Origin of the sequence: Pseudonocardia sp. McavD-2-B, assembly GCF_024124365.1 — a bacterium.
Taxonomy (GTDB): Bacteria; Actinomycetota; Actinomycetes; order Mycobacteriales; family Pseudonocardiaceae; genus Pseudonocardia; species Pseudonocardia alni.
This window is the reverse complement of the sequence record NZ_JAMXSG010000004.1, coordinates 1-57383: the sequence shown is the minus strand read 5'-3', so window position 1 is coordinate 57383 and position 57383 is coordinate 1. Positions and strand designations below refer to the sequence as shown.

The following is a 57383-nucleotide window of genomic DNA, read 5'->3' as shown; positions in this document are numbered from 1 at the left end:
GAGAGCCAGTAGCCGACGCCGTAGAGACCCTCGGCCGCGACCTCGAGGGACGTGCCGAGGACGGGGACGAGGGCGATGCTGAGATCGGCGCTGACGAGCGCGGATCCGAAGGCGAAGCCGACGGCGAGGAAGGTGCCGGCGACGCCGGTCGCCATCCCCGCCCGCTCCTCGGGGACCGCCAGCTGCACCAGCGTGAAGCCTGCTGCGTAGCCGATGCTGCACCCCAGGCCGATGGCCGCGGCGCCCACGAGGTAGTGCCACGGCCGGTCGTGCGCGAGGGCGAGCCACCCCAGCCCGGCGGCGCTGATCACCGCCCCGGCCACGAAGACCGGTACCACGCGGCCGTTGTTGACCGGGCGGTCGGCGATGGCAGCGCCCACCACGAACGTCACGGCGAACGGCAGCATGAGCCAACCGGTCCCGATCGCGCTGAGGCCGAGACCGTAGGAGTCCACGGGGCTCAGCGCCTCGGGAACGATCTGCGCGTAGGTGCTGACGAGGAGCAGGAACGCCGCGTTCACGGCCGCGAACAGGGCGATGCAGATGCACGAGGCCGTGACCAGGGGCGCCTTCATCAGCGCGACGTCGAACACCGCCGTGGTCGACCTGCGCTCGACCCGGATCCAGGCGATGCCACCCACCACGCCGAGCACCAGCGGGATGAGCGCGGCGTTGCCCCACACCAGGCCCTGGGTCAGCGTCAACAGGATCGCGCCGACCCACGCGATCATCCACACCGTGCCGAGCACTCCGATGCGCCCGGTCCGCAGAGCGGGCGGGGCAGAAGGGATCAGCAGGGAGGACGCGAGCGTGGTCATCGCACCGATCGCGGTCAGGATCACGAAGAAGCTCCGCAGCGACAAGCTCTGCACGATCAGCCCACCGCCGATCATGCCCGCGACGATCCCGACGCCCGTTCCGATGACCAGGATCGCGACGGCCTTCGTGATGCCGCCCTCGCCCAGGCCCCGGCGTAGGAACCCGAGGGGCAGCACCTGGGCTGCTCCCCCGAAGCCCATCAGGGAACAGCCGACCAGCAGCGCCGGGTAGGAGTCGCCCGATGCGGGCACGAGCGCGCCGACGGTGAGGAATGCGGCCGCCGCAACGTTCGCGCGCCGGTCCCCATAAAGGTCGGCCAGCCGGGGCAGGAGGATGAAGCCCGCTCCCCCACCCAGCGTGAGGACCGTGAAGAACCACGTCGTCTCGGCGACCGTGGCGAGACCGTACTGAGCCTGGATGGCCGGCAGCAGCGGCGGGAAGATGTAGATCACGGCGTTGGTGAGGACGACCAGCAACGCGCCGACGCCGATGAGCGCTCCCCTGCTCGGCTCGCGACCTGCCGTCGTACGGCTGCCGCTTCCGGCTGCCTCGTGGCTCTGGGGCATGGATGCTCTCCGATTCCGGGCGGTCTCAGTGATGTGGCTCATACCGTACGGTGGAGTTAGTCAACGAATCAATACGCACGACCAAGATTGTTGACCAACATCCAGCGTTCTGCTGGCCTGTTAGGCTTGGACCGACTAAGACAAACGTCCGATTCTGGACTGCCCCACCGGAGGAGCCGATGGCACGGATCCCCGTCGCCCAGCGACGTCGCGAGCTCATCGATGCCGCAGTCGAGGTGATCGCGACGCACGGGATCGACGGCGCGACCACTCGCCGGGTCGCCGACCAGGCCGATGCCAACGTCGCGATGGTCCACTACTGCTACGACTCGAAGGAGGACCTCTTCGCAGACGTCTTCGAGTTCGTCTCCCGCAAGTATCGCGAGGTCATCGAGGTCGTCGAGGTCAGCGACTCACCGACCACGCTTCCAAAGGCGGCCGAGAAGATCCTGCGGAGTGTCATGGAGTGCTACCTCGGTTCCCGCAACTTCACGGCCGCGACCTTCGAGCTCATCAACTGGGCGCGCCGACAGCACGGCGACCGGGGCGTTGCCGTGTACGACCAGGCCCTTGACGCGCTGCGCAAGGCTCTTCACGAGGCATCAGCGACCGACCCTGTGCCGGCGGAACTCATCGACGAGGTCGCCTATGTCATGGCGAGCCTCGCCGACGGGTTCGGGGTCAACTGGCTGACCTACGGCGACGCGTCGGTCGCCCGCGCGCAGATGGACATCAACTGCTCTGTTCTCGAGGCCTGGATCGCCGGCCGGCTCTCCGCCGTCACTGCCAAGCCCGCCCGGCGGAAGCGCGCGGTCAAGGCCTGAGGTCCGACCGCCACCCCAGACTCAGAGGGGCAGGTCCGGCGAGTCGACCCCCACGACCCGCTCACCACAGAAGACCCGCACGGACTCGGCGGGTCCGTGCCCGCCGATGCCTGCGGGCCCCCAGAAGCTCTGTGCGGAGTCGTCTCCCAGGTCGGCGACGTTGGCACCATTGACCCGCACCTCGCCGGCGAGGATCCGAGCGCCGACGTCGATGGCTCGGTCGGTGTCCGTGCCGAAGACATAGGCGTCCAGGCCGGAGGGGTTCGCGTTCGCGATACGCAGCGCCTCCTCCGCCGAATCGACGGCGTGCACCGAGACCACGGGGCCGAACAGTTCGGCCGTCGCCCGGGACGCGTCGGCCCCCACCGCGACCGTCGGCGACAGGAAGTACCCGTCCAGCTGTGGGAGCAGGGCCGGCTGGCGCACGACCGCTCCCAGCTCGCGCAGCCCTTCGATCCGCTCCTGCAGCGTGCGGAAGTGCGGCGCGTTGGAGATCGGTCCGACCTGGCTGTCGTCGGCGAGCGAGTGGCCGACGACGAGCTTCCCGATCCGCTCGGTCAGCGCGTCGACCAGCGCACCGACGACCTGGCGCGGAGCCAGGACCTTGCCGGGGCCCTCACACCACTGGCCGTTGAGCTTGGTCATCCCGGCCAGGATGCCGTCCGCCGTGACGTCGAGGTCGGCGTCGTCGAGGACGATCACCGGGTTGTTGCCGCCCAACTCGAGTTGAAGCACCTTGAGGTCCTGCGCAGCCGCATGGGCGATGGCTCGCCCGGCACCGGGTCCGCCCGTGAACGAGACGACCTTGATCCGCGGATCGCCCGTCACCTGCGCACCGACGTCGCCGGCGCCGTGCACCAGCTGCAGCGACCCGGAGGGCAGTCCGGCCTCGACGAAGCACTCGACGACGACCTGCGCGCTGCCGGGCGCGTGCTCGGACGGCTTGAGGACGACCGGGCAGCCGGCCGCGACAGCGCTCACGACTTTGGCGGATGGGATGAAGCTCGGCCCGTTCCAGGGCGTCAGGATCGCCGCCGGACCCCACGGCACCCTGTGCAGACGGACGTCGCGCCCGCCCGCGACGAGCGCGGTGACCCGCGGGATGTTCCGTAAGTCGGCCGCGGTGGCGCGGATCCGGTGCGGGAGGAACGCCGCGACGAGCCGGGTGACGCTGATCGGCGTCCCGCTCGTGAGTGCATCGGTGCGGGCGATGTCCTCCAGCCGGCCCTCGAGGTTGTCGGCGACGCGGTCGAGCACAGCTGCCCGCTCCCGGCGCGCGTCCTGGTCCCAGGGGCCAGGGTCGTACGACGCCTCCGCGTGGCGCAGGGCGCGCTCGACCTCGTCGGGAGGAGTGCTGACCGCCCGGTGCACGGGCGCGAGTGTGTTGGGGTCGAGGTTCCAGCTATCAGGGGCGGGCGTGGCCTCGCACCACTCGTCGGCGATGTAGTTGACCGGCTGGGGGATGGCTGGTTCGTTCATGGGTCGGTCTCCCATCAGACCTGGAGGTCGACGACGACGCGGGTCACGGCGCCGGACCTCATCTGCTCGAAGCCCTGGTTGATCTCGGCGAAGGGCACGACCCGGGTGACCATCTCGTCGAGCTGCAGGCGGCCCTGCTGGTAGAGGCGCGCGAACTGGGCTATGTCGTCCCGTGCCTGACCGGAGCCCATGTAGGAGCCGATGACCTTCTTCTCCTGGTACCAGAAGTCCATCGCGGGCAGGCTGATCTCGGTGCCCATCGGGGCGATGCCGACGAGACACGCGGTGCCCGTCGGGCGGAGGAGCGCGAGCGCGGTCCGTGCGGTCGCCGCCGACCCGACCGCCTCGAAGGCGTAGTCGACGCCATCGCCCACCAGGCGGTGCAGGTCGGCGACGGTGTCCCCGTCCCCCCCGTTGATGACATGCGTGGCGCCGTACGTGCGCGCCGCCTTCAGCCGCTCCTCGTCCAGGTCGATCGCCACGACGGCCGAGGCGCCCGCAAGACGGGCGCCCTGGATGATCGCGGAACCGACGCCGCCGCAGCCGACGACCGCGACGGTGCTGCCCGGACGCACCCGCGCGGCGCGGAAGACGGCGCCGACGCCGGTGATGATGCAGCAGGACAGCAGGCAGCCGACGTGCAGGGGCACGTCGTCGGGAAGCCGGACGACCGCGTTCTCCCGCAGCAGGATGTGCTGCGAGAAGGCGCCGATGGCCGCGAGCCGCTCGATCGGCCGCCCGTCGGCGGTGACGAACGCAGGTCGCGGACGCGCCCGGATCTCGTCGAGCCGCAGGCACTGGGTCGAGTGGCCGACCTCGCAGTTCACGCAGCGGCCACATGACGGTGTGAGGGCACCGGCGACGCGGTCGCCGGGCCGCACGGACGTGACCGCCGATCCCACCGACTCGACCACGCCGGCCACCTCGTGTCCGACCACAACGGGGAGCTCGGTCGGCACGGTGCCGGTCATGTAGTGGAGGTCGCTGTGGCACAGACCCACGTTGGTGACCGCAACCCGGACCTCGTGCGGCTCCGGGTCGTCCACGCGGATGTCGGTCAGCTCGAGCGCGGCGCCGATCTCGTTCAGTACGGCGGCTCGGGTGCTGATCATGTGGTGGTCTCCCTCGCTTTCCAGTAGCCGGCGACACCGGCGGTGAGCAGTCCGCTCGTCCACGATTCGTGGGCAGCGGCGTCCTCACGCGCGAACGCCGCCTCGACCTCGGCCGCGAGCGGGCGGAGCAATGCGAGGTGCAGGGCCGTCGTGCCGCCGTCGGGTGTCCACGCATGGACCGTTCCGATGGCACGGTCGACCAGGCCGTCGGCCTCGACGACCTCGTCGAGCAGGCCGATCCGCAGCGCCTCGTCGGCCGAGATGCGTGGCGAGGCGAGCACCATCCGCATGGCGTTGTTGCCCACGAGCCGGGGCAGCAGGAGGCTCGTGGCGTTCGAGATCGTCAGCCCGCGGGCGTTCTCCGGCTGGAAGTACTCCGTCGCAGGTGTGCCGATCCGGGCGTCGCAGGACAGCGTGATCTCGGAGGCGCCACCGACGGCGAGGCCGTTGACGGCGGCGACGACCGGGACGCGGGTCGCCAGGATGGCGCGCGTGATGTCGTGGAAGCTCTCGAAGGCCTGGCGGACCTCGGACTCGGTGGTCGGGACCTGGGTGAGGTCCTCTCCCGCGGAGAAGGCGCGGCCCCTCCCCGTGAGGACGATGCCCCGCACGGTGTCACCCGCGCCGTGCCCCCGGATCAGCTCGGCCAGCCGGAGCCGGGTGGCGACGTCGAGAGCGTTGAGTTTCTCGGGCCGGTCGAGGGTGAGGACGGCGACGTCGCGGATGACGTCGACGTCGACGTGCTCGCCCGTGGTCGAAGGGCCGGTCATGTTCAGCTCCTTGGTCGTGCGAAGTCGTGGGTGGTGCCGGGTTCGGCTTCGGCGCGGGCCGTGAGCGCGGGCTTGGAGACCCGCTCGGAGGGGGTGCGGGGGAAGTCGGCGACGAACTCGACGTAGCGGGGCACCTTGAAGCGTGCGAGCTGCGCACCGGCGCGATCGAGGACGTCCCGGGCGGTGGCTCGGTCGGCCGGGACACCCGTTCCGAGCTGGACGAACGCCTTGACCTCCTCGCCGAGAATGTCGTCCGGTACGGCGACGACGGCCGCCCCGACGACCCGGTCGTCCCGCTCCAGTGCGGCCTCGACCTCGGCGCAGGCGACGTTCTCGCCTCCCCGGCGCACCATGTCCTTGATCCGACCGACGAGCTGGATCCCGCCGTCGGGACGACGCACCACGAGATCGCCGGTGTGCAGCCAGCCGTCCCGCAGCGTGGCGGCAGTCGCGTCCGGCCGGTTCCAGTAGCCGCTCATCAGCGGAGCGCCGGAGACGACGAGTTCACCGGCCTCACCCTCGGGGACCACCGCCCCCGAGCCGGCGGGGTCGATGACCTGCACCTGTTTGGACGGAACCGGGGTCCCCAGGCTGCCGCTGCCGACCGCGGCGCGGTCCCCGAAAGGGCTGAACAGGTCGACCCCGGACTCCGTCATGCCGTAGATCTCGCGCCAGGGGGCGCCCCACCGATCCTCCAGCTCCTGGTGGAGCGCGACCGGGATACCGGAGCAGAACACCGCACGGAGGTCGTTGGCTCGGTCGTCGGCATGCGGCGCCTGTTTGAAGAGCAGGGTCGGCATCGAGCCGAGGACGTAGACGAAGCTCGCTCGGTGACGGCGTACGTCCGCCATGAACGTCGATGCCGAGAACCGCGGTAGCACGACCAGCGGCGCACCGAGCGTGAGGGCGAGGGCCGTGTTCCACTGCGGGTCCATGTAGGAGTACGGCTGAGCGGTGAGCAGCACGTCCTGTCCGTCGAGCGCGGCTGCTGCAGCGCAGACCCAGCCGAGCCGGGCCCAGTAGCCGTGGGTGAGCATGCAGGCCTTAGGGAAGCCGGTGGTGCCGGAGGTGTACTGCAGGTTGGCCAGCGTGCCCGGTTCGACCGCGACCTCCGGCGTCGAGATCGGGAAGGCCTCGGAGCCGTCGTCGGCGACGTCGAGGATCCGGACGTCACCGAGGTCGGGCTCGGCCGCCAGCACTTCGGCCACCAGCGCGGCCCGCTCACCGTCGGTCACGACCGTCCGGGCCCCGGAGTCCCGGAGGACGAACGCGAGATCACCACGCCGGTAGCCGTAGTTCACCGGTACGGCGACCGCCCCCGCCTTGAGCGCGGCCAACCACGCGACGGGCCAGTGCACGACGTTGGGCAGCATGATCGCGACCCGATCGCCAGGGCACACACCGTCGGTGCCGATCAGCCGGTGCGCCAGCCGGGAGGTCCACGCGTCGATGTCGGCAAAGGTCCACGATCGCTCCGGGAATCGCAGGAAATCGCGGTCCCCCGCGTCCCGGGCGCGTCGTGCCAGCAACGCCGTCAGCGTCGGGATCGACGGCTCGTCGCCCATCCGTGCGGCGGGGACGACAGGCCGGCGGGCCCTCACGGATGTCGTCATGGGGTGCTCCTCTGCTCGAGGTGGCGGGCTGCGGCCGCGACGACCCAGCCCAGCGTGGGGTCATTGCTCGTCATCCACTCCGGGTGCCACTGCACGCCGAGCACCGGGCGTCCTGGCACCTCGATCGACTCGACGACGCCGTCCGCGGTCCGGCCGGTGACAGCCACGCCGGCGCCGCACCGGCCGACGGCCTGGTGGTGCCACGAGTTCGTGATCACGTCGCCGCCGAGGATCTTCGCAGCGAGCGACCCGTCCTCGAACGTCACGACATGATCGGCGGTGCCGTCGGTCGGCGCGACGTCGGGCGAGAGGTGACTGACCGCACCCTCCGACAGGTCCGGGACCAGGCTCCCGCCGAGCGCCACGTTGAGGACCTGCATGCCACGGCACACCCCGAGCACGGGGATTCCGCGGTCGAGCGCCTCTCGAACGATGGCGACCTCGTAGGCGTCACGCTCGCGGTCGTGGACCATCGGGTCGGTCCGCGGGTCGATGTTGCGCACCACGGAGGTGTCGCCACCCCAGCACGCGGGGTGCATGTCCTGTCCGCCGCTGATCACCACGGCCGAGAGCCACTCACACACGCCCGCAGGGTCGGTGTCGTAGGACAGGTGGACCGGAAGGCCGCCGGCCTCCCCGAGCCTGGTCGCGAAGTCCGACATCGCGGTGTCGATGCAGCGGTCGCCGTACCTCGGGTCGGCATCCTGTAGCAGGGACAACCGGACCCGGCGTCCGGTGATACCGATCAGGGGCCGCATCACGGGAACTCGAAGTAGCGCGTCGACTCCCACCCGGACAGCTCGGCGAACGGGTCGCCGCCCTTCGTGTGGAACTCCATCCACTCCCAGCGTCGCGAGGCCACCCAGAAGTCGACGAACTCGTCGCCGAGGTGCTCCCGCAGCAACGGGTCGATGGCAAGCGCCCGCCACGCCTTCGACATGGTGTCGGGGATACGCTCGACACCGGAGTCGTCCGGTAGGCACCACGCCATGTCGGTGACCTGCTCGGGTGGCTCGATCCGGCCCTCGATGCCGGCCAGAACTCCTGCGAGCACCACGGCGATCGCGAGGTACGGGTTCACGTCGGCCCCGGGGAGCCGGTACTCCAGCCGGGAGTACCCCGGGTGGCCGGTGATCGCACGCACCGCTGCGGTCTTGTTGTTGACCCCCCAGCTGATCGTCGTGGGCGGGCCGGTGAGGTCGACGAGCCGCCGGTACGACGTGATCTGCGGCAGGACGACCGAGGTCGCGCCGGCCATGGTGGCGAGCAGACCGCCGACGGCGTGGCGCATCACCTCCGAGGGGCCGTCGTCGGCGAAGAACTGGTTCGCACCGTCGCGCTGCAGCGAGATGTTGATATGGGCGCCCTGCCCGAACCCCGCCGTGGGCTTGGCCATGAAAGAGACGGTGTGGCCCTGCTCGAATGCGACTTCCCGCATCACCTGGCGGGTGCGCACCCAGTTGTCGGCCAGTCGGAGCGGGTCGGTCGGTGCGAGGTTCAGCTCGGTCTGGCCGGGAGCGGCCTCGTCGGTCCACGCCTCCCAGGAGATGCCGAGATGGTCGAGCCGCGCGACGACCGCGTCCATGTAGTCGACCCAGTCGCTCGACCGCGCGAGGTGGTATGTCGCGCCCGTGCCTCCGCCCAGGGGGGTCAGGTCGCGATAACCGCGCGCTCGGGCCTCCTGGACGGACTCCTCGAAGAGCGTCGCCTCGATCTCGACGGCCGCCGTGGCGTCGTACCCGAGATGGGCGAGGCGGTCCACGAGACGACGCACCATGTTGCGGGGGCAGAGGGGAACGGCGCGGCCGTCCTTGAGCCAGTAGTCCCCGATGACCGAGTCGAGGCCTGGTCTCCACTCCACGCGGGTGCTGAGGTCGGGCACCATGTGGATGTCGTAGAGGTTGCCCCGCCACTCGGGGAACGCGTCACCGAGGACGATCTCGTTGTTGAGGTCGATCGCGAAGAGAATGTCGGCGAAGGCGAAGCCGGCCTCCTTGCCCGCCTCGAACTTCGCCGGCGAGACGTTCTTTCCCAGGAGGCTTCCCTCGTGGTTGGTGGCCTCGAGGCGGACGGCGTGACGGGTCCGGGTGAGTTCAGACATCGAAGCGGACCTTCCAGGAAGCAGCGGTCATCACCGACAGCTGCGAGAGGGTGCCCTGGACGCGCAGGCCTGCGGCCAGAGCGGCGAGGAAGTCGTCGGCGCCGCTGAAGACGCCGGCCAGCAGGTCGGCCGGCCCGCTGAGGACGTACCTCCTCGTGCCGTCGCCGATGCTGATCCGGTCGGCGCCGTCCGGGCTCGTCGCGTTGACGACCAGACCGTCGGGCATGCCCGGGATGTCCCGGGTGAGGCCCCAGAATCGCGCGGCGGCGTCGCGCCAGTGAGGCACCGGCGGGCGTAGCGACCGCAGGACGGCCGCTGCCAGATCGTCATCGCCGGCCGGGTTCTCCGTCAGCGCGAATCGCGCACCGAGGTCGACCACCAGCGTCGCGTCGGACCTGCTCGGCGGTCGACCGGCAACCGCGACACCGTCCTGGCCGATCGCGACCGTCGCCACCTGCGGGGTGTCGTGCGAACGAACGGTCACGACACCTCTGCACTGCATCAGGTCGCCACCCGGACCGAGACGGTCGGCGTCACGGAGCGTGCGTCCGACCAGTCGTACGACGGGACTCGCGTCGTCCTCGATCGCGATACGCAACGACTCGGTCAGCGGCGGCGGAGCGGCGATCGTCGTGGATCGGGTCATCGATGCGATCCTCTCGCTGGCAGCGAACTTAGTCGTTCGACTTAAATGTTCGTCCATGATGCTGCGGCGCCGCCGACGCCTTTGTCAACCACCTGACCCGCCTCCCCGTCGGGCGGTGCGACCCCTTGACGGCAGGTGACCCGGCGCACACACTTGGGCGCTCGTCATAAACAGATGACCAACTAAGGAGACGGACATGTCCAGCCACGACACGACCACGGAGACCGCCGACATCGTCGTCATCGGCGCCGGGCTCTCCGGCGTCGGTGCGGCGACGTACCTGACGAACGACTTCCCGGACAAGAAGGTCCTTCTGCTCGAGGGCCGCGACAGCATCGGCGGCACCTGGGACCTGTTCCGGTATCCGGGCATCCGGTCCGACGACGCCGTGCACCACTACGGCTACGAGTTCAAACCGTGGCTGCACGACGACGCGATCGCGGCCGGCCCGCTGATCCGCGGCTACATGGAGGAGACCGTTACGGAGTTCGGGCTCGACAAGATCCTTCGGCTTCGTCACCGGGTCACGGCTGCCGACTGGTCCAGCACGGAAGCGCGGTGGACGCTGGGGGTCACCGCAACCGACGAGGACGGCACCGAGAGCCACAAGACCATCACGGCCAAGTTCGTCTTCAGCAGCACCGGCTACTACCGCTACGACCAGGGCTTCGAGCCCCACTTCGAGGGCCGTGACGACTTCGAAGGCGACATCCTCCACCCGCAGCACTGGCCGGAGGACTACGACTACAGCGGCAAGCGCGTGGTCATCATCGGCAGCGGCGCAACTGCCGTGACGATGCTGCCGGCGATGCTCGTGGGCGAGGGTGCGGCAGCCCACGTCACCATGCTCCAGCGCACCCCGAGCTACATCGCGTCGATCCCCCGCGTGGACAAGGTCGCCCAGCGGCTCATGACGCTGTTCGGCGTCAAGCGCGGCTACGCCATGACGCGACGCAAGAACATCTGGCGCGACCACTTCCTCGTCACGGTGATGGTCAGGTTCCCGAACCTCGGACGCAAGCTCATGCGGTCGCTGACGACCAAGGAGCTGCCGGCCGGATACCCGGTGGACACCCACTTCTCGCCGCCGTACAGCCCCTGGGACCAGCGCCTGTGCGCCACCCCGGACGGTGACTTCTTCCAGGCGATCCGCGAGCACGACGCCGACGTCGTGACCGACCAGATCGACCGTTTCACCACTGAGGGCATCCTGCTGAGGTCGGGCCGGACGCTCGAGGCCGACGTCATCGTCACCGCGACCGGACTCATCATGCAGATGCTCGGCGGCATCAAGCCGACGGTCGACGGCACCCCTGTCCATGTCGCCGACACCGTGCTCTACCACGGCTCGCTGCTGTCCGGCGTGCCCAACTGGGCCATGATGCTCGGCTTCACCAAGGCGACCTGGACCCTCCGCATCCGCAACGTGACCCGCCTCGTCGCCGACGTGATCCGCGAGATGGACCGCAACGGTTACGACACCGCGGTACCGGTCCCCCCGGCGGGCATGCCCACCAGGGACCTCTTCGACCTCACCTCCGGCTACATGCAGCGCGCCAAGTCGGAGCTGCCCAGCCAGGGCAAGGGCAAGCCGTGGCGGATGCACACGACGTTCGTGAGGGACAACCGGCTCTTCCGGGGACGCCTGGTCCACCGCGACCTCCGGTTCTCCAAGCGCGCCGTCGAGTCTCCGCACCTCGTCGACGTCGAGGCCGCGTCATGAGCGCGCCCCACCTCACCGTCGTACAGCGCCTGCAGCGCACCCTGCTCGTCCTCCTGAGCCGACTGCCGGCCCCGCTCCAGCGGCTGCTCGCCCGGCCCGCGACCAACGCCGCCGGCGACACGATGGCACCCGACGTCGCGCTGCTGATGAAGCTCGGCGACTCCGGTCCGGACTACAGCGACCTGCCGCCCGTCGAGGCACGCGCGACGACCGAGCGGGACCTGATGCTGTTCGCCTCACGGATCCCGGCGTGCCCGGTCGAGGAGGAGCTCGAGACCGACGAGGGCGTGCTGCTCACGCGCTACAGCAACGGCACGCCCGAACGAGGCATGCTCCTCTTCTTCCACGGCGGCGGGTTCGTCATCGGCAGCCGCGCGAGCTACACGGCCCCGGCGCGCATGCTCGCCCACGGCACGGGTGCCGACGTCGTGTCCGTCGAGTACCGCCTCGCGCCCGAGCACCCCTTCCCGGCCGCGCAGGACGATGCCCGCTCCGCCTGGCGGTACGTCATCGGGCACGCCGCCTCGTGGGGTGTGAACCCGCACCGAATCGTCCTCGCCGGGGAGAGCGCCGGCGGCAACATCGCCGCAGTCCTGTGCCAGCAGGTGCGGGGCGAGGCGGTGCAGCCGATGCTCCAGGTGCTCATCCAGCCGGTGACGGATCTGGTGGAGCACCGGCCCTCCCAGGACGAGTTCGCCGGGTCCCCCGCCCTCTCGGCCAAGCAGGTCGCATGGTTCGTCGAGAACTACGTGCCCGCCGGGAGCGACGTCGCCGACCCGCGCATCTCCCCGTACCGCGCCGCATCACTGGACGGGCTGCCCCCCGCGATCGTCAACCTCGCGGGCTTCGACCCCCTCCACGACGACGGACTCGCCTACGCGTCCGCTCTGCTCACGGCGGGCGTCCCGGCCCACGTGGAACGCGAGGCCGGTCTCGTCCACGGCTACCTCTCCTACACCGCGGTCAGCCCGAGCTGCCGTCGGGCGACCGAACGCCTCGTCGCCTCCGTCGCCTCCGCACTCGACCGCTCCACCACCACCACCAAGAAGGCGAGCTGAGCACCATGACCGCGTCGCGCACGGTCCGCGAAGAGTCCCACGAGGTCGTCGTCATCGGCGCAGGCATGGCCGGTCTCATGGCCGCCACCGCGCTGGCCGATCGAGACGTCGTCGTACTCGAGGCGAGCGATCGCCCGGGCGGCCGGGTCGACACGGTCCGCAAGGGTGACTACTGGATCAACGTGGGAACGCAGTTCACCGAGGGCACCGGTCCCCTGATCGACGCGCTCCATCGCCACCACGTCTCCCTCGGAACCCTCGAGGGCAAGTCGGTCGCACTGTCGCTGGGCGGGAAGCATGTCGACACCTCCAACCCGTTCCGCGTGATGTTCCGGTCGTCGATGACCTGGCGGGATCGGCTCGGCCTCGCCGCCGTCGGCACCAGGATCCTCGCGAACGTGCCGTTCCTCGAGATGAATCCCGAGAACAGGCTCGCCAAGCGGGTCCGAGCGAGGCTCGACGACCGACGCGCTGACTTCGTCCTGCGCGGTGTGCGGTCCGAGCTCGCCCGCGACATGGTCCGTTCGTGGTCAGGGCAGTGGATGGGCTGCGAGCCGGAGGAGACAGCCGCGACCCAGTTCGTCTTCTCCATGGGCATCCTGCTGACCGACCCCGAGAAGGTCGACAACCTGACCCTGCCCGAGGGTGGTAACCAGACCCTCACCGACATCCTCGCCAACGACCTCGGCGGTCGGATCCGCCTCAGCACGCCCGTGCACACGGTCGAGTGGACCGATGACGGCGTCGTCGTCGACTGCAAGGACGCTCACGGACCAGCCCGGATCCGCGCGCGCCGCGCGATCGTTGCGGTCCCCGCCGACATCGCGGTCACGATCATGCCTGGCCTTCCCGCGAACTACCGGAGCGCCTTCGAGTCCATCCACTACGGCCGGTACATCGTGGTGGGCTTCTTCACCCATGAGGAAGGCCCGCAGCAGTGGGACGACTTCCTCGCGATCTCCACGCCGGAGCTCTCCTTCCAGGCGGTCTTCAACCACGCCGCTGCCCTGCGCCGCGGGAGCGTCCGCAAGCCCGGAGGCGCGCTCGCCTGCTTCGCGGGCGGCGCCGAGGCCGATGCCCTCTTCGAGCTCAGCGACGAGGAGATCGTCTCCCGGTTCACCGCTGACCTCCTCCATCTCTACCCAGAGCTGGAGGGCAAGGTCGAGCCGGGCATCCTGCGGCGGCACCCGCGGGTGGTGCCGTTCTGGGCCCCCGGTGGCAGGGCTTCGCTGGCCACCCTCCGCGATTCCCTCGGCCCGGTGCACCTGGCGGGCGACTACCAGCTCGACATGCCCTCGCTCGCCGATGCCGCTGCATCCGGGGAACAGGCAGCCCACCGGGTGCTGGCGAGCCTCCCCGCGTAGCACATAGATGTGGCTAGGACAGATCGATGGAGGTGGGCACGGCACCGGGGTGATGGGCTGGGAGTGGGGCTACGCGTCGCCCTCCCCCGCAAGGCGTTCATGCGACACGAGCGCCTTGACGACGGGTGCGAACCTGCGACCGCTCGGGTGTAAAGAGCGCGGAAGACGGCCACCAGGGCAACGACCTGCGACAACGTTCTCTGCGACAGTCCCGTCGGAGGACCACAGCCACCTCCGATGACCAGAGTTCGTGTCACGAGCGGTGTCACGCGGGCTGGGTCGTCGAGGGGCGTGGACGATCACCCGAGAATCGCGGCGATTCTATAGGTAGGTCGTGACAGCGAACTCGGGGACAGACGCTCCCGCCGGCCGCGACGGCTGTAATCAAACAGCTCGTCGATGTCGGGGACAACCTGCTCGTGGAAGCCCGTGTGCCAGCGTGAGACCGCCGATTCCGGCGCCGATCGCCATCACGATTACGACCGCCACGCCGACCTGCGGCGGCGCTCCGCCGTGCGGATCGCCCACGCCACCACGCCGAGCGCAGCGAGAGTTAACGGCAGCCCCATCGCGATCTTCACCGTGGCGAGCCTGCCGAGCTCGTGGGCGTCCAGGAGCTCGCCCTGCACCGTGAAGCGCGCGCCGAACATTGCGGCACAGGCCAGGGTCGCTGTCGTCATTGCACGGCGGGACGGCCGGTCGCCACGCCACGCCATCGGCTCTCGACGGGCAACACTCCACAGCACGCCGACCAGCGGGAACCCGATGGCCACGGACCCCAGGAGGGCAACGCCCGCGCCGAGGCTCCACCAGATGTCGGGCAGGAAGATCCCCGCGTCCGACCCGGTCGACCAGGCGATCGCGGCGGTCACGCCGATTCCGACCAGACCCGAGGCCACGCGCACGACCGACCGACCGGTAAGGGTGGCGAGAACGGTGAGCAGCAGTGCTGTCGCCGCTGCGACCAGGACGCCGACGACCAGGCCGGACCAGGTCGTAACTGCGACGAACACCGCGGAGGGCACCGCCGAGGCCACGAGCTCCTCGACTCGGCCGCGCCTCACGGAGCAGCCTCAAGGTCAAGGCGTACGACGACGGCCCGCCCACCTGCACGACGCGGGCGCCCGAGCGCGAGAACCAGCCGGAACCACCGGAAGGACAGCCCGTACTGGGCACCGAGCAGCGACAGTCCCACCTCGCGCTCCGCCCCGTCCACCACGTAGGCGCGGCCATGGCGCCACTCTCCCCGGGCCGTTCCATCAAAGTCCGACAACGCGACCTGTACCCGGGGATCCCGCCGGAGCCGTCTCACCTTTCGGGAGCGCTCTGGCGTGAGCAGGTAGTGCCGACCGTCGCCGCGCGCGGCGAGCCAGACCGGCGTCACACGACCACGACCGTCGACACCGAACGTCCGCAGCGCGAAGTAGCGCCCCTCACTCGTCTCTCGTCGTCTCATGCCGACCCCCAACACCGAAAGAGCACGACTCCGACCCCGACCCCGGGGAGGCCGTATGACCGGACACGTCCGTCGCTGCCTCGACACGGGCCGCTTCCGTGGCAACCCGACACTCGCCAGGGTGTGGAGTGCACAGCTGTGGTCCATGCAGCACGGGATGGCCACGCTGGCGCTCGCCGCCACCGCCACGCCCGATCAGATTCAGTTCGTCCTGCAAGACATGGCCGAGCGGCTCTGCCGGGGCTACGGGGACGAGCCCGCGCAAGCCCACCACTCGGTCACCTCGGCCACCACCGCGCGGGACCGGGGGAATCGTGAGACGACGGACGCTTCTCGCCGTCCTTGCCCTCGAACCGGCCGCCAAGTGCGCGGACCCCCTGGGGACGCAGAGCCCCGCAGACTGACGTTCCCGACGTTCCCGATGTCTCCGCACCCGTCTCGAAAGGCTGGAGACCCCGTTCGGGAGGCGACTCGGCCGTGTACGCCCGCGACACGGCCAGCGGAGCCGAGGGGCACGCACCGGGTCGGCGAGCGCCTCGGTCCTCCGCGTTCAAGACCCGTGCCGACGAGGCCGGCTACGCGACCGCTCTGCCTCACTGTCGAACAGTGCCATCCGCTGCCGAAGTCGCCGAGGTGCGCAGTCCTGCACCCGCGCCCGCCGAACCGTCGTTGGTTCGGCGGGCGCGTCCTCGTATCGGAGCGGGATTTACTCCGGTGCCGACTGCAGAGCGCGAACCTCGACCCGGGACTGCAGAGCAGCCGAAGCCTGCTCGGCCCAGACCAATGCCGCCTCCTGGTCGGCCGCCTCGATGATCCAGAAGCCGCCCACGTACTGGTCGGCCTTCACGAACGGCTCCGGGATGCGGATCGTTCCGGTGCTCGTCACCTCGACCGTGACCGCGGTCGACGGCGGCTCCAGACCGCCCGCGGTGACGAATGCGCCGGCCTCGTTCAGGTCGGTGTTGAACTTCTCCACTGCGGCCATGATCGCTTCCAGCTCGGCCGGGTCCATGTCCTGCATCGACTCCATCGTCGGCTCGTCGGCGGTGTCGTGCGGGAGGGTCAGGAAGTACTGCGTCATGGGAATCTGCTCCATCTCGAGTGGTGGACGAACATCTGACGGGTTTGGTGGCCGGATCCGCGGTGAGCGCCGCTTCGGCGCGCCCGAGCTCGGCGGGCGGGGCCGGTCGGCCCGGCAGCACGACGTTCGGGGGCGTCGTACGGTCGGAGTACGGACCCTGCCGGCTGCGCGGAGCCTCGACGCAGCGCTGCATCGGCGGAGACATCGGTGACGACGCGGCGCATCCCGGCCGTCTTCCGGCGGGTGTCACAGCGCAGTGCGCTCACGACGCCATGACCCAGAGGGTGGTCAGCGCGTCGTTGATCGCATCCGGTTGTTGTGTCTGCGGGTAGAAACCCGGCACGGTGAGCAGCTCGGCGCCGATGCGCTCGGCGAGGACGCGGGCCGCCGCCGTCAACGGTTCGCCGGCCAGGCGTCGATACTCTGCGGGTGCCCCAGCCCAGTCGCCGACAATCACCGAGGCCGGCCACGATGCGGCAGCGAGCGGGTCCAGTTCGATCTCGGCGTCCCAGCAGGGCCGCTCCCCCATGGACGTCCAGGCCACACGCAGCCGCTGCGGAGTCGCGGGCGGTGTGGGCATCCCGAGCGGCTCGGTGGACAGGCGCAGGTAGTCCGCGGCGGTGAGGTCGGCAGGGAGTGACGCGGTGGAGGAGCGGGCCCGGGTGAGCATGTCCCGCACCACCGGTTCGTCCTCGGCGACACGCAGCGCCCCGGGTTGGATCAGACACAGCGACCGGACGAGATCGGGCCGGGCGGAGGCGGCGAGCATCGCGGCGACCCCGCCGTAGGAGTGTCCGACGAGGTGGGCGCCGTCGCCGAGGAGCGCGATGACGTCCTCGGCGTCGACCGCGTAGTCGGTCCGGTACGGGCCCTCGAGGTCGGGGCTGTCGCCGTGACCGCGGCGGTCCATCAGGATCAGCCGGCGGTGTGCGGCCAGTGGGCGTTGGTGGCCGAACCCGTAGCGGTCGTCGGTGCCCCAGGACAGCACACCGTGCACGAACACCGCGGGTGGCTCGGCGGCCCCCGGCGCGGCCAGAACGGTCGCGTTCACTGCGGCCATGTGGAACCTGCACCTCCTCACTGCGATGTCGTGGTGCGGTGGTGTCGCTGCCAGATCTCGGCCGAGACCGCGGTCGGGTCCGCGCCGACGGTCGGCGGGAGGTCCCAGATCCGGGTCAGCCACTCGTCGGGCCGGTACCGCGGCCAGCCCGGATCCCCGCTGGCGGCGAACTGCGTCCAGGCCGACCGCATCGCGGTGGACAGCGTGACGAACTCGCCGGGTCGGGCACCGAGGTCCCAGCCGAGCGGGCCGGTCGGGAGACCGAACACGAACGACTGGTCGAGACCGTGGTAGGCGCCCAACACCGGATCCCCGACCCAGCCGAACTCATAGAAGAACGTGCGACCGCCGGCCTCGGCGTGGGCACGGGCAACCTGGTGCGCGGTCAGCCGGAAGAACGCATCGGAGAGCACCAACGTGGACAGGTCACTGTCACCGATACCGGGTCGGGCGTGGCGATAGGCGTCCACCGCGGCCGGATCCAGGCCGACACCACGGGCCACACCGGCCGGATCGGCAGCGGCCGGGTCCAGGTTCGCCGTGAACATGCGCGCCTCAGCCGCGGTGCATCCGCAGATCAGGTCGATGCAGCGGCCGACGCCCCGCCGCATCGCCGCCCACGGCAACTCGCTGAGCAACTCACCGTCCAGGACCACGCCGTAGGGACTGTTCGGATGACTCCAGGCATCGGGATCAGCGGACATCAGCGTCACCGGGTTCCACTGCACGTCGTGGATCGCTTCAGCGGGGACGGCGGCGAGGGCCTCGGCAGTCGAGGCGACACCGAGCTCCTCGGTGATCATCGTGGAGACGGCGCGCGCTTCCTCCGGCGGGACGAACACGTGGCCGGGGCTCTGGACGATCCCGCGGTGGAACACCCCGTCCGCGCGGCCCCCGGCGAGGACCGCGGCGATCGAGGTCGCACCTGCAGACTGTCCGAACACCGTCACCCGACCCGGGTCACCGCCGAACGCGACGATGTTGTCCTGCACCCACTGCAACGCGGCGAGCTGGTCGAGTACCCCGCGGTTCCAGGGGGCGTCGCGCACCCAGCCGAATCCTTCGTAGCCGACCCGGTAGTTCACCGACACCAGGACCACCCCGTCCCGCGCCAGCTGTGTGCCGTCGAAGCCCGGAGAGTTCGCCGAGCCGCCGACGAAACCTCCGCCGTGCACCCACACCAGCACCGGCAACCCGTCACCGCCGGCACCGTCTCGTGCTCGCGGTGTCCAGACGTTGAGCGTCAGACACTCCGCGCCGGACGCACCACGCAGATCGGCGAGCTCACCGGTGGTGGCCCCGGAGACAGCGGACGGGATCGCCTGCTGCGGAACCCACGCCCCGAACTCGCGTGCCTCCCGCACACCAGCCCACCCCGGTGCCGGTCGCGGCGCCTGGAACCGCAATGCCCCGTGCAGCGGCGCGGCATAAGGGATCCCCAGATACGCCACCACATCGACATCCGGCACACCCCTCACCGCGCCGGACCTCGTCCTCACCACCCCGTCCACTGCAATCCCCCTATCGCGACGGACACCTCACGCCTGGCCCCGGCATCACCGCGTCCCAGACCACCTGGTCGAAGGGGCGGGCACGACGCAGCGGAGGGTCCTGAGCGGAGTCGGTCGTCATGAATGCCGCTGGCCACCACAGGTCCCCCCCCCGGCGCTCCTGCACGCCCCTCCGCGATCCGTACCCGTGTCCGCTCGGACACGAGCTCCGCTTCCCGCGGGAAGAACCAGGATTATAGGTCAAGTGTATTATGTCAACCGTATTGGCGAGCCCCGGGCACGAGGGAGGAACCGGCATGCCCAAGCAGGTGGACCACCGCAGGCGCCGCGAGACGATCGCCCGCGCGCTGTGGCGGGTGGTGGAGCAACGCGGCGTCACACAGCTGACGATGCGCGTGGTGGCACAGGAGGCGGGCATGTCGCTCGGGCAGCTGCAGCACTACTTCGCTTCCCGGACCGCCATGCTCTCCTTCGCCATGGACTTCGCATCCGAGCAGACCTCCGCACGCATACGCCGAGGACTGGAGAAACTCGGTGAACGGCCGCACCCCCGCGACGTGCTGCAGGTGACACTCGCGGAAATGCTCCCCCTGCATGCCGATGCCCGTGCGACCAGCCGCATGAGCGCCGCCTACGTCCTGGAGGCACTGCACGACGACGCCGTACACGAGCAGGCACGCCACGGCATCGCCCAAGGGCGAACCCTCGTCGAGCAGCTGGTCCGCCAGGCCATCGCCGACGGGCACATCGACACCGACCGCGACCCGGCAACCGAGACCAACCTGCTCCTCGCCCTCACCGGTTTCACCCCCCTCATCGAGCTCGACGTGATCGAACCCCAGGACGCCCTCGCCGCAATCGACGCGCACCTGGACCGGCTGTTCAGGAGCGACGACCGGCGGCGCGCCCAGCTCCGAGAATCCGACGACCAGGAGGCGCCGCACTGACAGTCGGGAATGTCTCCTCCGACCCCGGGGCGAGGATCTCACGTTGCCTGTGGTCGCGTCTGAGCTTTCAGGCGTCGAACATCGCGGGCCCGGATCAGCGGGGCGATCACCGCTCGGCGACTTCTCGTGGGTCGAGGTCGCTCGCAACGGTCGTTCGATCCCGACAGGGCGCCGATCGTGGTGGCGGTACCGGACCGCCGTGGCTATCGCGTCGGACAGCGCATCGACGTCGAGTCCGACGAGGTGGTCCCCCTGGATGACCGGCCCGCCGCTCCCGGCGCGAGCCCCTGCCGATCCGATTCGCGACCGGTCGAACACGCGGACGAGCGCCGAGCGACAGCAGCCGGCTCGAGAGCGTCGGCCGCGTGAGCGCCACGGCAGCGCCTCAGCGCGGCATCCGTACGGGCCGCCGCCCGCGGTCCGAGATCTCGTCGCTCGACGGCTGCAGGACTGCTCGTCCTCCAGCAACACGTCGGGTCCGAGTGAATCCGGTAGCGGTCCGGCCTGTCCGCCGCCTGCTGCCCTCCGGCGAGCGACGCACAGCCATCGTCGACGAACTGCTCAGCGGAGGGTGTGAACATCAGGAATCCATCCAAGCCGCGTCCATCACGGCCGCGCCGGCGGGGTGCAGCTCGCCGCGGGCGACGTAGATGTCGGTCAGAGTGCTGATCTTCGCGTGCCCCGTCAGATCCGCCTTCTGACGGTCGGTGAGGATTCCGGAGTCGTGCCAGATCGTAGCCGCGGTCTTCCGGAACGTATGACTGGTGACCGGCCAGTCCATTCCCGCCGCCTTCCGCGCCTCACGGATATAGGTCGCCATGTTGTTCGGATCCTTCCATCCGAGACCACCGGAAACAGCAGCGGCAGGAAACAGAGGGCCCTCCGGACCGTCGACCTCGCGATTCCGCACCATCGTCACGACGAATTGCGGCAGGGGGACGATGCGCAGTGACGTCTCGGTCTTTCCGTCGTGCCGCTGGAGCCCCCTGCCGCGGTGGCGAACGATGTTGCCCGTGATCGCGACGATCGGCACGGCCCGCATCGAGTCGCCGTCGACGACGGGCACCCCTTCCAGATCGAGGTCGCACCACCGCACGCCGAGCGCCTCCCCGATCCGGACGCCGGTGCCGAGCATGAACGTCACGATGTCCGGCAGGTCGCGGCGGCGTGCCTTCTCCTGTTCCCGCGCCTCGTTCGGGTCGTCGGATCGGCCATTCAGCCAGTCGATGAAGTGTCTCCGCTCGACCGGCGTGAGCGCGCAGGGCTTGCGCGAGCCCTTCTCGATCGGGTCCAGATGGCGGATCGGGTTGTCCGGGATGGCCTCGTGCTGCGCGGCGACCCGCAGGATCAACGAGACGATCGTGCGCACCGTCTTACGTGACTCCGCACCATGCCGCGGCGACAGCGAGGCGAAGAAGCCGTCGAGACGCGAGATCGTGCACTCGTACAGCCGCCACTGCCCAACGGCCGGGAGGATGATCGACCGGAGGCGCTGGCGGTAGAGGTCGGCGGTCGTCACAGCCCGGGCGCCGTCGGCGACCTGTGCGTCGAGCTTGACGAGCCACAGCTCGGCCGCCTGCTCGAATCGGCTCTCTGGTCGTAGCGGCGCCGACACGACGCTCCGGGTTCGGGTACGGATCTCGTCCTGTAGAGCCCGCGAGGCCGCCGACCTCGTCGGACCCGAACGCTCGATCCAGCGGGTCACGCCGTCGAAGTCGCGGAAGCGGCACCGAGCGACGTAGCTTCCGCTGCTGGAGCCTGCTCGCCGTTTGGTCCAGATCTCGCCGTGTGTCCCCATCGGCAGCGGTGGTCGCGCCATGCCGTCCCGCCCGTCGCCCCAACCCACGATGCGTTTCCGTGGGGTTACCGTGTGGTTCGATCACCGTAGGGCGGCACTCTGGCGAGAAGCAAGCCTCTGAGCTGCACTTCTGTGCGGCGGGCCGGGCTCGAACCGGCAACCTGACGGGTTATGAGTCCGCTGCTCTGACCAATTGAGCTACCGCCGCGGCGAGCCGGAGAGTACCGGAGCCGGGGCACCCCGCACCTGCGTCACCCCGGTCCTCCGCCAGGGCCGGAGGGGACCCGGCCTAGGCTGCGACGCCATGCGGCTCGGTTACCTCACGCACGTCACCGGTGACGATCCGTCACGCGCCTACCGCGAGACGATCCGGTTGGCGGAGCGGGCCGAGGAGCTCGGGTACGACTCGTTCTGGGTGGCCCAGCACCACGACGGGCATCTCGGTGGGCGGCTGCCGTCGCCGCTGGTCCTGCTGGCCGCGGTCGCCGAACGCACCCGGCTGATCAGGCTGGGGACGGCCGTCGTCGCGCTGCCGCTGGAGGACCCGCGCCGGCTCGCCGAGGACGCCGGTGTGCTGGACGCGCTCTCCGGCGGGCGCCTGGAGCTCGGCATCGGCGCGGGTGCCGACCCCGACGCGGCGCGACGCTTCGGGCGTCACCACGACGACCGGCACCGTGACACCGTCGCCGCGTTGGACGTCCTGCTGGAGATGCTGCCGCCCGCGCTCGCCGCGCAACGGGTGTGGTGGGCGACGGCGACGCCGTCGTCCGTGGACGCCGCCGCGGCCCGCGGGGTGGGTGTGCTGTCGGGCAGGCCGCCGTCGTCGGACGACGACGTCGTGTCCGAGCTGGCCCGGTACTGGACCTACGCCCGCGGGGTCCCGCGCGTCGCGCTGTCCCGGCCGCTGCCGGCGGGCCACTCGACCGGCCGGATCATCGACGACCTGCTGGCCGACCCCGCCCTGCCGTGGGCGGGCGAGATCGTCGTGCAGGCCCAGCCGTCGACCGTGCGCGCCGACGTGCACGACGAGGTGATGGAGCGGGCCGCGCGCTTCGTGCGGCCGTTCCTCGGGGTGGCGGGGCCGGCGCACGGGCCCTCGGTCGTCGAGGAGGTCGACACCGACGAGCCCACGCCCGCGATGCGACCGCGGCCGGTGGTGCGGCCGCACCGGTAGGTCGTGGCGACCGCTCACCCCCGCCGCGCGAGCTCGGCCAGCCACTTCTTGAGCAGCACCGTCTCCGGCGCCCCGAGGACGTCGTTGTCGTCGGGCAGCGCGAGCAGGGCGGCCGCGGCGTCGCCGACCCCCGGCCCGCCGGGTGCGTGCTCCGCATGCCCACCGGTGATCGCGGCGAGGGTGGCCTCGCGGATGTCGGCCGACAGCCCGGGGTCCGGGCGCGCGGTGATGATCTGCCGCAGGGTGACGCCGACGTTGGCGGCGAGGACGTGGGCCGCTGCGCGTTCCGGGCTCACCGTGAGCCGGCCCCGGCGGTCGGCCTCCCTGGTCAGGCCGAGCAGGGAGGCGGCCGGCCCGTCCTGGGCGGACGGCCGTCGCCCGGGGGTGACCTGCCCGTACATCAGGGCGTAGAAGCCCGGGTTGGCGATGCCGAACTCGACGTGGGCGTCCCACCCGTCGCGGATGTCCTGGATCGGGTCACCGCTGGACTCCTGGGCCCGCTTCGCGGACAGGTACTGCTCGAACCCGTGCTCGACCACGGCGTCGAGCAGGCCCTCCTTGCTACCGAAGAAGTGGTACAGCGTGGGGAGGCGGACGCCGGCGGCGTCGCAGATGGCCCGCAGCGGGACGGTCTCCCCCGGCGACGCCGCGATGAGGTCGGCGGCCGCACGCAGGAGCCGGTCCCGGGTCCCGACCTCGGCCGGTTGATCTGCCACGGGCCCACTGTAGGACGCCCGTCCGGGGCCGGGGCGCGGACCGTGGGCCGGCCACCGCCCTCCCCCGGCGCCCACCGGACCACCCTCAGCGCGTGGTGTAGCCGCCGTTGGCGAAGATCGTCTGGCCGGTGATCCAGCGCCCCTCGGTCGCGAGGAAGCGCACGATCGGCGCGATGTCCTCGATCTCGGTGAGCCGCCCGCCCATGGCCATCGACTTGTGGAACTCGACCCGCTCCGGAGTCTCCTGCGGGTAGAAGAACGGCGTGTCCATCGGGCCGGGAGCGACGTTGTTCACCGAGATGCCGCGGTCCGCGAACTCCTTGGCGGCCGCACGGGTGAAGTGCTCGACCGGGGCCTTGCCGCCGGCGTAGGTGGAGTAGCCGTCGGTGAAGGCCGCCAGCAACGACGTGACGACGGTGATGATCGCGCCGTTGTCGGCGAGACTGCGGCCCGCCTCCTTGATGAAGAAGTACGCGGCCTTGGAGTTGATGTCGAACATCGCGTCGTACTCGGCCTCCGTGGTGTCCACGATCGGCTTGCGGAGCACCTTGCCGACGGCGTTGACGGCGACGTCGATCGGCCCGAGCGACCCCGTCGCGTCGGCGAAGAGCTGCTCGACCTGCGCCGGGACGGTCAGGTCGCCCTGCAGGAGCACCCCTTCGCGACCCGCCGCCTCGACCGCCTTCAGCGTCTCCTCGGCCTCGGCGCGCGAGGACGCGGAGTTGTAGTGGATCGCGACGTTCGCCCCCGCCTCGGCGGCCTGGCGGCTGATCAGCCCGCCGAGGTTCTTGCCGCCCGCGGCGACGAGAACGGTCCGGCCCTGCAACGACTGCACGCTCATGCGTTCCTCCTGTATCGACTGTATACCTAGATGTATCAGCTATACAGAGCGATGTCGAACGCGGTCTCGTCAGAAGGCCCAGGTCCCGGTCAGCAGCGCCACGCCGGTGACGGCCAGCAGCCCGACGACGACGTGCTCCCCCGTCCCGCCCGTGCGGAACCGCAGGGCCCGCGGCCAGCGGATCCCCTCCAGCGGCCAGAAGGCGAACCGGTTGCCGTTCGAGGTCAGCTCGTCGCCGATCGCCCCGACCCAGCAGCCCGCGCCGGCCGCGACACCGGTCCAGACCGCCGTCTCCCCGGACAGCAGGAAACCGGTCCCCCACCACGCCAGCAGCCCGACCGCGGCCGCGAAGACCGGCGAGTGCGACAGGCCACGGTGCGAGACCCCGGTCGTCACCCGGGACAGCCACCGGATCGCCCGGCACAGAAGCCAGGTGACCGGTGGCAGCGACCGCGCGGCAACGCTCGACGGGTGGTCGAGGTCGGGCGCGAAGGCCGCCAGCGCGCACACCACCACGACCACCGGCACCAGTACCGGGGGCGGCGGGACCGCCGAACAGACCGCGAGCCCCAGCACCGCGCCCGACAACGCGTGCGTACGCCCCATCATCGTGACCCCAACCCCTTCCGAACGAACACGGAGGGTAACCGAGCGACACCGTGACGCCGGGCCGCCGACACGCGTGCCGGTCTTGACCGTGCCCGCCGGGCCGCGCAGGCTCGCAGCGTGACGGACCGGTGGCGCAACTGGGCGGGCAACCAGCGCACCCGTCCGATCAGGACGGTCCACGCCCGCGATGCCGACGACGTCGTCCGGGCGGTGCGCGACGCCGCCGGGAGGGACCTGCGGATCCGCCCGCTCGGCAGCGGCCACTCCTTCACCGGCATCGGCGTGCCCGACGGCGTCGCCCTCACCGTCCCCGCCGACCCCGCCGCGATCCGGCTCGACGGCGGGCTCGTCACCGTCCCGGCCGGGATCACCCTGCACACGCTGAACCGGTGGCTGTGGGCCCACGGCCGCGCCCTGCCCAACCTCGGCGACATCGAGGCCCAGACCGTCGCCGGCGCGATCTCCACCGGCACCCACGGCACCGGCGCCGGGTACCTCGGCATCGCCGACGGGGTGCGCGGGCTGCGCCTGGTCGACGGGCTCGGGGAGCTCCACGAGCTGGGCCCGGCCGCCCACCCCGACCTGTTCGACCTGGCGCGGGTGGGGCTCGGGGCGCTCGGTGTCCTGGTCGAGGTGACGCTGGCGACCGTGCCCGCGTTCCACCTGCACGCCCGCGAGTCCGCGCGCCCGCTCGCCGAGGTCCTCGACGGCCTCGACGACCTCGCCGCCGGCCACGACCACGTCGAGTTCTACTGGTTCCCGCACACCACGACCGCGGTGCTCAAGACGAACGACCGGACGGAACGGCGCTCGCCCGGGCGCTGCCGGGTCGCCGCGCTGGTCGACGACGAGGTGCTCGGCAACGGCGCGTTCGGGCTCGTCCAGCGCGTCGCCGCGCTCGCCCCACCGCTGGTGCCGCGGCTCAACCGGGTCATGGCCGGGCAGATGGCCGCCGGGGAGTACGTGGCCCCGTCGTACGCGGTGTTCTGCAGCCCGCGCCGTGTCCGGTTCCTGGAGATGGAGTACGCCGTGCCGCGGGCCGCGCTGTCCGAGGCGTTCGACGGGCTGCGGGCCGCCGCCGCGCGGCACGCCCACGACGTCGCGTTCCCGGTCGAGGTGCGGATCCTGCGCGGCGACGACATCGCGCTGTCCACCGCGTACGGACGGGACACCGCCTACCTCGCCGTGCACGTCCACTCGGGACGCCCGCACGAGGCGTACTTCGGCGCCGTCGAGTCGGTGCTGTCCGCACTGGACGGACGGCCGCACTGGGGCAAGCTGCACACCCGCACCGCGGATCAGCTGCGGCCCCGCTACCCGCGGTTCGACGCGTTCGTCGCCGCACGTGACCGGCTCGACCCGGCGGGCCGGTTCCGCAACCCCTACCTCGACCGGGTCCTGGGAGTGCCGTGCACGTCGACGACCTGACCACACCCGCGCTGCTCGTCGACGCCGCCGCGCTGGAGGCGAACCTCGCCGACATGGCCGCGCTGCTACCCGGCCCGCGGCTGCGCCCGCACGTCAAGGCGCACAAGACCACCGGGCTGGCCCGCCGGCAGGCCGCGCACGGCCACACCGGGTTCACCTGCGCCACGGTGCGCGAGGTCGAGGGGATGGCCGCGGCCGGGCTGGGCGCGGATCTTCTGCTGGCCAACGAGGTGCTCGACGCCCGCCGGCTCGGCGCCGTCGTCGGGTCGGGCGCGCGGGTCACCGTCGCGATCGACTCGGAGCAGACGTTGCGGGCCGCCGTCGACGGCGGCGTCCGCGAGGTGCTCATCGACGTCAACATCGGCCTGCCCCGCTGCGGCATCGCGCCCGCGCGGGCCGGGGCGCTCGCCGACGCCGCCCGCGCCGCCGGGCTCGTCGTGCGCGGCGTGATGGGCTACGAGGGCCACCTGCAGATGCTCGACGACGCAGCCGAACGCGCCCGGCTCACCACCGAGTGCACCGACCGGCTGCTGGCCGCGCATGCCGACGTCGGCGGCGAGGTGGTCTCCGGCGGCGGCACCGGCACGCACGCGATGAACACCGCCTGCACCGAGATCCAGGCCGGGTCCTACGCCCTGATGGACACCGCCTACACCGCCGCCGGGCTGCCGTTCCGCCAGGCGCTGACGGTGCTGTCCACCGTGGTCTCGACGACCGCACCCGACGGCGACATGCCCGGCTGGGCGGTCGCCGACGCGGGCCTCAAGGCGTTCGGCATGGACCACGGCAACCCCACGGTGCCCGGCGGGAACGTGTGGTTCTGCTCCGACGAGCACCTGGTGTTCGCCGCCGACGCCCCGCCGCGCACCGGTGACCGGATGCGGGTCGTGCCGGCGCACGTCGACCCGACCGTCGCGCTGCACGAGCGGATGCACCTCGTCGACGGCGACGAGGTGCTGGAGACCTGGGCGGTCGACCTGCGCGGCTGGTGAGGCCTACCGGCCGAACCTCTCCCCCAGCGCCGCCAGGCCCGCACCGAACACGCCGTTCGCGAACAGGCCCGCGAGGTCGCCCTCGTCGGTGCCGTCGGCGTCGAACTCGGTCCACCACTCGCCGAAGGTGTGCCCGACCGCGGTGACCGGGGCCAGCCGCACGGTGGAGACGTAGCGGCGCACCGGGAACGGCGACTCGAGGATCTCGTAGGTGAGGGCGTGGCCGCGCTCGTCGAGTGCGGTCAGCTCCTCGACGACGGTGTCGCCGCCGTCGGCGAGGGTCAGGCGTCGCTGCGCGCCGATCTCGCTGCCGGAGGCGCCGCGGATCAGCTCGCAGGTCGCGATCGCCGGGTGCCAGCGGTGCAGGCCACCGAAGTCGCGGACGTGCGGCCACACCTCGGCCAGCGGTGCCGTGATCACGGCACTGGAGTAGGGACGGGGCATCGGGGACTCCTCCTCGGGAGTGTCAGGACTGCCGGCGCAGGTGGGGGGCCTGCGCCGCGAGCTGGTCGAGCTGGCTGCGGACGTCGTCGAAGCCGCTGTCGACCCGCAGGTCCAGCGCGATCGACGCGGCCAGCTCCGCGGTGTCGTGGAAGGCGGTGCGGGCGACCTCGAGGCGGGCGCCCACGGTGCGGGCCACCTCGCTGCCCTGGCCCGCGCCCTCCAGGCTCTCCCCCATCCGCGCGGTGCGCAGGGACTCGGCGAGCTCGGCGTCGAGGTTGCGGCCGATGTCGTGCAGCCAGTCCTTGGCCGGGCCGTCGGGCACCGTGCGCACGACGCCGTGGAAGGCGGTCACCGAGCCGACGCAGCCGGAGTAGGCGCGGGCCCAGCGCGACCCCGCGACGAGGCCGTCGGGCACGGAGGCGGGGGCGTTCCCGGCGGCCCGTCGCATGGCCTCGCGCTCGGCGGGGCTCGCGGAGCGCAGGTAGGAGCGGGCCAGCGCCTGGGCGGGCAGCCCGACGAACAGCACCGCCGGGACCGCGCAGAACACCGCCGAGGCGATCGCGTAGCCCAGCGTCCGGCCGAGCAGTTCGTCGGCCGGGTACTGCCCCACCTGCGTGATGCCGACGATCACCCCGATCAGCACACCGAGGGCCGCCCCGGCCAGCAGGAGCACCAGCCACCCGTGCGCGGCGATTGCGTGCGACACCCTGCCCCCGCGCACCGCCGTCCGTCGCCGCCAGTCCCCGCCGGGCGGCGGAGCGGGCATCCCGCGCGCCATCACCGCTCCAGCACGTTCTTGAAGGCGCGCGTCTGCTCGGTCAGCGCGGTCTCGGTCGGCAGCCGCTCCATCGACGAGGCCCCGTAGAAGCCGTGGCAGACCTTCGCCGTGCGGAGCACGTGCGCGGCGTCCTCGGGCATCGCGACCGGCCCGCCGTGGACGAGCACGAGCACGTCGTCGCGGACCTCCAGCGCCGCCTGCGCCCACTCGTCGACGAGCGCGACGCAGTCGTCGAGGGTCTTCGCGGTGCCCGCCCCGATCGCGCCGCCGGTGGTGAGCCCCATGTGGCACACCACGATGTCGGCGCCGGCCCGGGCCATGGCGCGGGCGTCGTCGGCGGAGAAGACGTACGGCGTGGTGAGCATGTCCTTGGCCCGCGCCGCGGCGACGAGGTCGACCTCCAGCGCGTAGCCCATCCCGGTCTCCTCCAGGTTGGCCCGGAAGGTGCCGTCGATCAGCCCGACGGTCGGGAAGTTCTGGATGCCGGCGAAGCCGAGCGAGGACAGCTCGTCGAGGAAGCGGTCGGTGAACAGGAACGGGTCGGTGCCGTTGACCCCGGCCAGCACCGGGGTGCGGCGGACCACCGGCAGCACCTCGGCCGCCATCTCGACGACGATGTCGTTGGCGTTGCCGTAGGCCAGCAGCCCGGCGAGCGAGCCGCGGCCCGCCATCCGGTAGCGCCCGGAGTTGTAGATGACGATGAGATCGATCCCGCCGGCCTCCTCGCACTTGGCCGACAGCCCGGTGCCCGCGCCGCCGCCGACGATCGGCTCGCCGCGGGCGGCCATCCCGCCGAACCGCTCCATCAGCTCCGCGCGGCTGAACCGCCTCATCGCCGTACCTCCTGCCAGGCCGAGAGCACCGCGTCGGCGAACTCCGGGTCGTTGACGTGGTGCGCGACCCGCCGGACACCGTCCGGGGAGTCCACACCGGCCTCGATCGCGGCGAACAGCGCCGCGTCGGCCTCGGGATCGTGGAACGCCGCGCCCGGCGCGTCCAGTGCGGACACCCCGCCCAGCGGGAGCAGGAACCGCCACGGCCCGGTCAGCGCGTTCAGCTTCGCCGCCAGCCAGGCCCCGATCTCCCGGTTCTCGTCGACGGTGGTGCGCATCAGGGTGACGTTCGCGTTGTGCTCGTGGAACAGGCGGCCGGCGAAGCGTTCCGGGACGGTCGCGCGTGCGCCGAAGTTGACCATGTCCAGGGCGCCGCAGGACCCGACCCACGGCACCGCGGTGCGGGCGATCGCGTCGAGCCGGTCGGGGCCGCAGGCCATCACCCCGCCGACGAGCAGGTCCGCGACCTCGGTGGTGGTCAGGTCCAGCACCGAGTCGACCAGGCCGGAGTCGACGAGCTTCTCCATCGACGGCCCGCCCGAGCCGGTGGCGTGGAAGACCAGGGCGTCGACGTCGTCGCCGAGCCGTTCGCGGACCGCGGTGACCAGCGGCGTGGTCACCCCGAACATGGTCAGCCCGACGGCGGGCAGGTCGGCACCGGTCTCCGGCGGCGGGGCGGTGACGGCGGCGGCCAGCATGTGCGCGGCGTTGCCCAGTACCCGTCGCGAGATGCGGTTGAGGCCCGCGACGTCGGTGACGGCGTTCAGCATCGCGACGTCGCTCGCCCCCACGTAGGGCGCGGTGTCGCCGGAGGCGACCGTGGGGACCATCAGTGTGGGCACCCCGACCGGGAGGTCGCGCATCGCCGGGGTGACCAGCGCGGTCCCGCCCGAGCCGCCGAGCCCGAGGACGCCGCCGACGTCGTCGCGGCCGGCGAGGAAGGCCCGCAGCGCCTGCGCCATCGCCCCCACAGCGCTGCCGCGCTCGCCGGTGAACACCGCCTCGGCGCCACCGGGGTGGCAGGCGGCGACCTCGGCCGCGGTGACGTCCGGACCGGGGCACGCCGCACCGGAGGTGGACACGTCCACCCGGCGCACGTCGGCGCCGTCGGCGGCCATCAGCTCGGCCACCCAGGCCAGCTCGGCGCCCTTGGTGTCGAACGTGCCGATCACGTATGCGGTCCCCACACAGGAGTTCTACCCGGACCCGGGCACCCGGGGCGAGAGCCGGAGCCCGGACGGCGCAGGGCACCATGGACACGCCCCCTTCCGCCGGGCTCGTGACCTCGGGGCCCGTGACGTCGTTGGAGAGACATGCTCGGTCAACCGGACGACCCGCGAGGCATCGTGCTCCCGCTCGACGGGCGGCCCGGCGGAACGGAGACCGGCGCCCCCGACCGCAACGGTGGCCCGCGTCCCCTCCGCAACGGCACCCCTCCCCCCGGCCCGGCACTGCTGCTGAGCTGGACCCCCACCCCGGCCGTCGACGACGACCGCACCTGGGCGACGCTGTCGGCGTCGAGCGAGCTGGCTCGGCGGCTCGCGCCCGACGCCGGCCGCGCACCCGCCGCCGGGCTCACCTTCCGGCTCGCGCTGCCCGAGGCGTTCGGCGCCGAGCCGCTGCTGCGCCTGGCCGGCGGCGAGACGGCCGCGGCGGCCCCCGGGTCGTCGGCGCTGGTACCGGTCGCACCCACCGCACCCGGTGACCGGCACGGCGCCGGGCTGGGCCTGCTCACCCTGACCACGGCGGCCGAGATCGCCGCGACGGGCACCCAGACCCGGGTGCTCGACGAGCTGACCGCCGCGGTCGACCAGCTGGCCCCGGCGTGCGTGATGCGGCTGGACTCGCGGCTCCGCGCGGCCGAGGAGTCGCTGCGCGAGGCCCAGACCGAGCTGCTCGAACGCGGCTCGCTCGTCGTCGACGGCGACGCGACCGGCAGCGGCTCCCCGTCGCGCGGGCTCGAGACGGCGGTCGCGAACCTGTCGGTCCTGCGCCACCAGACGCACGCCTGGATCGCGGGCTGGGAGCGGGTCGTCGCCGGCGCTGACCCGTCGGGCACGCCCGGCCTGGCGCTGCGCGACGCGCTCGGTGAGGTCGGCAAGCTCGGCTGGACCGGGTTCCCGGCCGCGGTGCACGGCGCCTACCAGGCACTCGTCCTGGACGCCCGGCGCATCCTGCTCACCGCGGCCGACCACCTGCTGCGCGCCCCGAACCGGCCGCTGACCGCGCTGCGGCCCCTGGTCGAGAGCGACCTCGCGGGCCGGGCCGCCGACGTCGCGCGGCTGCACCGGCTGCTGACCACGCTGTCGACGCTCCCGCAGACCGTGCGCAAGCGCTCCGGCGGGATGATGCCGAACCTGATCGCCGACCAGGCGGCGGCCAACGCACGCAGCCAGGCGCTGTTCACGCGCATGGCGAACGCGCTGCGCTCCCCGGTGTGGGACGGCCGGGTCGTCGTCGAGGTGCGGTCGCTCGACTCGGGCGAGCTGCAGGTACTGCGCCCGGTCTGACCCCGGACAGTCCACGGCCCTCCCGTCCGGCGCGGAGCCGGTCGGGAGGGCCGTGGACGGGTGTCGCGGTGGGTCAGCGGGCGACGGCCTTGGCGCGCTTGCGCGCGTCCTTCGCCGACGCCTTGGCCTGCTTGGCGGCCTCGGCACCGGCCACCGACGCGCGGTCGGCCAGGTCCGAGCCCAGCTTCGCGGCCTGCGACTGGGCCTGGGTGACCAGGGTGGAGAAGCGGTCGGCGTACTCGGGGGCGCGCTTCTCCGCGCGGGCGGCGGCCTTGCGGGCCTGCTTCTCCCAGCGGACGCGGCGCTTCTCGGCCTCGCGCACCCACCTGTCACCGGTGCGCCCGGCGGCCTTGCGGTACCGGGCGCCCTTCTTGTCCACGACCTTCTCGAGCTGAGCACCGCGCTTCTCGGCCGCCTTCGCCAGCTTGGCGCCGCGCTTCTCGGCGGCCGCGGCCTGCTTCTGGGCGGCCTTCGAGGTGCGCTCGGCGGCGGCCGAGAGCTGCTCGGACCAGGTGGACGCCTTGTCCGAAGCGACCTCGGACAGGTGCGCGGCCTGCTCGGAGGCCTTGCCGCCCCACTCGGTGGCGCGCTCACGCACGACCGGGCCGTACTCCTCGACGGCCCCGGTCAGCTTCTCCCGGCTGCCCGCGGCAGCCGCGGCGATCGAGGTGCCCGCGCCGGCCAGTCCCGCGGCGAGCTGGGCACCGGTGTCGGAACCGGAGCCGGACAGCCGGGCCTGGGCCCGCTCGGCCGCCTGGCGCGTCCGGTAGGCGTGCGACGGCTTGCCGTGGGTGTCGGCGGCCGCGATGAGCAGCCCGCCGAGCAGACCGACGTTCTTGAGGAAGTGGATCTGCTGGTCGGCGCGCTTCTGCTGGTCGGTCTCCTCCCAGAAGCGGTGCCCGGCCAGGGTGGTCGGGACCAGCGAGGCGGCCAGCGCGGTGGCCGACAGGCGGGGGAACTTGCCCAGGGCGAGCAGCGAGCCCGCCACGATCTTCACCCCGGCGTCGACCTTGACCAAGGTCTCGTTGTCCGGGCGCCGGTCCAGCGGGGCGTTCTCCACGACCTTGTCGATGGCCGGGGCGGCCTGGTCGAGAACGGGCTGTGCGGCGGGAGTCAACGCGTCGGCGTTCCGCAGCTCGTTGATTCCGCCGTAGATGAACACGGCCGCGAGGGCGGGTCGGGCTACACGTCGCAAGACTGGCATGGGGCACCTTTCCCCGGCTCGTCCGTCCGCAAACCCGGGGTGGGTGTGGCGTCACCGCCGTGGGATGGCAATCATGCCCGGGTGACGAACGGACGGCGGGCCATCGGGCTCGACATCGGAGGAACGAAGGTCGCCGGAGCGATCGTGGGCGAGGATGGCACGGTCCACGCCGAGCTGCGGCGCAACACCCCGGACACGTCCGATGCGGACACGATGACCACCCTGTTGCGGGAGATGGTCGAGGAGCTGCGCGGCGACGCCGAGGGGGCGGACGTGTCCGCGATCGGCGTCGGTGCCGCGGGGACCGTGGAGTGGCCGGTCGGCCGGATCCGCTGGGCACCCAACAACAACTACGAGAACTGGGACGTCCGCGGCCTGCTGGAGTCCGCGTGCGGGCTGCCGGTGGTCGTCGACAACGACGGCAACGTCGCCGGTCTGGCCGAGGCCCGGCTCGGCGGGACCCGCAACGACCACATGGTGCTGCTGACCGTCGGCACCGGCGTCGGGGCGGGGATCGTGCTCGACGGGAAGATCTACCGCGGCCCGCACGGGCTCGGTGCCGAGGTCGGGCACATGAACGTCAACCCGGACGGCCCGCAGTGCGGCTGCGGCAACTACGGCTGCCTGGAGGCGGTCGCGTCGGGAACAGCGCTGACCCGGATGGGCCGCAGCGCCGCCCTGCACGACCCGCGGGGCATGATCGCGACCCTGGCCGCGGAGGCCGGGGGCGAGGTCACCGGCCAGCACGTGACGATGGCCGCGATGGCGGGCGACAGCACGGCGGCGTCGCTGTTCCAGCGGCTCGGGCGGTCGCTGGGGATCGGCATCGCCAGCATCAACGCGATCTTCGAGTTCGAGGTCGTGCTGATCGGCGGCGGCCTGGTCGACGCGGGCGAGCTCCTGCTCGAGCCGGCGCGCCGGGCGGCCCGGGAGTTCCACTACGGCCCGCCCGAGGTCCGTCCGATCCCGCCGGTGCTGCCCGCCACCTACAAGGGCGACGCCGGGAAGATCGGCGCGGGGCTGCTGGCGCTCGAGGAGACGTGATCTCGCTCCGCGACCGGTTCGGGACACGACTACGCTCGGACGGGTGACACTCCTGCTCGGACCGGTGCTGCGGCACGTCGACGAGACCAGCGCACTGGTCTGGGTGCAGACCTCCGACCCGTGCCGCGTCTCGGTACTCGGCTGCGACGCCGCGACCTTCGAGGTGGCCGGCCACCACTTCGCCCTGGTGCAGGTGACCGGGCTGACCCCGGACACCCGCACCGCCTACGAGGTCCACCTCGACGGCGAGCAGGTCTGGCCGCTCCCGCACTCGCCGTTCCCGCCGAGCCTGATCGCGACGCGCGGCGCGGACACCGACGCACACCAGCGGATCGTCTTCGGTTCCTGCCGCTACGTGAAGCCGGCCGACCCGAAGCTGGCCCGGCAGTACGGCCTCGACGCGCTCGACGCCTACGCCGGCCGGATGGCCGGGCTGCCCCCGGAGACGTGGCCGACCACGCTGCTGCTGCTCGGCGACCAGGTCTACGCCGACGAGCTCACCCCACAGACCCGGCGGCGGATCGCCGGGCGAGGGGAGCGGCACCCGGACTGGCCCGACGACGAGATCGTCGGCTTCGACGAGTACTCGGGGCTCTACCGCGACACCTGGTCGGACCCCGAGGTGCGGTGGATGCTCTCCACCGTCCCCACCGCGATGATCTTCGACGACCACGACGTCCGCGACGACTGGAACACCTCCGGCGCCTGGCGCGAGCAGATCGCCCGCACGCCCTGGTGGTCCGAGCGCATCTGCTCCGGCCTGGCCTCCTACTGGGTCCACCAGCACCTGGGCAACCTGTCCCCCGCCGAGCTCGCCGCCGACCGGACCTGGCAGGAGGTGCAGGCCGCGGAGGGCGACGTCTGGCCGCTGCTGTCCGAGCGGGCCGCCCTGTGGGACCGCGAGACCGGCGACGGCGACGACACCCACAAGGACGAGCGGTTCTCCTTCTGCTGGGAGCTGGGCCGCACGCGGCTGATCGTCATCGACTCCCGCAACGGGCGGATCGTCGAGTCCACACCGCGCCGGATGGTGTCCGACGCCGAGTTCGACTGGATCTCGGCGAAGGCGCTCGCCCCCGGCGACATGGACCACCTCGTCCTAGGCACCTCGGTGCCCTGGCTGATGCCCCAGGTCATCTCCGACCTGGAGGCCGCGACCGAGAAGGGCGCGAACGGGTCCGGCCGGGTCGCCGCCGTCGCCGAGTGGGCCCGCCAGGAGGCCGACCTGGAGCACTGGCCCGCGTTCGGGCACTCCTTCGCCGGGCTCGCCGAGCTGATCCGCGAGGCGTGCCGCCCGCGCGCCGGGGACGCCCCGCCGGCCACGGTGTCGGTGCTGTCCGGCGACGTCCACCACTCCTACGCCGCGGTCGCCGACGTGCACACCCACACCCCCGGGGACCGGCCGGGCCGCGGCCCGGAGGGCACCCGGGTCCACCAGCTGACCTGCTCACCGGTGCACAACGTGGTCCCCGCGGTGATGCGGGTGATGTTCCGGATCACCTGGTCGCGGCTGCTGGGCAGGATGACGACCCGCTGGACCCGCCGGACCGGGACCGGCAGCGCGGGCGTGGCCTGGGAGCGGACGACCGGTCCGCTGTTCGGCAACCTCGTCGCGACCCTGGAGACCGACGGGCGACGGGCGTCGTGCCGGTTCGAGCGGCCGCGCTCGGCCGCGGTGCTCGACACCGCGGCCGAGGTCGTGCTGACCCCGCAGGCCCCGCCCATGGCGGCGCGGCAGCGGAGGGGGACCACCCCGGCGGTCTGACCGGGGGCGGCGGCGACGGCCCGTCAGTACCCGGTACGGGCCAGCCAGCCCGTCCAGACCTCGGCGTCGCCGAGGACCTGGAGACGGTCGTCGTCGGCGGGGATGCGGCGGGTGACGCCCCGGAGCAGGTCGGCGGCGGCGCCTCGGACGGCGGCGTCGCCCTTGCCGTGCCCGTGCTCCCAGACCACGCGCCCGCTCGCGCCACGCACCATCCACTCCCCCGCCGCGTCCGGCACGTCGTCGGTGGAGTGCAGGTGCAGCGTGGCGCCGTCGGCGAGCGGTGGCTCGTCGGCGGCGGGGCGGGCGGCGAGCAGGCCCAGCCACTCCGAGACGCCGTCGGCGGCGACCTGCGGGTCGATCGGGAACGGCGCCCCGAGTGCGACGGCGGCGTCGGCGCGGTGCACCGTCGCCTCGTGCAGCCGCCGCCGCACCCACCACGCCGAGGGCTGCGGACCGGTGAAGGTCCACACCGGCGCGGTCGGCCCGGCCGCGACGACGGCGTCGAGCAGCTCGGTCGCACCGTCGCGCAGCCACTGCGCCGCGACCTCCGGGCCGCCCTCGGGCGGCTTCCCACCGGGCACCTCGCGAGGGTCGAGGGCCTCGGTGGCGCCGGTGGCGACCATCCGGGCCGCCCACCGGTGCCCGCGCCCGACGTGGCGGAGCAGCTGCAGCAGAGACCAGCCCGGACAGGTCGGGACCGGGGTGGCCGGATCGGCCGTCGTCAGGAGGGTGGCCAGCCGGTCGTTCTCCGCGAGGAGGACGGCGGCGTACGGGTCGACCGCGGTGCGGTCCGGTGTCGTGGTCATGAATTCGTACCCCCGGTCGCGGAACATGTGGGCGGGTTGCGGCGAGTCGTGCATGACGATCGCGGAGTTCGGGTAGGTAAGGATCATGCCGCCTCATCGCGACTGGACGCGACGGGGCGCGGGGCGGGCACTGCTGTACTGGCCGTTGACGGCCTTCTTGTTGGTGGCCGCATTCCCCGCGTACTCCGTGGTGCTGGTCATCGCCTCCGGGATCCTGCTGCCCGCCCTCGGGCTCGTCGCCGGGCTGGCCGGGAAGCGCTGGCGGGCGCGCAAGCTCGCCCGGGCGCGTCGCGCGCTGTCCGACGTCGTGGACCCCGCCCCACCCGCCGACGACGACCTCGTCGCGCACGAGGACGAGCCCGACGCGATCGGCTCGGAGACGTCCTGGCCGACCGGCCGGCACGCCCGCCGGGTCCGCGAGCAGCCTGCTCCGGCCACCGGGGAGCCCGCCGCACGCGACGCGGCCTGATCCGCACCGTACGGCCCCTGTGACGCTCGCCGAGTTCCTTGTACGTCCGATACTAGGATGTCAAACTAAACCGGCCGGGACACCGCCGTCCGCCCGGCGGGAGGAACGTCCCCGATGAGCACGGACACGAACGCACAGGCCGAGCTGCACGTCCCCACGCACCCGGTCCGTTTCGTGACCGCGGCCAGCCTGTTCGACGGGCACGACGCCGCCATCAACATCATGCGCCGGATCCTGCAGCGACAGGGCGCCGAGGTGATCCACCTCGGCCACAACCGCTCGGTCGACGAGGTCGTGACCGCCGCGATCCAGGAGGACGTGCAGGGCATCGCCATCTCGTCCTACCAGGGCGGGCACGTCGAATACTTCTCCTACCTGGTCGAGCTGCTGCGCGAGCGCGGCGCCGGCCACATCAGGGTCTACGGCGGGGGCGGCGGCGTGATCGTCCCCGAGGAGATCGAACTGCTGCACTCCCGCGGCGTCGCGCGCATCTTCTCCCCCGAGGACGGCCAGCACCTGGGCCTCCCCGGAATGATCAACATCATGATCCGGGAGTGCGACACCGACCTGACCGCCGAGGGCGCGTCGTCGGCGTCCGCGGTCGGCTCCGCCTTCGCAGACGGGGTGTTCTCCGGCGAGACCGCAACCCTCGCCCGCGCGCTCACGATGGCCGAGACCGGGACGCTGCCCGACGAGGTCCGCGAGCGCATCGCCGCCTCCGAGCGCCCGGTGCCGGTCCTCGGCATCACCGGCACCGGCGGCTCCGGCAAGTCCTCGTTGACCGACGAGCTGGTCCGCCGGTTCCGGCTCGACCAGGAGGACAAGCTCCGCATCGCGGTGCTCGCGGTGGACCCGACCCGACGCAAGGGCGGTGGCGCACTGCTCGGCGACCGCATCCGGATGAACGCGCTGTCCGGTGACCGGGTGTTCTTCCGCAGCCTCGCCACCCGCGGCAACGACGGCGGCTCGCTGCCCGAACGGCTCGGCGACACCATCGCGGTGCTCCGCTCCGCCGGGTTCGACCTGGTGGTCGTCGAGACGCCCGGCATCGGCCAGGGCGACGCGGGCATCGTCCCGTTCGTCGACCACTCGCTGTACGTGATGACGCCGGAGTTCGGTGCCGCCTCCCAGCTCGAGAAGATCGACATGTTGGACTTCGCCGACGTCGTCGCGATCAACAAGTTCGAGCGCCGTGGCGCCGAGGACGCCCGCCGCGACGTCGGCCGCCAACTCGTCCGCAACCGCGAGGAGTTCGGCGCGACCTGGGAGGACATGCCGGTCTACGGCACCTCGGCCGCCACCTTCAACGACGACGGCGTCACCGCGCTCTATCAGCACCTGCGCGACCTGCTCGCCGAGGGCGGCCTGACCGTCGGCGAGGGACGTCTCCCCCGCGTCGACACCAAGACCTCCAGCGACTACGCGGCCGTCATCCCGCCGGAGCGGGTCCGCTACCTCGCCGACATCGCCGGTGCGGTGCGGGACTACCACGCCGACACCGAGACCCACGCCCGGGCGGTCCGCACCGCGCAGCACCTGCGCACCGCCGCCGAGCTGGTCGGCGGCGACGACCTCGACGAGGCGCTGCGCGCCGCGGAGAAGAAGGTCCCCGCCGAGTCCGCCGAGCTGCTGGAGTCCTGGCCGTCGCGGGTCGAGGACTACTCCGGCGACGAGTACGTCTACACCGTGCGGGACAAGGAGTTCCGCACGAAGCTGACCCGCGAGACGCTGTCCGGCAACCCGGTGCGCCGGGTCGCGCTGCCGAAGTTCGACGACGACGCCGCGCTGCTGCGCTTCCTGCGCCGGGAGAACCTGCCCGGCTTCTACCCCTTCACCGCCGGGGTGTTCCCGTTCAAGCGGGAGGGTGAGGACCCGGCCCGCATGTTCGCCGGCGAGGGCGACCCGTTCCGCACCAACCGGCGGTTCAAGTACCTGTCGGAGAGCTCGGACGCCAAGCGGCTGTCCACGGCGTTCGACTCGGTCACCCTCTACGGCCACGACCCGGACACCCGCCCCGACATCTACGGCAAGGTCGGCACCTCGGGCGTCTCGATCGCGACCCTGGACGACCTCAAGACCCTCTACGACGGCTTCGACCTGTGCTCGCCGACGACCTCCGTGTCGATGACGATCAACGGCCCGGCGCCGACGATCCTCGCCTACTTCCTCAACGCCGCGATCGACCAGCAGGTCGACCGGTTCCGCGACGAGCAGGGCCGCGAGCCCGACGGTTGTGAGCGCGAGGAGCTCGTCGCCTACGCGCTGGCGAACGTCCGGGGCACGGTGCAGGCCGACATCCTCAAGGAGGACCAGGGCCAGAACACCTGCATCTTCTCCACCGAGTTCTCGCTGCGGATGATGGCCGACATCCAGGAGTGGTTCATCGCGCACAAGGTGCGCAACTTCTACTCCGTCTCGATCTCCGGCTACCACATCGCCGAGGCCGGGGCGAACCCGATCAGCCAGCTCGCCTTCACCCTCGCGAACGGGTTCACCTTCGTCGAGAGCTACCTGGCGCGCGGTATGGACGTCGACGACTTCGCGCCGAACCTGTCGTTCTTCTTCTCCAACGGCATGGACGCCGAGTACACGGTGATCGGCCGGGTCGCCCGCCGCATCTGGGCGGTCGCGATGAAGGAGCGCTACGGGGCCAACGAGCGCTCCCAGAAGCTGAAGTACCACGTCCAGACCTCGGGACGGTCCCTGCACGCGCAGGAGATGAACTTCAACGACATCCGCACCACGCTGCAGGCGCTCTGCGCGCTCTACGACAACGCGAACTCCCTGCACACCAACGCCTACGACGAGGCGGTCACCACGCCCACGCAGGAGTCGGTGCGCCGCGCGATGGCCATCCAGATGATCATCAACAAGGAGTGGGGTCTGTCGCTGAACGAGAACCCGCTGCAGGGCTCGTTCGTCGTCGACGAGCTCACCGACCTGGTCGAGGAGGCCGTGCTGCGCGAGTTCGAGTCGATCGCCGAGCGCGGCGGCGTGCTGGGCGCGATGGAGACCGGCTACCAGCGCGGCCGGATCCAGGACGAGTCGATGCTCTACGAGCACCGCAAGCACACCGGTGAGCTGCCGATCGTCGGCGTCAACACCTTCCTCAAGCCGGCCGACCCGGACGAGGCGCACCAGGAGATCGAGCTGGCCCGCGCCACCGAGGCCGAGAAGCAGTCCCAGCTCGACCGGCTCGCGGACTTCCAGTCCCGGCACCGCACCGAGGCCGAGCAGGCGCTGCGGCGGCTGCAGGACGTCGCGACCGGTGACGGCAACGTGTTCGACGAGCTGATGCGGGCCGCGCGGGTGTGCTCGCTGGGTCAGCTGACGACGGCGTTCTTCGAGGTCGGCGGACAGTACCGGCGCAACATGTGACGGCGGGCGGGGCCGGTCCACCCGGCCCCGCCTCCCTCACCAGCGGCCGCGCCGGTTCGGGATCCGCGCGGCCGCCAGGCCGACCACCGCGAGCGCCACCGCCAGCACCCCGTAGGCGATCCCGGCGGCCACGCCCGGGTCCTCGGCGGCGGTGACGGCGGCGGTCAGCACCGACACCGCGGCGATGCCGCCCATCTGCCGGAACATGATGCGCAGCCCGGACACCGCAGCGACCTCGTCGGGCACCAGGTGCATACCGGCGTTGTTGGCGGCCGGCCCGGACAGGCCCGTGCCCAGGCCGAGCAGGGTGGAGCCGGCGAGCAGCCACACCGTGGGCCCGCCGAACAGGGGCGCGACCGCAGTGACCACCAGCCCGGCGACGACGGCGACCAGGCCCCCGAGCAGCAGCGGCCGGAAGCCCAGCCGGCGCAGCAGCGCGACCGCGGCCGCCGAGGTGACGATGGTGCCGATCGCGCGACCGGTCAGCAGCGCCCCGGCGACGAACGCGGGCAGGTCGTAGCGGACCTGGGCGTAGAGCGGCAGGGTCGCCGAGAACCCGATCACCACGGCGCCGAAGACGACGTTGGTGACGTTCATGATGCCCAGACCGCGCCCGGCGAGCAGGTGCACCGGGACGACCGCGTCGGGCCGCCGCCGGGCGTGCCGGACGAACACCGCACCCGCCGTCAGCGCGACCACCCCGGCCAGGGCGGTCCAGCCGGGCCCCGACCCCGGCGAGCCGAGCCGGGTGATGGTGAGCATCGTGGCCAGCAGGGTCACGACGAGCAGCGCGATCCCGACGGCGTCGATCCGCGCGGTCCGCCGGTGCGGAGGGTCGTCGACCAGGGCCAGCCCGACGGCGACGAGCAGGATCCCGATCGGCACGTTCACCAGGAAGATGCCGTGCCAGGTCCAGGTGGTGAGCACCAGCCCGCCGACCAGCGGTCCGAGGATCGCGCCGATCGGGAAGACGCTGGTGAACAGGGCGAGTGCCCGGTCCCGGTCACGTCCGAACTGGTGCGCGACGATCCCGTTGGCGGCCGGCAGCATCACGCCGCCGGCGAGGCCCTGTACCAGCCGGCAGGCGATGAGCACGCCGATCGAGGGGCTGAGCGCGCTCAGCCCGGACATCACCGTGAACACGGCGACCCCGGCCAGGAACATCCGCCGGCCGCCGAAGCGGTCGGACAGCCAGCCGCCCAGTGGCAACGCCAGGATCTGCCCGACGGCGGCGACGGTCACGACCCAGCCGGTCCAGGCCAGGTCGGCGCCGAGGTCGCCGCTGATCGTCGTCAGCGCGGTGGCGACCGACGTCCCGTCGAGGGAGAACATCAACAGCGCCAGACCGACGACGGCGAAGACCGGCACGCGCCGGGGCAGCGGGTCCTCGCCGGGCGGCCCGGCGGAGCCGTCCCCGGCCGGGCGGTGGGTGTCGTGGGCGGCGTCGGTCACGTGGTGGGCACACCTGTCTTCCCGGAGGAACCGGACATGATGTGCTTACCACAAGCTAAACAGTCGGGCGGTGGCAACGCCCACCGACGTCAGCGGCGGGGCCGGCTCCGGCGACGCCCGCGGTTCCACCCGCCGAGGATGCCGATGGCCTCGACGAACGACTCGGCGGCCTTGGAGAGCTTGCGACCGGCCTTCTTCATCGGGGGTCCTCCCGGGGTGCTGCTGGGGTGGTGGGGGCTTCTCCACCGTGGCAGACGGCGGAGCGTGCCGGACGGCGGGGGTGTGCTCCACACGGGTGACGAAACGGACACATGTCCTCCCGTTCCGAAGACGATTCCACCTGCCCGGAGCACCGTCTCCCGGCGTGTCGCACACCTGCGTACGCGGACGGAGCAGCGCGCCCCGCGTTCCGGAGCGTCACTCCTCCATGCGGAGGGACCTGCCCGTGTTCACCGCGCGTGATCGCCGGCGGGGCGGGATGCTGCTCGGACGGGTCTCGTCCCGGAGGGGGATCACCGATGTCACCGGACGTCATGCTGTGGGTCGTCGTCGCCGTCGTGGTACTGGTCGTGCTGGGCCTGGCCCTCGTGGTCGGGTCCCGGGTGCGCGGCCGCCGGAGGACCGCCGCCCTGCGCCGGCACTTCGGGCAGGAGTACGACCACGTCGTCGAGCAGTCCGGTGGGAAGGACCGCGGCGAGACCGAGCTGCGCCGTCGGCTGAGCCGGCGCCGGGAGCTGGACGTGCGCGACCTCGACGCCGACGAGCGCGAGCGGTTCGCCGGGGACTTCGCGGGTGCGCAGAACGCCTTCGTCCGCACCCCGCGGGCCGGGCTGCGCGACACCGACCTGCTGCTGCAGCAGGTGATGCGCACCCGCGGCTACCCGGTCGAGCACTTCTCCGAGCGCGAGGAGATGATCTCGGTCGACCACCCCGACCTGGTCGGGCACTACCGTGCGGCACACGCCGTCGCCGTCGCCGAGGACGACGCCGACACGGAGTCGCTGCGCCGGGCGATGCTGGACCACGGCTACCTGTTCGACGAGCTGATCGGCGCCGGGCACCCGGAGAGCACGCAGCGGACGCTGCCGGCGTCGTGAGCGGGACGGCCGAGCTGCCGGGCGCGGCCGGACCGGAACGCACCGACGAGATCCCGTCCGGCCTGCCGGGCGCGGGTGACGTGGTGGGCGGGCGCTACGAGCTGCGCCACGTGCTCGGCCGGGGCGGGATGTCGACGGTGCACCTGGCCCACGACCGGGAGCTGGACCGCCCGGTCGCGGTCAAGCTGCTGCTGCGCGCGGGCGACCACGGCGACGTCGCCCGGCTGCGCGACGAGGCCCGCGCCGCCGCCGCGATCGACCACCCCGGCGTCGTCACCGTGCACGACACCGGCACGACCGGTCACACGGCCTGGGTCGTCATGTCCTACGTCGAGGGCGAGACCCTCGCGCGGCGCATCGGGCGGACCGGCCCGCTGGAGCCGCGGGAGGTGACCCGGATCGGGGCGGCCGTGTCCGAGGCGCTCGCCGCCGCGCACCGGGCCGGGGTGGTGCACCGCGACGTCACCCCCGGCAACATCATCCTGCGCCCGGACGGGACCGTCGTCGTGACCGACTTCGGCATCGCGCGCCTCGGCGACGGCGCCGGGCGCACCCGGACCGGTCATGTGATCGGCACCCCGCTCTACCTGGCCCCCGAGCAGGGCCGCGGCGCCGCGCACCTCGACGGCCGTGCGGATCTGTACGCGCTGGCCTGCTGCCTGTTCACCGCGCTCACCGGACGGCCGCCGTTCACCGACGCCGACCCGCTCGCGGTGGTCGTGGCGCACCTGCGGGAGACGCCGCCACGGCCGTCGTCGCTGCGCCCGGGCGTCCCACCCGCGCTGGAGGAGGTGCTCCTGCAGTCCCTGGCCAAGGACCCGGGCCGGCGCCCGCGCGACGCCGCGGCACTCGCCGCCCGGCTGCGCGCGGTGCACGGCGACCCGGCTCCCCCGCCGGTCGGCACCCGGGAGCGACCCGCCGGTGACGACACCGTCCCGGCCGCGCCGGGGGTACCCGGGGACGGGGCGGGGACGCACGCGCTGGACAGCACGCTGGCCGAGGTCGACCACGACGACGGTGCCGCCGCGGACCGCCGTCGCAGGGCCGGAGCGCTGCTGCTGGTGCTGGCCGCGCTGCTGCTGCTCGGCGCGGTCGTGGCCCTCCTGCTGCTCTGAACCGGGCTCAGGCCGGGGCCGGGGTGCGCCGCAGGACCAGGGCGAGCCCCAGCGCCCCGGCCAGCAGGGCGCTGACGTAGCCGACGACGCCCGCCCAGCCGGCGTGGTCGTAGGCGACCCCGCCGACGGCGCCGCCGATGCTGGACCCGGCGTAGTAGCCGACCAGGTAGAGCGACGACGCCTGGGCCGGCACCGCACCGGGCAGCATCGCCGAGCGCCGCCCCACCCAGGAGCTGGCGACCGAGTGGGCGCCGAAGAAGCCGACGGTCACCAGCAGCAGCCCGGCCAGGGTGGTGAGGAGCAGGTCGGGCAGGGTCACCCAGATCCCGCCGAGCGCGACCAGCGTCGCCACCCACAGCACCGGGCGGCGCCCGAACCGGTCCCCCAGCCTGCCCGCGCCGGTGGAGGCCCAGCTGCCGGCGAGGTAGCCGAGGAACACCAGCCCCACCAGGGTGCCGGGCAGCGAGAACGGCGGGGCCAGCAGCCGGAACCCGAGGTAGTTGTAGACGGTCACGAACGCGCCCATCAGCAGGAACGCCATCCCGAACAGACAGAGCAGGCCCCGGTCGGTGAGGTGCCGGCGCAGCGGTCCGCCGAGGTCACGCAGCCGCGTGCGGGCCGGGGCGGGCGCCGTCGCGGGCGGCAGGAGCAGCCGGAATGCGACGGTCGCGAGCACCGAGACCGCACCGACGGCGGCGAGTCCGGCCCGCCAGCCGCCGAGCTCGGCGACCCAGGACGCGACGAGCCGCCCGGACAACCCGCCGAGGGTGTTGCCGGCGATGAGCAGACCGACCGCGCCGCCGAGGTGCCGCGGCGCGACCTCGTGGGTGAGGTGGGCCATCGACAGGGCGGGCAGCGCCGCGAGGGCGATGCCCTGCAGCCCGCGGACGACGACGAGGGTCTCGAAGGTGGGCGCCAGCGGGGCGAGCAGTGCGAGGACCGCCGACGCCGCGAGCGCCCAGGTCATGACCCGCGCGCGGCCCCAGGACTCGGTGAGCGCGGACAGCGGCAGTACGGCGAGGGCGAGGGTGCCGGTCGTCGCCGACAGGACCAGGCTGGCCGTCGACGAGGGCACGCCGAACTCCGCCGAGAGCGTCGGCAGCAGCCCCTGCACGCTGTAGACCAGCACGAACGTCGCCAGACCCGAGAGCCACAGGGCGATGCCGAGCCGCCGGTAGCCGGGGGTGCCGCGCTCGTGGGGCGGGGCGGACCGGGTGGCGGTCGGAGCCGGGGGGCGCTCGGTCGTTGTCATCGCACACGACCGTAGGCGTCGGCGTCGGATGCGTCCAATGCATGCGTCGTCGACGTAGCATGCATCGATGCATGAGTCGTTGGCACCGGCGCTGCACCGCTTCGTCGCGGTCGCGCGCGACGGTCACCTCACCCGCGCCGCGGAGCGGATCGGGGTCCCGCAGCCCACGCTGTCGCGGGCGATCGCCCGGCTGGAGAGCGAACTGGGCGTCGCGCTGTTCCGGCGGTCCGGGCGCGGGCTGGCGCTGACCGCGGCCGGGCGGACGCTGCTGCCGCGGGCCGAGGCCGCGCTGGCCGAGCTCGGTGCGGGCGTCGCCGAGCTGGCGGGCGACGCCGACCCGGTCACCGGCCGGGTCGCGCTCGGCTTCCTCGGGACGATGGGCACCTTCGCGGTGCCGGGGATCCTGCGGGAGTTCCGGGAGCACCACCCGCGGGTGCGGATCGAGCTGGTGCAGGTGCCGCACGCGGCACTGCTGGAACGGGTCCGTGACGGCCGGGTCGACCTGGCCCTCACCTCCCCCGTGCCCGACGAGCCGGGCCTGGTCGCGACCCCGCTGGCCGAGGAGGAGCTGCGCCTCGCGGTGCCGTCCGGGCACCGGCTGGCGGGCGCTGGTGCCGCGGACCTCGCCGAGGTCGCCGACGACCCGTTCCTGCTGTTCGCCCGCGGCTACGGGCTGCAGGGGGTGGTGGAGTCGTGGTGCGCGCAGGCCGGGTTCCGCCCGCGCCGGGCGTTCGAGGGCGGGGAGACGGCGACGCTGCGCGGTCTGGTCGGGGCCGGGCTGGGCGTCGCGCTGCTCCCCGCCGGGCCGGACGTGCCGGGGGTGGTGCAGGTGCCGGTGCGCAGCCCGCACACCGTGCGGACGCTGGGGATGGTGCACGCGGCCGACCCGCGGCCGACGGCGCCGGTGCGGGACCTGCGGGCGTTCGTCGTCCGGCACGGGCCACGGTGGCTGGCCGACCACGGGTGAACCGGGGTCGGCGGGCCCGGCGGACGGCCGCGGTGCCGGACAGGGACGCGTCCGGCCCGGCCCCGGGATACCGTCGGCCCCATGACTGCGCGGACTGCGGCACCGGTCGACGACGAGGGCCGCGAGGTCGGAGTCCCGGGCAGCGTGCGGCGGGTCGTGTCGATCGTGCCGTCGCTGACCGAGGCACTGGAGGCGACCGCGCCCGGCATCGTCGTCGGCGCGACCGACTGGTGCACCCACCCCGGCGACCTCGGCGCGGAACGGATCCGGGGAACGAAGAACCCCGACGTCGAGCGGATCGTCGCGCTGGCCCCGGACCTGGTCGTCGCCAACCAGGAGGAGAACCGCCTCCCCGATCTGGACGCGCTGCGCGCCGCGGGGCTGCCGGTCTACGTCACCGACATCCGCGACGTCGACGGCGGCCTCGCCTCGCTGGGCCGACTGCTCGACGCCTGTGGGCTCGGCGAACCCGGCTGGCTGCGCGAGGCCCGCGAGCTGTGGGCCGACGTCGAGCCCGCGTCGCCGCGGCGGCGCGCCGTGGTGCCGATCTGGCGGCGGCCGTGGATGGCCGTCGGCTCGGACACCTTCACCGGCGCGGTGCTGGAACGGATCGGGATCGACAACGCACTCGCCGGCTCCCCCGAGCGCTACCCGCGGATCGACCCCGCGGCGCTGCCGGAGCACGACCTCGTCGTGCTGCCCGACGAGCCGTACCTGTTCACCGCCGACGACGGGCCCGAGGCGTTCGACGCGCCGTCGGCGCTGGTCAGCGGGCGGCTGCTGACCTGGTACGGGCCGAGCCTGGTGGAGGCGGCGCGGGAGCTGCCCGCCGCGCTCGGGACCCGCTGAGCGCCCCCGGGCGTCGTCACCGCGGCGGGACGAGCGCCGCGACGAGGGCACGCAGGTCGGCCGCCATGTCGAACCCGCCGGGGTCGGCGGGGTCGGCGGGGTCGGCCGGGGCGACCGGGGCGCCGCCGGGAGGGCGGTCGAGCAGCCACTGGACCTGCAGCCCGTCGGCCGCGGCCAGCAGCAGCCGGGCCACCCGGTCCGGGGTGAGCTCCCCGGCGGGCGCCGCGCCGGCTCCGGGGTCGGCACCGGGGTCCGCACCCGGACCCGCTCCGGGCTCCAGCTCCGCGGCGAGCGCGGTCCGCAGCCGGTCGTAGCGCCGGGCGAACCAGTCGTGGGCGGCGTGACCCGGATCGGTCGCCTCGGCCGAGGTGACCGCGTACAGCCGGACCAGACCGGGCTCGGACCCGTTGTCGCGCACGGTCTCCAGCAGCGCCTCGGGGCCGCTCCCGGGCTCGGCGCGCGCGGCGGCGGAGCGCTCGTCGCGGGCCTGCAGCACCGCGACCAGCAGCGCCTGCTTGGACCCGAAGTAGTGGAACAGGGTCGGCTCGCTGACCCCGACCCGGCGCGCGATCTCCTTCGTCGACGACGCGTGGAACCCGCCGGTCGCGAACACCTCCAGCGCCGTGTCCAGGATCTGCTCCCGCCGCTGCCGCCCCTTGGCGTAGCGCCCGCGTGCCGTCCTCACCGGTCGAGGCTAACCCACGAATCCCGAGTGTCACTAGGTTTTCACGGGTACGGTGGCCCCATGCCTTCCGTCGACGAGGACCTGCTCACCACACTCATCGCCCGGCTCGACCTGGAGGCGAAGGTCCGGCTGCTGACCGGGGCCGACTTCTGGTCCACCCCGGCCGAGCCCGCGATCGGGCTGCGCCGGATGGTGCTGTCGGACGGCCCGTCCGGGGTGCGCGGGGAGAGCTTCGACGAGCGGTCGCCGTCGCTGTCGCTGCCGTCGTCGACGGCACTGGGGGCGACCTGGGACCCGGATCTCGCCCGCCGCTACGGCTCGGCCCTGGGCGCCGAGGCCCGCCGGCAGCACGCCGACGTCGTCCTCGGGCCGACGATCAACCTGCACCGCACCCCCTTCGGCGGCCGCCACTTCGAGGCGCTGTCGGAGGACCCGCTGCTGACCGGCGAGCTCGCCGCGGCCTACGTGGAGGGGCTGCAGGCGCACGGGGTCGCCGCGACACCGAAGCACTACGTCGCCAACGACGCCGAGTCCGAGCGCTTCACCGTGGACAACGCGGTCGACGAGCGGGCGCTGCACGAGCTGTACCTGGCCGCGTTCGAACCGGCCGTCACCCGGGCCGGGGCGTGGGCGGTGATGTCGGCCTACAACGCCGTCAACGGCGCGACGATGAGCGAGAACCCGCTGCTCGCCGAGCCGCTCACCGGCGAGTGGGGCTTCGACGGGCTCGTGATGTCGGACTGGGGCGCGGTGCGCGCCACGGTCGCGTCGGCGCGCGCCGAGCAGCACCTGGTGATGCCCGGCCCGGTGGGCTCCTGGGGCGAGCGCCTGGTCGCCGCGGTGCGCGACGGCGAGGTCGAGGAGTCCGTCGTCGACGGCAAGCTGCGGAGGCTGCTGCGCCTGGCCGCCCGGGTCGGCGCGCTGGAGGTGGCACCGACGCCGCCCGCCGTCCCGGCCGCCGAGGACGGCGCCGTCGTGGCCCGCGGGCTCGCCGTCGCGGGCAGCGTCCTGCTGCGCAACACCGGCGAGCTGCCGTGGGACGCCTCGTCGCTCGGCACGGTCGCGGTGCTCGGGCACAACGCCGCGCTCGCCCGCACCCAGGGCGGCGGGAGCGCCACGGTCCGACCCGCCGCGGTCGTCGCGCCGCTGGACGGGCTGCGCGCCGCGCTCGGCGAGGACCGGGTGCGGTACCGGCTGGGCGCGCAGGTCGCCGAGGGCGTGCAGCCCTTCGACCCGGCCACGGTCACCGACCCGGTCACCGGGGAACCCGGACTGCGCGCGGTGTTCCGCGCCGCGGACGGCTCCGCGCTGCGCAGCGAGCACCGGCTCGGCGCCTCGCTGATCTGGATGGGCGCCGAGATCCCCGACGGCGCCGAGACCGTCGAGGTGTCGGCGCGGTGGGCACCCGAGCCCGGGACGCACCGGGTCGGGGCCGCCGCCGTCGGGCACGTGACGGTGCACGCCGACGGAACGGCGGTGCTCGACACCGAGGCGGTCCTGACCGGCGACGAGGGTCCGGGCGCGGCCATCTTCGAGGCCCCCTCGGTGACCGGGGAGGTCGGCACCGACGGACCGGTCGACCTGGTGTTCCGGTTCCGCCCGTCCGGCGGCGAGGCCGGCATGGCGCTGTTCGCGCTCACCGTCGGGACCGAGACCGTCGTCGCCGACCCGCAGGCCGAGGTGGCCGCGGCGGCCGCGCTGGCGGCGGCCTGCGACGTCGCCGTCGTCGTGGTCGGGACCAGCGACCGGATCGAGAGCGAGGGCTTCGACCGCACCTCGCTGGCGCTGCCCGGCCACCAGGACGACCTGGTCCGGGCCGTCGCCGCGGCCAACCCGCGCACCGTGGTGGTGGTCAACTCCGGTGCCCCGGTGCTGCTGCCCTGGCGCGACGAGGTGGCCGCGGTGCTGCTCGGCTGGTTCGGCGGCGAGCGCTTCGGCGACGCCGTCGCCGACGTGCTGCTCGGGCACGCCGAGCCGGGCGGGCGGCTGCCGACCACCTGGCCCGCCACCGGCGAGGAGCGCTCGGTGCTCTCCGGGCGCCCGACCGGCGGCGTCCTGCGCTACGACGAGGGCGTGCACGTCGGGCACCGCAACTGGCTGCGCCACGGCGAGACGCCGGCCTACCCGTTCGGGCACGGGCTCGGCTACACCACCTGGACCCTCGACGACGCCGTCGCCGGGCCCTGGTCGGCCGACGGCGTCGCGGTGACGGTCAGCCTGACCAACACCGGCGACCGGGCGGGCCGCCAGGTCGTGCAGGCCTACCTGTCCCGGCCCGGCTCCGACGTCGAGCGGCCCGCCCGCTGGCTGGTCGGCTGGGCGGTCGTCGACGCCGCCCCCGGCACGACGACGGCCACCGTGGCGGTGTCACGGCGCGCGTTCCGCCACCGTGCGGGCGGGACGTGGGCGACCGAGCCGGGGACCTACGACCTGCACCTCGGGTTCTCCGTGTCCGACACCCCGCTGCACGCGACGGTGGAGGTCGTCGGCGAGGGCTGAGCGGTCAGCCCGTGGCGGGCTCGAGCGTGACCTCGTCCACTGGACCGGCGCGACGCACGTGACGCTGGACAACTCCGCCGACGACGTGCCGGTCGACGACCTCGTCGACCGGCTCCTGGCGGCCGTTCCCGGCTGAGCCGGTCCGGTCCGGGTCAGCCGGCGTGCGCGGCCCGCACCAGGTCCGAGCACTTCTCCCCGATCATCATCGTGGTGATGTTCGGGTTGATCGCCGGCAGGAACGGCATCGCCGACGCGTCGGCGACCCGCAGGCCCTGCACCCCGCGGACCCGCAGCTGCGGGTCCAGGACGGCGCCCGGGTCGTCGTCGGTGCCCATCCGCGCCGTGCACGCCGGGTGGTAGACGGTGTTGTGGGTCTTGCCGATGTAGTCGGCGAGCTCGTCGTCGGTCACGGCGTCCGGGCCCGGCGCCAGCTCGGCGGCGATCCACTCCTTCAGCTCCGGCTGCTCGGCGATGCGGCGGGCCAGCCGGATGCCCGCGGTCATCACCCGCATGTCGTGGCCCTCGGGGTCGGTGAAGTAGCGCGGGTCGACCCGGGCCCGGTCCCGGAAGTCGCGGGTGCGCAGCCGCACGGTCCCCCGGGACCGGCCACGGGTGACGTTCGGGGTGAGGCAGAACCCGTTGTCGGTGGTCGGGTAGCCCCACCGCAGTGTGTTCATGTCGAACGGCACCGAGCCGTAGTGCATCATCAGGTCCGGCCGGTCCAGGGCCGGGTCGGTACGAGCGAACAGCCCGATCTCCCACCACTGCGTCGACTCGGTGACCATCGGCTTCGCCGCGTCCCAGAAGACCAGGCCCTCGACGTGGTCGTCGAGGTTCGAGCCGACGCCGGGCAGGTCCGAGCGGACCTCGATGCCGAACTCGCGCAGGTGCTCCCCCGGGCCGATGCCCGAGAGCATCAGCAGCTTCGGGGTGTCGATCGCCCCCGCGGAGAGGATCACCTCGCGCTCGGCGTGCGCGGTCTCGCGGCCCGGACCGATGCCCCGCTGGTACTCGACGCCGGTGGCGCGGGTGCCGTCGAACAGCACCTGCGAGGCCCAGCAGTCGGTGCGCACCTCCAGGTTCGGGCGCGAGCCCAGGATCGGGTGCAGGTAGGACACCGACGCCGAGGCGCGGGTGCCGTCGGGGAAGGAGTTGATCTGGAAGTACCCGGCGCCGTCGGTGACGGTGTGGCCCTCGTTGAACCGCACCGTCGGCATGCCGACCTGCGCGGCGGCGGCCAGCACGGCGTCGCCGCAGGGGTCCTTCGCGGGGATCTGCATGAGGTTGACCGGGCCGGAGCGGCCGTGGCCGTCCCAGTCGCCGTCGTTGGTCTCCAGGCGCCGGATCAGCGGCCAGCACTCGTCGGCGGACCAGCCGGTCAGGCCGGACGCGGCCCACTCGTCGAGGTCCTCGCGCGGGGTCCAGAAGGCGATGCAGGAGTTGTGCGAGCCGCAGCCGCCGAGCACCTTCGCGCGGGCGTGGCGCATGTGGGAGTTGCCGCGCTCCTGCGGCTCGACCGGGTAGTCCCAGTCGTAGCCGGAGTCGAGCAGCGCCATCCACTCGGTGAGCCGCAGGATGTTCGGGTCGCCGACGTCGGACGGGCCCGCCTCCAGCAGCAGCACCCGCGCCGCGGGGTCCTCCGAGAGCCGCGCGGCGAGCGCGCAGCCCGCCGAGCCGCCACCCACCACGATGTAGTCGAACCGGTCGGTCACGCCGTCTCCCCCATGCCCTGCTCGATCTCCTTCGCCCGGTGCTCGGGCAGACAGCCCAGCCCGTGGCGGCCGCGCAGCCGGAACCACGCCAGCCCGGCCAGCGCCACGACCCCGATGAACAGGAACGCGATGAACCGCAGCCACCCGGTGCCGTAGACCTCTTCGCGCGGCCAGGCCAGGTTGATCGCCATCGCCGCGCCCCACAGCACCGCGAGCACGTTCACCGGCAGGCCGAGACGCCCCAGCGAGAAGTACCCCTTCTGGCCCTCCTCCGGCCACTGCCCGCGCAGCCGCCGCACCAGCATCGGCACCGTGACCAGCAGGTACGCGATGTAGATCATGATGATCGCCACGCTGGTGACCGCGGTGAAGACCTCGGGCACGCCGATGTTCGCGACCAGGATCAGGATCGCGACCACCCCGACGACGATCGCCGGCACCACCGGCGTCTTGTGCCTCGGGTCGATCCGCGCCAGCACGGAGCCGGCGGGCAGTGCGTTGTCGCGGGCCATCGCGAACATCAGCCGGATCGCCGCGGTGTGCACCGCGAGCAGGCAGACGATCACCGCGATGCTGATGGTGATCAGGAAGACCCGGCCGATGGTGCCGCCGGCGACCTCCAGCAGCACGAGCTGCCCGCCGCCGTCCTTGCTGCCCAGGCGCGGGTCGGCCAGGTCCGGTGCGGCCAGGATGATCCCGAGCAGGATGAGCCCGCCGAGCACGAACGACGCGACGACCGCGCGCAGGATCGCCGCCGGGGCGGTGCGCCGCGGGTCGACCGTCTCCTCGCCGAGCGAGCTGGCGGTGTCGAAGCCGTACATCACGTAGGCCGAGGCGAGCGCCGCGACCAGGAACGTGCCGAAGTAGCCGCCGCCGCCCGCCGCCGGCGCCGGGGTCTCGAACAGCACCGAGACGGGGTTGCGGATGCTCAGCAGCAGCGCCACGACGATGACGACGGCGGCGATCAGCTCGATGAACACCCCGGTGGAGTTGATCCGCGCCATCAGCTTCACCCCGACCGCGTTGATCACCGTGGTGAGCACGATCAGGATCGCGCCGAGCAGCACGCCGTTGACGGCGGCGTCGCCCGCGTCGGAGGCGTCGCCGACGAGCTGGAAACCCGACCAGATCTGCGGGAACGTCAGCTGCGCGGCCAGCGCGACCGCCGCCAGCGACACCACCGAGGCGGTGAACATCATCCAGCCGGCCAGCCAGGACACGGTCGGCCCGGCCAGCTGCTTGGACCAGTTGTAGACCGACCCGGCGACCGGGTAGCGCCCGGCCAGCTCGGCGAAGGACAGCGCCACCATGAACTGGCCGGCGAACACCATCGGCCAGGACCACCAGTAGGCCGCGCCGCCGGTGCCGAAGCCGAAGTAGAACAGCTGGAACGTGCCGGTCAGGATCGAGATGTAGCTGATCCCGGCCGCGAAGCTGGCGAACTTGCCGATACTGCGGTCGAGGGTCTGGCTGTAGCCGAACTCGGCGAGTCCTCCCCCGTCGCCGTCGGCGCCCGGGGAGCGGTCCCGCCGGGTCGGTTCGGGAACGGTCATCGTGGACCTCCTGGGCCGTTGCGTCGCGTCATCATGGCGGCCTCAGCGGCCCGAGAACCATCCCTGGGGCTGCGGATCGGTGTTGGTCCACACGTGCTTGATCTCCTGGTACTCGGCCAGCCCGGTCGGGCCCAGCTCGCGGCCGTTGCCGGACCGGCCCATGCCGCCCCACTCCGCGCCCGGGAAGTACGGGTGGAAGTCGTTGATCCAGACGGTGCCGTGGCGCAGCGCGGACGCGACCCGGTGGGCGCGGCCCATGTCGGCGGTGAACACCGCACCGGCCAGGCCGTACTCGGTGTCGTTGCCCAGGCGGACGGCCTCCTCCTCGGTGGTGAACCGCTCGACGGTCAGCAGCGGGCCGAAGGTCTCCTCGCGGATCAGCCGCGAGTCCGGCGCCAGGTCGGTGATCACCGTCGGCAGGTAGAAGTAGCCCTTCCCGAGCTCCGGGTCGTCCGGGCGGGCGCCGCCGCAGCGGATCGTGGCGCCCTCGGCGCGGGCGGCCGCGACGAAGTCCTCGATCTTGGCCAGGTGCGCGGCGGAGACCAGCGGGCCGACCTCGACGCCCTCGGTGAGACCGTTGCCGAGCCGGATCCGCTGCGCGCGGCGCACCACCTCGTCCACGACGGCGTCGGCGACCGAGTCCTCGATGATCAGCCGGGCCCCCGCGGAGCAGACCTGGCCGGAGTGCAGGAACACCGCGAGCATCACGTAGTCGACGGCGAGCTCGAAATCGGTGTCGGCGAAGACGATGTTCGGGTTCTTCCCGCCCAGCTCGACGGCGGTGCGCTTCACCGTCTCGGCCGACGCCCGGATGATCTTCTGGCCGGTGGACAGGCCGCCGGTGAAGCTGACCATGTCCACGTCCGGGTGCTCGGTCAGCGGGGCGCCGACCGACGGCCCGTCGCCGAGCACGATGTTCACCACGCCGGCCGGGATCCCGACCTCCTCGCACAGCTCCACCAGCACGATCGAGGTCAGCGGGGTGACCTCGCTGGGCTTGATCACCATCGTGTTGCCGGCGGCGATCGCCGGGGCGACCTTCCAGGACAGCTGCAGCAGCGGATAGTTCCACGGGGTGATCAGCGCGCAGACGCCGACCGGCTCGTGCACGATCCGCGACACCACGGCCGGGTTGCCGGTGTCGACGATGCGGCCGGCGTCCTTGTCGGCGAGCCCGGCGTAGTAGCGGAAGACGGCGGTGACGTCGTCGACGTCCTGGCGGCCCTCCGCGATCGTCTTGCCGGTGTCGAGGGTCTCCAGCCGGGCGATCTTCTCCCGGTCCCGCACCAGCAGGTCGGCGATCCGCCCGAGGAGCGCACCGCGCTCGCCGGTCGTGGTCCGCTGCCACGGTCCGTCGTCGAAGGCACGGCGCGCGGCGGCGACGGCACGGTCGACGTCGTCGGGTCCGGCCTGGTCGACCTCGGTGACCGTCGAGGCGTCGTAGGGGTTGATCACCGGGGCGGTCCCGGCGGACCCGGTGGTCCAGCTTCCGTCGATGTAGAGGCTCGGCACGGCGCGAGCTTTCACCGGGAACCGGTCGGTGTGCAAACCCGGGCCGGACACCCGTGTGCAGGGACACGGTCACGCCTTCCAGCCGCCCCACGTGGCAACGTACGGAATGCCGGGTTACAGTTGCGCAATGAGCAACACGGTGCGCGGACGGGAGCCCGGGGTGCAGTCGGTCGACCGGGCCATCACCCTGCTGACCCTGCTGGCCGACCGCAGCGAGGCGGGGGTCAGCGAGCTCGCGGCCTCGCTCGACGTCCACAAGTCGACCGCCTTCCGGCTGCTCGGGGCGCTGGAGGAGCGCGGCCTGGTCGAGCAGATCGCCGACCGCGGCAAGTACCGCCTCGGGTTCGGGCTTATCCCGCTCGCCGGCCGTGTCGCCGAGCGCCTGGAGGTCACCACCCAGGGCCACCCGGTCTGCGAGACGCTCGCGGAGCGGCTCGGCGAGACCGTCAACATCGCCATCCCCGACCGCGGGTGGGCGGTCAACGTCGACCAGGCCCGCGGCCCGTCGATGGTCACCACGTTCAACTGGCTCGGCCGGATCACCCCGATGCACAACACCTCCAGCGGCAAGGTGCTGCTCGCCTCGGTCGTCCTCGACGACCCGGGAACGATGCCGGACACCGTGCCGGAGCAGGGCCGCGACACGCTCGTGGAGGAGCTGCGCCGGGTCCGCCGCCACGGGTACGCGTGGTCGCTGGAGGAGCTGGAGACCGGCCTCAACGCCGTCGCCGCGCCGGTGGTGGACCACGGCGGTGCGGTGGTGGCCGCGCTCTCCGTGTCCGGGCCCGCCTACCGGCTCTCCGCCGAGCGGATCGAGCGGATCACCCCGGAGGTCGTCGCCGCGGGGCGTGAGATCAGCCGTCGCATGGGGTTCTGGCGCGACCGCTGAGCCGCGGGCCTACGGCGGCGGGGCCGGCGCGGGCCCCTGCAGGCGTTCCAGCACCGGCGGCAGGGTGCGCTCCAGCTCGTCGCCGTGCCGCTCGAACTCGCGCCGCAGGAACGGCGCCGCCAGCTTCAGCAGACCCTTGAGCCGTACCCGGGCGTGGAAGCTCACGACGCTCCCCCCACCCTCGGCCGGCTCGACGACGATCTCCTCGGTCGCGGTGACCGTCGGGTTCTCCCCGACGAACACGACCCGACCGGCCGTCAGCTCCCGCAGCGTGTGGTCGAGCTCGCTCTCCCGTCCGCCCCACACCGACACCGTGTGCCAGGCGGCGCCGACCGCGACCGGGCCGCCGCCGTCGGAGCGGGTGCTGGAGCGCACGGTGGGGTCCCAGATCTCGCTGTGCCCGTGGTCGGCCAGGTAACCGAGCACCGTCTCCGCAGGGGTGGACACCGTCATCACCCGCTGGACGCCGACCACGACGCTCCTCTCCCCGACCGGGCGCCGCTCGGGACCCGGCCCGCTGCTCCCGACCGGCGCAGATGGTCTCACGGCGACCGGTCATGATCGCGGGCCCGTGCCGGTTTCCCCGGAACGCCCGTGCCGGCGGCGCGCGGCGCGCACACTCCTCCCGACGCGGGTGGGCCGGGCGGGCCCGCCACCGACGACGGAGGTGCCGCGGTGCACGACCGAGACCGACCGGGGACGCCGTGGACGAGTGGCGGGCCCCGCCCCGGACCGCGCCCGTCGTCGGACGGGACGGCGCACTCCGACCCGGACGGTCTCGACGTCGCCGCGACGGCGCTCGACCGCGTCGCCGAGGACCTCACCGGGGACGCGGCGCTCGTCGGGCCCGCCGTGCCGGTGCCCGGCTTCGCGGCCGGGACG

The 57383-nt window shown here is 72.7% G+C and carries 50 protein-coding genes and 1 tRNA gene (1 of these 51 running past the window's edge); 20 read left to right on the top strand and 31 right to left on the bottom strand.

Annotation, left to right across the window (positions count from 1 at the left end; all coding sequences use genetic code 11):
• Positions 1-1385, bottom strand: the 5' portion of a protein-coding gene (locus NH602_RS01610; RefSeq protein ID WP_253066793.1) for an MFS transporter. It extends 85 nt beyond the left edge of the window; the window shows 1385 of its 1470 coding nt (coding positions 1-1385); the start codon lies at positions 1383-1385; the stop codon falls past the left edge of the window.
• A gap of 179 nt (positions 1386-1564) precedes the next feature.
• On the opposite strand from NH602_RS01610, the gene NH602_RS01605 reads away from it, so the two are divergent.
• Positions 1565-2209, top strand: a complete 645-nt coding sequence (locus tag NH602_RS01605) for a TetR/AcrR family transcriptional regulator (RefSeq protein ID WP_253066792.1) — start codon at positions 1565-1567, stop codon at positions 2207-2209.
• Positions 2210-2230: 21 nt separating this feature from the next.
• Here NH602_RS01605 and NH602_RS01600 read toward each other — a convergent pair whose 3' ends face one another.
• Genes NH602_RS01600 through NH602_RS01570 form a run of 7 tightly spaced genes read right to left on the bottom strand, consistent with a single transcriptional unit; the run spans position 2231 to position 9930 of the window.
• Entirely contained in the window at positions 2231-3688 is a 1458-nt protein-coding gene (locus tag NH602_RS01600) for an aldehyde dehydrogenase (protein ID WP_253066791.1), read from the bottom strand.
• Between the two features lie 14 nt (positions 3689-3702).
• On the bottom strand, positions 3703-4800 hold the full coding sequence (locus tag NH602_RS01595; protein WP_179760462.1) for a zinc-binding dehydrogenase: 1098 nt from the start codon (positions 4798-4800) through the stop codon (positions 3703-3705).
• On the bottom strand, positions 4797-5570 hold the full coding sequence (locus NH602_RS01590) for an enoyl-CoA hydratase/isomerase family protein (protein WP_179760463.1): 774 nt from the start codon (positions 5568-5570) through the stop codon (positions 4797-4799). The genes NH602_RS01595 and NH602_RS01590 overlap by 4 nt, the downstream gene beginning before the upstream one ends.
• Positions 5571-5572: 2 nt before the next feature.
• Entirely contained in the window at positions 5573-7183 is a 1611-nt protein-coding gene (locus tag NH602_RS01585; RefSeq protein ID WP_218899229.1) for a class I adenylate-forming enzyme family protein, read from the bottom strand.
• Positions 7180-7941 carry a gamma-glutamyl-gamma-aminobutyrate hydrolase family protein gene (locus NH602_RS01580; protein WP_179760464.1) on the bottom strand — a complete coding sequence of 254 codons (762 nt, stop codon included), beginning with the start codon at positions 7939-7941 and terminating at the stop codon, positions 7180-7182. The genes NH602_RS01585 and NH602_RS01580 overlap by 4 nt, the downstream gene beginning before the upstream one ends.
• On the bottom strand, positions 7941-9284 hold the full coding sequence (locus NH602_RS01575; RefSeq protein WP_179760465.1) for a glutamine synthetase family protein: 1344 nt from the start codon (positions 9282-9284) through the stop codon (positions 7941-7943). The genes NH602_RS01580 and NH602_RS01575 overlap by 1 nt, the downstream gene beginning before the upstream one ends.
• Positions 9277-9930, bottom strand: coding sequence for a hypothetical protein (locus tag NH602_RS01570; protein ID WP_179760466.1), 654 nt, complete (start codon positions 9928-9930; stop codon positions 9277-9279). Before NH602_RS01570 ends, NH602_RS01575 begins: the two co-directional genes overlap by 8 nt.
• A 196-nt stretch (positions 9931-10126) precedes the next feature.
• Here NH602_RS01570 and NH602_RS01565 point away from each other — a divergent pair, with 196 nt between their 5' ends.
• From NH602_RS01565 to NH602_RS01555, 3 genes are read left to right on the top strand one after another with little or no spacing between them, the layout of a single operon-like run.
• Complete coding sequence (locus NH602_RS01565; protein WP_253066790.1) at positions 10127-11653, top strand: NAD(P)/FAD-dependent oxidoreductase; 1527 nt, start codon at positions 10127-10129, stop codon at positions 11651-11653.
• Positions 11650-12711 (top strand): alpha/beta hydrolase, encoded by a 1062-nt coding sequence (locus tag NH602_RS01560; RefSeq protein WP_253066789.1) that lies wholly within the window; start codon positions 11650-11652, stop codon positions 12709-12711. Before NH602_RS01565 ends, NH602_RS01560 begins: the two co-directional genes overlap by 4 nt.
• A 5-nt stretch (positions 12712-12716) precedes the next feature.
• Complete coding sequence (locus tag NH602_RS01555) at positions 12717-14075, top strand: NAD(P)/FAD-dependent oxidoreductase (protein WP_253066788.1); 1359 nt, start codon at positions 12717-12719, stop codon at positions 14073-14075.
• Positions 14076-14551: 476 nt separating this feature from the next.
• On the opposite strand, the gene NH602_RS01550 is transcribed toward NH602_RS01555, so the two are convergent.
• From NH602_RS01550 to NH602_RS31730, 5 genes are all read right to left on the bottom strand, one after another.
• Positions 14552-15139, bottom strand: a complete 588-nt coding sequence (locus tag NH602_RS01550; protein WP_253066787.1) for a DUF3159 domain-containing protein — start codon at positions 15137-15139, stop codon at positions 14552-14554.
• Complete coding sequence (locus NH602_RS32120) at positions 15136-15531, bottom strand: pyridoxamine 5'-phosphate oxidase family protein (RefSeq protein ID WP_374210113.1); 396 nt, start codon at positions 15529-15531, stop codon at positions 15136-15138. The genes NH602_RS01550 and NH602_RS32120 overlap by 4 nt, the downstream gene beginning before the upstream one ends.
• A 706-nt stretch (positions 15532-16237) precedes the next feature.
• The gene (locus NH602_RS01545) at positions 16238-16612 is read right to left on the bottom strand and encodes a YciI family protein (protein ID WP_179762075.1); all 375 of its coding nucleotides are present in this window, start codon (positions 16610-16612) and stop codon (positions 16238-16240) included.
• 262 nt (positions 16613-16874) lie between these two features.
• Positions 16875-17672 carry an alpha/beta fold hydrolase gene (locus NH602_RS01540; RefSeq protein ID WP_253066786.1) on the bottom strand — a complete coding sequence of 266 codons (798 nt, stop codon included), beginning with the start codon at positions 17670-17672 and terminating at the stop codon, positions 16875-16877.
• 17 nt (positions 17673-17689) lie between these two features.
• Positions 17690-19171, bottom strand: coding sequence for a carboxylesterase family protein (locus NH602_RS31730; RefSeq protein ID WP_308292797.1), 1482 nt, complete (start codon positions 19169-19171; stop codon positions 17690-17692).
• Positions 19172-19479: 308 nt separating this feature from the next.
• Here NH602_RS31730 and NH602_RS01530 point away from each other — a divergent pair, with 308 nt between their 5' ends.
• On the top strand, positions 19480-20130 hold the full coding sequence (locus NH602_RS01530) for a TetR/AcrR family transcriptional regulator (RefSeq protein ID WP_253066785.1): 651 nt from the start codon (positions 19480-19482) through the stop codon (positions 20128-20130).
• Between the two features lie 580 nt (positions 20131-20710).
• Here NH602_RS01530 and NH602_RS01525 read toward each other — a convergent pair.
• Both NH602_RS01525 and NH602_RS01520 read right to left on the bottom strand, forming a co-directional pair.
• Entirely contained in the window at positions 20711-21976 is a 1266-nt protein-coding gene (locus NH602_RS01525; protein ID WP_253066784.1) for a tyrosine-type recombinase/integrase, read from the bottom strand.
• A gap of 85 nt (positions 21977-22061) precedes the next feature.
• Positions 22062-22136: transfer RNA gene (locus NH602_RS01520), tRNA-Ile, on the bottom strand.
• Positions 22137-22232: 96 nt separating this feature from the next.
• Between NH602_RS01520 and NH602_RS01515 the strand changes: the two genes are divergently transcribed.
• Complete coding sequence (locus NH602_RS01515) at positions 22233-23102, top strand: LLM class flavin-dependent oxidoreductase (RefSeq protein WP_179760516.1); 870 nt, start codon at positions 22233-22235, stop codon at positions 23100-23102.
• Between the two features lie 14 nt (positions 23103-23116).
• Here the strand turns inward: NH602_RS01515 and NH602_RS01510 are convergent, their stop codons facing one another.
• The 3 genes from NH602_RS01510 to NH602_RS01500 all read right to left on the bottom strand — a co-directional run bounded on the left by NH602_RS01510 (position 23117) and on the right by NH602_RS01500 (position 25265).
• Positions 23117-23818 carry a TetR/AcrR family transcriptional regulator gene (locus NH602_RS01510; RefSeq protein ID WP_179760517.1) on the bottom strand — a complete coding sequence of 234 codons (702 nt, stop codon included), beginning with the start codon at positions 23816-23818 and terminating at the stop codon, positions 23117-23119.
• A gap of 85 nt (positions 23819-23903) precedes the next feature.
• Complete coding sequence (locus NH602_RS01505) at positions 23904-24659, bottom strand: SDR family oxidoreductase (protein ID WP_179760518.1); 756 nt, start codon at positions 24657-24659, stop codon at positions 23904-23906.
• Between the two features lie 69 nt (positions 24660-24728).
• On the bottom strand, positions 24729-25265 hold the full coding sequence (locus tag NH602_RS01500) for a metal-dependent hydrolase (protein ID WP_179760519.1): 537 nt from the start codon (positions 25263-25265) through the stop codon (positions 24729-24731).
• Positions 25266-25385: 120 nt separating this feature from the next.
• Here NH602_RS01500 and NH602_RS01495 point away from each other — a divergent pair, with 120 nt between their 5' ends.
• Together NH602_RS01495 and NH602_RS01490 are read left to right on the top strand one after the other, a co-directional pair.
• Positions 25386-26696: a D-arabinono-1,4-lactone oxidase gene (locus NH602_RS01495; RefSeq protein ID WP_179760520.1), complete on the top strand. Its 1311-nt coding sequence runs from the start codon at positions 25386-25388 to the stop codon at positions 26694-26696.
• On the top strand, positions 26678-27688 hold the full coding sequence (locus tag NH602_RS01490; RefSeq protein WP_253066783.1) for an alanine racemase: 1011 nt from the start codon (positions 26678-26680) through the stop codon (positions 27686-27688). The genes NH602_RS01495 and NH602_RS01490 overlap by 19 nt, the downstream gene beginning before the upstream one ends.
• A gap of 3 nt (positions 27689-27691) precedes the next feature.
• Here NH602_RS01490 and NH602_RS01485 read toward each other — a convergent pair whose 3' ends face one another.
• The 4 genes from NH602_RS01485 to NH602_RS01470 form a co-directional block, all read right to left on the bottom strand.
• Positions 27692-28132 carry an SRPBCC family protein gene (locus NH602_RS01485; protein ID WP_179760522.1) on the bottom strand — a complete coding sequence of 147 codons (441 nt, stop codon included), beginning with the start codon at positions 28130-28132 and terminating at the stop codon, positions 27692-27694.
• 22 nt (positions 28133-28154) lie between these two features.
• Entirely contained in the window at positions 28155-28838 is a 684-nt protein-coding gene (locus NH602_RS01480; protein WP_253066782.1) for a hypothetical protein, read from the bottom strand.
• Between the two features lie 71 nt (positions 28839-28909).
• Positions 28910-29743, bottom strand: coding sequence for a phosphoenolpyruvate hydrolase family protein (locus NH602_RS01475; RefSeq protein WP_073574030.1), 834 nt, complete (start codon positions 29741-29743; stop codon positions 28910-28912).
• Positions 29740-30930, bottom strand: coding sequence for a Tm-1-like ATP-binding domain-containing protein (locus NH602_RS01470; protein WP_253066781.1), 1191 nt, complete (start codon positions 30928-30930; stop codon positions 29740-29742). Before NH602_RS01470 ends, NH602_RS01475 begins: the two co-directional genes overlap by 4 nt.
• 126 nt (positions 30931-31056) lie before the next feature.
• Between NH602_RS01470 and NH602_RS01465 the strand changes: the two genes are divergently transcribed.
• Positions 31057-32253, top strand: a complete 1197-nt coding sequence (locus tag NH602_RS01465; RefSeq protein ID WP_179760525.1) for a hypothetical protein — start codon at positions 31057-31059, stop codon at positions 32251-32253.
• Positions 32254-32326: 73 nt separating this feature from the next.
• Here the strand turns inward: NH602_RS01465 and NH602_RS01460 are convergent, their stop codons facing one another.
• Positions 32327-33415 (bottom strand): DoxX family membrane protein, encoded by a 1089-nt coding sequence (locus NH602_RS01460; RefSeq protein WP_253066780.1) that lies wholly within the window; start codon positions 33413-33415, stop codon positions 32327-32329.
• Between the two features lie 123 nt (positions 33416-33538).
• Here NH602_RS01460 and NH602_RS01455 point away from each other — a divergent pair, with 123 nt between their 5' ends.
• Positions 33539-34501, top strand: coding sequence for an ROK family protein (locus NH602_RS01455; protein ID WP_083658039.1), 963 nt, complete (start codon positions 33539-33541; stop codon positions 34499-34501).
• A 43-nt stretch (positions 34502-34544) separates the two neighbouring features.
• On the top strand, positions 34545-36266 hold the full coding sequence (locus NH602_RS01450) for an alkaline phosphatase D family protein (protein WP_253066779.1): 1722 nt from the start codon (positions 34545-34547) through the stop codon (positions 36264-36266).
• 23 nt (positions 36267-36289) lie between these two features.
• On the opposite strand, the gene NH602_RS01445 is transcribed toward NH602_RS01450, so the two are convergent.
• A complete protein-coding gene (locus tag NH602_RS01445; protein ID WP_246352648.1) occupies positions 36290-37159 on the bottom strand; it encodes a maleylpyruvate isomerase family mycothiol-dependent enzyme in 870 nt (289 codons plus the stop codon).
• A 76-nt stretch (positions 37160-37235) separates the two neighbouring features.
• Between NH602_RS01445 and NH602_RS01440 the strand changes: the two genes are divergently transcribed.
• Both NH602_RS01440 and icmF read left to right on the top strand, forming a co-directional pair.
• Positions 37236-37541 (top strand): hypothetical protein, encoded by a 306-nt coding sequence (locus NH602_RS01440; RefSeq protein ID WP_179760528.1) that lies wholly within the window; start codon positions 37236-37238, stop codon positions 37539-37541.
• 114 nt (positions 37542-37655) lie between these two features.
• Entirely contained in the window at positions 37656-40919 is a 3264-nt protein-coding gene (icmF, locus tag NH602_RS01435) for a fused isobutyryl-CoA mutase/GTPase IcmF (RefSeq protein ID WP_253066778.1), read from the top strand.
• 36 nt (positions 40920-40955) lie between these two features.
• Here the strand turns inward: icmF and NH602_RS01430 are convergent, their stop codons facing one another.
• A complete protein-coding gene (locus NH602_RS01430; protein ID WP_100880148.1) occupies positions 40956-42371 on the bottom strand; it encodes an MFS transporter in 1416 nt (471 codons plus the stop codon).
• A 518-nt stretch (positions 42372-42889) separates the two neighbouring features.
• Between NH602_RS01430 and NH602_RS01425 the strand changes: the two genes are divergently transcribed.
• Both NH602_RS01425 and NH602_RS01420 read left to right on the top strand, forming a co-directional pair.
• Complete coding sequence (locus NH602_RS01425; protein ID WP_073574038.1) at positions 42890-43468, top strand: hypothetical protein; 579 nt, start codon at positions 42890-42892, stop codon at positions 43466-43468.
• Complete coding sequence (locus NH602_RS01420) at positions 43465-44583, top strand: serine/threonine-protein kinase (protein WP_073574039.1); 1119 nt, start codon at positions 43465-43467, stop codon at positions 44581-44583. Before NH602_RS01425 ends, NH602_RS01420 begins: the two co-directional genes overlap by 4 nt.
• A 7-nt stretch (positions 44584-44590) precedes the next feature.
• Here NH602_RS01420 and NH602_RS01415 read toward each other — a convergent pair whose 3' ends face one another.
• Positions 44591-45835 (bottom strand): MFS transporter, encoded by a 1245-nt coding sequence (locus NH602_RS01415; protein WP_073574040.1) that lies wholly within the window; start codon positions 45833-45835, stop codon positions 44591-44593.
• A gap of 67 nt (positions 45836-45902) precedes the next feature.
• Here NH602_RS01415 and NH602_RS01410 point away from each other — a divergent pair, with 67 nt between their 5' ends.
• Both NH602_RS01410 and NH602_RS01405 read left to right on the top strand, forming a co-directional pair.
• Positions 45903-46802, top strand: a complete 900-nt coding sequence (locus NH602_RS01410) for a LysR substrate-binding domain-containing protein (protein ID WP_100880146.1) — start codon at positions 45903-45905, stop codon at positions 46800-46802.
• An 81-nt stretch (positions 46803-46883) separates the two neighbouring features.
• A complete protein-coding gene (locus tag NH602_RS01405) occupies positions 46884-47651 on the top strand; it encodes a helical backbone metal receptor (RefSeq protein WP_179760531.1) in 768 nt (255 codons plus the stop codon).
• A 16-nt stretch (positions 47652-47667) separates the two neighbouring features.
• Here NH602_RS01405 and NH602_RS01400 read toward each other — a convergent pair whose 3' ends face one another.
• Positions 47668-48336: a TetR/AcrR family transcriptional regulator gene (locus NH602_RS01400; RefSeq protein WP_253066777.1), complete on the bottom strand. Its 669-nt coding sequence runs from the start codon at positions 48334-48336 to the stop codon at positions 47668-47670.
• Between the two features lie 60 nt (positions 48337-48396).
• Here NH602_RS01400 and NH602_RS01395 point away from each other — a divergent pair, with 60 nt between their 5' ends.
• A complete protein-coding gene (locus tag NH602_RS01395; RefSeq protein ID WP_253066776.1) occupies positions 48397-50835 on the top strand; it encodes a glycoside hydrolase family 3 C-terminal domain-containing protein in 2439 nt (812 codons plus the stop codon).
• Positions 50836-50987: 152 nt separating this feature from the next.
• Here the strand turns inward: NH602_RS01395 and NH602_RS01390 are convergent, their stop codons facing one another.
• Genes NH602_RS01390 through NH602_RS01380 form a run of 3 tightly spaced genes read right to left on the bottom strand, consistent with a single transcriptional unit; the run spans position 50988 to position 55612 of the window.
• On the bottom strand, positions 50988-52547 hold the full coding sequence (locus tag NH602_RS01390) for a GMC family oxidoreductase (protein WP_253066775.1): 1560 nt from the start codon (positions 52545-52547) through the stop codon (positions 50988-50990).
• Positions 52544-54100 (bottom strand): APC family permease, encoded by a 1557-nt coding sequence (locus tag NH602_RS01385; RefSeq protein WP_253066774.1) that lies wholly within the window; start codon positions 54098-54100, stop codon positions 52544-52546. Before NH602_RS01385 ends, NH602_RS01390 begins: the two co-directional genes overlap by 4 nt.
• 42 nt (positions 54101-54142) lie before the next feature.
• Positions 54143-55612 (bottom strand): aldehyde dehydrogenase family protein, encoded by a 1470-nt coding sequence (locus NH602_RS01380; protein WP_253066773.1) that lies wholly within the window; start codon positions 55610-55612, stop codon positions 54143-54145.
• Between the two features lie 127 nt (positions 55613-55739).
• On the opposite strand from NH602_RS01380, the gene NH602_RS01375 reads away from it, so the two are divergent.
• Positions 55740-56501 carry an IclR family transcriptional regulator gene (locus NH602_RS01375; protein WP_179760537.1) on the top strand — a complete coding sequence of 254 codons (762 nt, stop codon included), beginning with the start codon at positions 55740-55742 and terminating at the stop codon, positions 56499-56501.
• Positions 56502-56510: 9 nt separating this feature from the next.
• Here NH602_RS01375 and NH602_RS01370 read toward each other — a convergent pair whose 3' ends face one another.
• Positions 56511-56975, bottom strand: coding sequence for an SRPBCC family protein (locus NH602_RS01370; RefSeq protein WP_073574048.1), 465 nt, complete (start codon positions 56973-56975; stop codon positions 56511-56513).
• Positions 56976-57176: 201 nt separating this feature from the next.
• Here NH602_RS01370 and NH602_RS01365 point away from each other — a divergent pair.
• Positions 57177-57383, top strand: a 207-nt coding sequence (locus NH602_RS01365) for a hypothetical protein (protein WP_253066772.1), incomplete at its 3' end; no start/stop codon positions are given.

Excerpts from the sequence above, each read along its gene's own strand:
- NH602_RS01600 (WP_253066791.1), bottom strand. The coding sequence starts at position 3,688 with ATGAACGAACCAGCCATCCCCCAGCCGGTCAACTACATCGCCGACGAG.
- icmF (WP_253066778.1), top strand. The coding sequence starts at position 37,656 with ATGAGCACGGACACGAACGCACAGGCCGAGCTGCACGTCCCCACGCAC.
- NH602_RS01475 (WP_073574030.1), bottom strand. The coding sequence starts at position 29,743 with ATGAGGCGGTTCAGCCGCGCGGAGCTGATGGAGCGGTTCGGCGGGATG.
- NH602_RS01605 (WP_253066792.1), top strand. The coding sequence starts at position 1,565 with ATGGCACGGATCCCCGTCGCCCAGCGACGTCGCGAGCTCATCGATGCC.
- NH602_RS01485 (WP_179760522.1), bottom strand. The coding sequence starts at position 28,132 with ATGCCCCGTCCCTACTCCAGTGCCGTGATCACGGCACCGCTGGCCGAG.
- NH602_RS01540 (WP_253066786.1), bottom strand. The coding sequence starts at position 17,672 with ATGGCCGCAGTGAACGCGACCGTTCTGGCCGCGCCGGGGGCCGCCGAG.
- NH602_RS01405 (WP_179760531.1), top strand. The coding sequence starts at position 46,884 with ATGACTGCGCGGACTGCGGCACCGGTCGACGACGAGGGCCGCGAGGTC.
- NH602_RS01595 (WP_179760462.1), bottom strand. The coding sequence starts at position 4,800 with ATGATCAGCACCCGAGCCGCCGTACTGAACGAGATCGGCGCCGCGCTC.
- NH602_RS01410 (WP_100880146.1), top strand. The coding sequence starts at position 45,903 with ATGCATGAGTCGTTGGCACCGGCGCTGCACCGCTTCGTCGCGGTCGCG.
- NH602_RS01565 (WP_253066790.1), top strand. The coding sequence starts at position 10,127 with ATGTCCAGCCACGACACGACCACGGAGACCGCCGACATCGTCGTCATC.
- NH602_RS01585 (WP_218899229.1), bottom strand. The coding sequence starts at position 7,183 with ATGACGACATCCGTGAGGGCCCGCCGGCCTGTCGTCCCCGCCGCACGG.
- NH602_RS01570 (WP_179760466.1), bottom strand. The coding sequence starts at position 9,930 with ATGACCCGATCCACGACGATCGCCGCTCCGCCGCCGCTGACCGAGTCG.
- NH602_RS01425 (WP_073574038.1), top strand. The coding sequence starts at position 42,890 with ATGTCACCGGACGTCATGCTGTGGGTCGTCGTCGCCGTCGTGGTACTG.
- NH602_RS01560 (WP_253066789.1), top strand. The coding sequence starts at position 11,650 with ATGAGCGCGCCCCACCTCACCGTCGTACAGCGCCTGCAGCGCACCCTG.
- NH602_RS01500 (WP_179760519.1), bottom strand. The coding sequence starts at position 25,265 with ATGGGGCGTACGCACGCGTTGTCGGGCGCGGTGCTGGGGCTCGCGGTC.
- NH602_RS01580 (WP_179760464.1), bottom strand. The coding sequence starts at position 7,941 with ATGCGGCCCCTGATCGGTATCACCGGACGCCGGGTCCGGTTGTCCCTG.
- NH602_RS01530 (WP_253066785.1), top strand. The coding sequence starts at position 19,480 with ATGCCCAAGCAGGTGGACCACCGCAGGCGCCGCGAGACGATCGCCCGC.
- NH602_RS01515 (WP_179760516.1), top strand. The coding sequence starts at position 22,233 with ATGCGGCTCGGTTACCTCACGCACGTCACCGGTGACGATCCGTCACGC.
- NH602_RS01465 (WP_179760525.1), top strand. The coding sequence starts at position 31,057 with ATGCTCGGTCAACCGGACGACCCGCGAGGCATCGTGCTCCCGCTCGAC.
- NH602_RS32120 (WP_374210113.1), bottom strand. The coding sequence starts at position 15,531 with ATGAGACGACGAGAGACGAGTGAGGGGCGCTACTTCGCGCTGCGGACG.
- NH602_RS01445 (WP_246352648.1), bottom strand. The coding sequence starts at position 37,159 with ATGATCCTTACCTACCCGAACTCCGCGATCGTCATGCACGACTCGCCG.
- NH602_RS01590 (WP_179760463.1), bottom strand. The coding sequence starts at position 5,570 with ATGACCGGCCCTTCGACCACGGGCGAGCACGTCGACGTCGACGTCATC.
- NH602_RS01375 (WP_179760537.1), top strand. The coding sequence starts at position 55,740 with ATGAGCAACACGGTGCGCGGACGGGAGCCCGGGGTGCAGTCGGTCGAC.
- NH602_RS01575 (WP_179760465.1), bottom strand. The coding sequence starts at position 9,284 with ATGTCTGAACTCACCCGGACCCGTCACGCCGTCCGCCTCGAGGCCACC.
- NH602_RS01505 (WP_179760518.1), bottom strand. The coding sequence starts at position 24,659 with ATGAGCGTGCAGTCGTTGCAGGGCCGGACCGTTCTCGTCGCCGCGGGC.
- NH602_RS01395 (WP_253066776.1), top strand. The coding sequence starts at position 48,397 with ATGCCTTCCGTCGACGAGGACCTGCTCACCACACTCATCGCCCGGCTC.
- NH602_RS01385 (WP_253066774.1), bottom strand. The coding sequence starts at position 54,100 with ATGACCGTTCCCGAACCGACCCGGCGGGACCGCTCCCCGGGCGCCGAC.
- NH602_RS01545 (WP_179762075.1), bottom strand. The coding sequence starts at position 16,612 with ATGACGCAGTACTTCCTGACCCTCCCGCACGACACCGCCGACGAGCCG.
- NH602_RS01415 (WP_073574040.1), bottom strand. The coding sequence starts at position 45,835 with ATGACAACGACCGAGCGCCCCCCGGCTCCGACCGCCACCCGGTCCGCC.
- NH602_RS01555 (WP_253066788.1), top strand. The coding sequence starts at position 12,717 with ATGACCGCGTCGCGCACGGTCCGCGAAGAGTCCCACGAGGTCGTCGTC.